The sequence below is a fragment of the Serratia sp. PAMC26656 genome (genome assembly GCF_016469055.2).
GTDB classification, from domain to species: domain Bacteria; phylum Pseudomonadota; class Gammaproteobacteria; order Enterobacterales; family Enterobacteriaceae; genus Serratia; species Serratia plymuthica.
Window position 1 is genome coordinate 2,560,380 of the sequence record NZ_CP150486.1, and the last position, 57,671, is coordinate 2,618,050.

The window sequence follows — 57,671 nt, forward strand, 5'->3', positions numbered from 1 at the left end:
TTTGACGAAAGCCTTGGTCGCGCCGTAAACGTTGCCACCGGCATACGGCCAGTTGGCGGCGACTGAGCCGATGTTGATCACATGGCCAATGTTGCGTTCGACCATCGCCGGCAGCAGGGCGCGGGTCATGTTCACCAGGCCTTTGGTGTTGGTATCGATCATGGTATCCCAGTCGTCGGCGTCGGCTCTGTGCGCAGGTTCCAGGCCCAACGCCAGGCCGGCGTTATTCACCAGCACATCGATTTGGCGCAGCGTTGCAGGCAACTCGTCGATCACCTGCTGAATAGCGGCGCGATTGCGCACGTCCAGGCGGACGATATGCAGCGCGTCACCCAGTTCGTCTTTCAACTCTTCCAGACGTTCAACGCGACGTCCGGTGGCAATCACCTGGTGGCCTTCGCGGATAAAACGTCGTGTGATAGCCTCGCCAAAACCTGATGTGGCGCCCGTGACAAAAATGATCATGTGACTGTTCCTCAAGTGTTTATACCCTACATGCTATTAGGATTAGCATAATCCCACATCAAGTGGCAGCGGTTATCTGCATGTGCGGTAAAAAACAGTCATCGATGCGGGCAAACGGGCAGTTTTCGGTCAGTTGGCAACGAAGGGATAAGGGCCGGGCCGCTAAACGATGATCAAGGGGGCGGCCCGGTAAAACGCTTAAAGCTGTGGCGGGACGCGGTAGACCACGCAGTCGTATTTGGTGTTTTCGCGCCGGCCGGCTACCACGCCGCCGAGGGATTCAGCGATGCGTCGGCTGGGGGTGTTTTGCTCTGCCACCGGGTAGATAAAGTGTTGCGGCCGGTAGCGTTCACTGGCCCAGACCGCCATGGCGTGGACAATTTCGCGGCCATAGCCGTTGCCGTGCTGAGTCTCTTTCACCCAAATGCCCAGTTCCGGCGTTTGACTGTGCAGATCGTGTGCGCCGCCCATGCCGACAAACCCTTTACCGTCGCGCAGACGGGCAACAAAAATCACTTCCTCGCCTTCACGGATCAGCGGTAACCAGGCTTGCCAAACGTTGGCGAAGGCCTCCGGCGACTCCTCAGGTTCAAAATTCATAAAGCGCGTCAACGTAGGGGTAATCGCCTGGTAAACCTCGTCGGCGTCTGCTGCGGTAAATGGAGCAATCAACAACCGGTCGGTGTTAAGGCGGCACTGAGAAAGGTCACTGTGAATCATTATTATTACCTCGCTTTTCAGGCCAAAACGGCAAAAAATCCGCGCCCGTCAAAACGGGGCGGATCATCGATATTACGTTGATTAACGGCAGATGCGACTTATTTTTGCGGCAGGTGCGGTGCCAACAGCAACAGGTCGGCCTCCGACAGACGGTCTGGCGCAGTGGCGGCCTGGTGCCAATAAGGATAAATCAGTGGCGGGCGGCTCACTTCCTCCAGCCGCTGAAGGTCCTCCTCATTCAGGTGCAGATTGGCCGCTTGCAGGTTGTCCTGCAGTTGGGTGTCGTTGCGAGCACCGATCACCACCGAGGTGATGGTAGGCCGCGCCAGCAGCCAGGCCAGGGCGACTTGAGCCGCAGACACGCCGTGCGATTGGGCGATATCCACCAGCACGTCGACGATATCGTACAGCCGTTCCTCGTCGCGCACCGGTGGTTCGCCCCAGTTGGCCAGGTGACGGGTGCCTTCCGGCGCAGGCTGATTGCGGCGGTATTTACCGGAAAGCAGACCGCCGGCCAGCGGACTCCACACCAGGACGCCGACGCCCTGATCCTCTGCGATCGGCAGCAGTTCATACTCTGCCTCGCGGGCCTGCAGCGTGTAATGAATCTGCTGGCTGACCGGGCGCACCAGGCCCAAACGTTCGGCGGCGCCCAGGTGTTTCATCAGGTGCCAGCCGGAAAAATTGGACACGCCGACGTAACGCACCTTGCCGCTGCTGACCAGATGCTCCAGCGCGTGCAGGGTCTCTTCAACCGGCGTCAGGCCGTCCCATTCATGCAGTTGGTACAAGTCGAGATAATCTGTGTTTAGCCGCCGCAGGCTGGCTTCGCAAGCGCGGATCAAATGATGGCGAGACAGCCCCGCGTCGTTCGGGCCGGCGCCCATCGGGAAGCGCGCCTTGCTGGCGATCAGCACCTGCTGGCGTTTTTTGCCCAGCGCCTGGCCCAGGATCTCTTCCGCCTTGCCGGCGGAATAGACGTCGGCGGTATCGAACAGGTTAATGCCGGCGTCGATACAGCGGTCTATCTGGCTGCGGGCTTCGTCAACGCCGGTATCGCCGGTTTTGGCGAATTTGCCTGCGCCGCCAAAGGTCATGGTGCCGAGACTCAGCGCCGAAACTTTCAGGCCGGAATGGCCAAGCTGACGGTATTGCATCGTTTAACTCCTTGCCTTGGTTGCCACGGATTCATCAGCGCCAGCCGGTGCCGACGAAGGGGATTTTTTCCGGCGGACTTCGCTGCCGGCATCGGGATTCAACGTCAGACTGTCTGCCACCGCCAACAGGGCGATAACGCCGATAACCCCAAACGCCAACTGGAAATCGACCAGCGGCAAGCGACCGGCCGACTGCGGTATCAGCATTTCCGCCAACCGCAGCGCCAGCGCACCGATGGCGATGCCCAGGCCGCTGCCCAGTTGCTGCGATACGGTGAACAGGGTATTGGCGCCGCCCATCTGCGGCTGCGGCACTTCGGAGAACGCCAGCGTATTCAGCGCGGTGAACTGCATGGAACGCGTCAACCCGCTGACGAACAGCAACGCCACGATCAGCCAGGTCGGGGTCTGCGGCGTCAACAACGCGCAGGCAAAAATGGTGGCGGCGTTCAGCAGTCCATTGACTACCAGCGTGGTGCGAAAACGGAAACGATAGAGTACGGCAGAGGTAAAAGGCTTCATCGCCAGATTACCGGCAAACACCGCCAGTACCAGCAGCCCGGCGTCGAAGGCGTTGAGACCAAAGCCGATCTGGAACAGCAGCGGCAGTAAAAAGGGCACGGCGCCAATGGCGATGCGGAATAAGGCGCCACCCCAAATAGTGACGGCGTAACTTTTTATCCGCATTGCCCACAGATTGATCAACGGGTACGCGGTGCGTTTGGCGTGGCGCACCGCCAGCGCGCCCAGCGCCAGGCTGCCGAGGATGCACAGTACCGGCACCAGCCAGGAGAGCTGCGGGTGATTGATCAGGTCCAGGCCGAACATCAGGCCGAAGCAGGCGATGCCGGTCAGCATGAAGCCAATGGCGTCAAACGGCACGCCTTTCTGCGGCGTTTCTTGTGGGATCAACCGCCAGGCCAGCCACAGAGCGGCGACGCCCAGCGGCACGTTGAGAAGAAAAATCCAGTGCCATGACGCGTAGGTGGTAATAAAACCGCCGACCGGCGGGCCAAGGATTGGCGCCACCAGCCCCGGCCAGGTAATGGTGGCGATAGCTTTTATCAGGTCCGGTTTGGCGGTATTGCGCAGCACCACCAACCGGCCGACCGGCACCATCAGCGCGCCGCCAAAGCCTTGCAGAATACGGGCAGCGGTGAAGGTGGGCAGGTTAACGCTGGCGGCACACAGCACCGAGGCCAGGGTAAAAATCATCACTGCGGCGGCAAAGATATTGCGCGCGCCAAAGCGGTTGGCGATCCAGCCGCTGGCAGGAATAAACACCGTCAGCGTCAGGATATAGGCGGAAATACCGATGTTCATGTCCACCGCCCGCACGCCGAAAGCGGCCGCCATCTGCGGCATGGCGGTGACAATCACCGTACCGTCGAGGTTTTCCATAAAGAAGGCGCCGGCCACCAACAACGGCAGCGCGCTGGCGCGTGAAAACCAGCTCATGGCAAAGCGCGCCGGGTGGCGCACAGACAGAATGCAGGCATGACAAGAAACCCCGTTTCAAAAAATGTAATGCGGACGAGTTTTCGAGCATAGCGCATCGGACACAGGTTAAAAAGAGGTTAAGCAGGTGATGATTAGCGAGCGCAGCGATCTGCGCTCGCAGAGGGAAACAGCCAGTGTCAGCCCGGCTTTTTCGGGCCGAAGTCAGGCTAATCAACACTCAACTTTCGCTTAGCCGCTGGCCGCTGGCGGCGTCGAACAGGTGGATCGCGTCGATGTTGGGCGCCAGCCACAGCGGCTGGCCGCTTTCTGCATTGATACGGCCGCTGAACTGCACATGCAGTCGGTAGCCGCCCCAGGTCAGGTGCAGCAGACTGACGTCACCGGTGATCTCCATCAGCCGAAGCTGGGCGGGCGGCTGTTCGCTGACCTCCACCAGCAGAAAATCATGCGGGCGCAGCCCGAGGATCACGTTACTGCCCGCAATTGCCTGCCGCCATTTATCGGGCAGCGGCAGCCACAGTTCACCGCAGGTTACGCCGGGGCGATCGCCGCGCGGCGTGACGATACCCTCCAGCAGGTTCATTGGCGGCGAACCGATAAAGCGCGCCACAAAGGTATTGGCGGGCGCGTCGTAGATCTCCAGCGGCCGGCCCTGTTGCACGATATTGCCGTCTTTCATCACCACGATTTGATCGGCCAGCGTCATGGCCTCAATCTGGTCGTGGGTGACGTACACCGTGGTGGTTTTGAACTGCTTATGCAGCGATTTTATCTCGGCGCGCAGCTCCATACGCAACTGGGCGTCGAGGTTGGACAACGGCTCATCGAACAGAAAGACCTTCGGATTGCGCACCATGGCACGACCCATCGCCACCCGCTGGCGCTGACCGCCGGACAGCTCTTTTGGATAGCGCTGCAACAGGTGATCGATCGCCAGAATGCGTGCCGCCTCCTGCACTTTGCTCTGCTGTTCGCTTTTGCTGACTTTCATGACCTGCATGTGAAACGCCATGTTTTCCGCCACCGTCAGGTGCGGATAGAGCGCATAGCTCTGAAACACCATGGCGATATCGCGATCGGCGGGGTCCAGATCGTTAATTTTCTGTTTATCCAGCAGGATAGCGCCATCGGATAGCGTATCCAGCCCGGCCAGCAACCGCAACAACGTGGATTTACCGCAGCCGGAGGGGCCGACCAGCACGGTAAAGCTGCCGTCAGGAATAATCAGATCCAGCGGATTGAGCACCCGCTGTTTGCCATAATATTTGGCGACTTTCACCAGTTCTACGCTTGCCATCAGATCATCTCTCCGGCGCAGGTTTTCAGGGTGTTCCAGTCCAGGTATTGACGCGGTGAACTGCTGATGGCGTGGCTGGCGGCGCGAATGCCCCAGCGCAGCGCCACCGTGGCCGAATGGCCGTGCAGGCAGGCGGTCAGGAATCCGGCGTTGAAACTGTCGCCGGCGCCGATGGTATCGACCACCTTGATCGGGTGCGCCGCAGCCTGCAACAGTCGTTCGCCGCACCACATGCGCGCGCCGTCCGGCCCGCACTTGACCACACAGGCGGCGTCGGTCGGTTGCTGGCGGTTCAGGGTGCGGGCGGCGGTGTACAGATCTTCATGGCCTGCCATGCCGCAGGTTTCCACTTCATTCAGCAGCAGAATGTCGCAGAACGGCAACCAGTCGGCGATCTGCCCGCGCAGCGAGTCGCTCCAGCCCTGAGGCGGCCAGCCGGTGTCCACCGCAATGCGGTAGCCGCGCTGGCGCAGCGTTTGCAGCAGCGCCGGGTAATCCGCCAGCAAAGTGGTGCACAGGAAGGTGCCGCATAACAGTACGGTGTCGCCGTTGCCGGCGAACAGCGGGATCTGGTGCAGCACGTCATCCTGGCTCAGGCGGGTGATGTGTCCTTGATTGCTGAAAAAGGTGCGTTCGTTGTCGGGGTGCGTCACGCCGAAGGTCAGCGAGGTTTCACAGCTGTAGGTCGGCCAGTACAGCGAGCTTTCCGGGAACAGCTGCGCCAGCCAGGGGCTGAAATAGTCGTTGCCCTGATTGGCCACCAGCCGATAAGGCGTCTCCAGCGCCGCCAAAGCCAGTGCACAGTTGCCGGCCGAGCCGCCGGGGCGCAGTTCGCTGTGATCCAGCATCGCCTCGGTGCCTTTCTGCGGCCACTGGTGCAGGGTGCTCATGATCACGTCGACATTGATATTACCGACCACGTACAGGGTGGGTCTGGTATTGGTATTCATCATGTGAATTTTTTCCCTTTTAAGTCAGCCCTTGCTGCCGCCGCTGGTTAACCCGCTGACCAGCGTTTTTTGCAGCCAAATGGCAATAAAGAGTGGCGGTATGGCGGCCAAAATGCCGACTGCGGCGATCAATCCGTCATCGGTGGCGCGCCCCGCGGTGAAACCGGCGATAGTCACCGGCAGCGTCTGGGCCTGAATGTTGCTGGTAAACAGCAGCGCGTAGAAAAATTCGTCCCAGGCCAGCAACCAGCCGAACAGCGCCGAGGCCCCGAGCGCCGGTTTCGCCAGCGGCAAGGTGATGCGCAGCAGCACCTGCCACTGACGCAGCCCATCCAGCCGCGCCGCCTGTTCGATATCGATAGGCAGGGCGTCGAACTGATTCTTCAGCATCCAGGTGAGAAACGGCAGGATCAGCGAGCAGTAGACCAGCACCAGACCGATATGGGTATTCAGCAGCGCCAGCTGTTGCAGAATAAAGTACAGCGGCAGCACGAAGGCGACCGGCGGCACCATATAAATCGCCAGACTGGCGAACAGCCAGCCGTCGCGGCCCGGATAGCGTGAAAAGCTGAACGCCGCCGGGATCGCCAGCAGCAGCGAAATCAGCGTGGCGCCGCAGGCCACCAGCAGGCTATTGAACAGCGCGTGCAGGAACAGTGCCCCAGGCTGGCCGGCCTGCAACGACAGCAAGCTGCCGTAGCGTGAAAAGTCCCAGCGGCGCGGCAGCCATTCCAGCGGCACGCGGGTCAGATCGGCGGAGGAACTGACGCTCATCAAAAACAGCCACAGCATCGGCGCGAGGATCGACAGCGCCAATAGCAGCGCGGCGCCATAGCGCAGTATCAGGCGGATTTTACGCTTCATCGGCGAGGCTCCTTCGGCGCTGGCGGAACAGCATCAGCATGTAAAGTGTAATCAACAAACCGCACAGCAGGGTCATCAGCACGGCGTAGGCGGCGCCGCTGCCGGCACGCAGATAGCTGAACGATTCCTGATAAACGAAGAAGCTGAGGGTCTTGGTGCTGTCCATCGGCCCGCCGCGGGTCATCACGTAAATGATGTCGAACACCTTGAAGGCGTCGATGGTGCGTAACACCAGCGCCACCGCCAGCGGGGCCAGAATGGCGGGCAGGGTGATGGCACGGAATCGCCGCCAGGCGGAAGCGCCGTCCAGTCGGGCCGCCTCGTACAGATCCTCCGGGATAGATTGCAGTGCCGCCAGCGTCAATAGGGTGATCAGCGGGTAGTTTTTCCAGATATCCGCCAGCATCACCGCGTTCAACGCCGAGGCGGGATCGCCCAGCCAACTGCGGTAATGGTCAATGACCCCAAGCTGTGTCAGCAGCGCATTGATGCTGCCGTAATCCGGGTTGAAGTTCAGCCGCCACATTGTCGCGTTGACGATGGTGGGCAGCGCCCAGGGCAAAATCACCAGCACCCGCAGCAGGTTGCGTCCGTGGAATTGCTGGTTGAGCAGCAGCGCCACCAACACGCCAATCACCCCTTCGAACGCCACCGAAACCACGGTGAAATAGAGCGTGCGCCACAGCGCGGCCTGGAAATCCGGGTCGGTCAGGGCATACAGAAAGTTATCGACGCCGACCCAGTCAGGCGTTACACCGTCACCGATAAGCGCCGCGTCGGTAAAGCTCAACCACAGGGTGCGGCCCAGCGGCCAGGCGGTTAACAGCAGCATCATCAGGAGCATGGGTGCCAGCAGCACCCATGCCTGACGCCGCTCACGTTGGGGCAAAGTGAGCATCGTCATCCCTTAACGCAGCCGTGCCGCGCTTTTGGTGGCCGCATCCAGGCCCGCTTGCGGCGTCACCTTGCCTTGCAGGATCTGCTGCAAATCTTGCTGCAATCCGTTGGAAAGCCGTGAGTAATCGGCGGTTTCAGGGCGCGACAGCATCACGTTCAACGACTGTTTGGCGGCGGCGATCAAGGGTTGCTGGTCTTTCTGCACCGCCGGATCGTCGTAGGAAGATTTCCAGATCGGCAGGCTCAATTTGGCGTACTTATCCTGTACCGGCTGGGAGGTCATGTAGCTGATGTACTGCCAGGCCTGATCCGGGTGGGCGCTGGCCTTGGCGATGCCGAGGCCCATCGAGCCGTTGACGGCGGAAACCTGGCCCTCAACCGATCCCGGTGCCGGCACGATGCCGACATCGCCGGCCACTTTGCTCTGCTTCGGATCGTTGGCCATGTTGTACATATAGGTCCAGTTGAGCGCGAAGGCGGCGTCGCCGTTAGAGAAGGCTTTGCGCACGTCCTCTTCCAGGTATTCGCGTGAGTTCGGGTTGGTCAGCCCCTTGTCCAGCGTGTCTTTCATATAGCTGGCGGCCTGTAATGAGCCTGGGGTGGAGAAGTTGATTTTCCCCTGCTGGAAGAACTGCCCCTTGAAGGCGGACACCAGCGTGGTGTAATCGCAAACCAGCGCCTCGGCCTGTGACCAGCTCCACACCAGCGGATATTTGACCACGTTTTTCTGTTTCAGGATTTCTGCCTGCTGCGCCAGTTCCTGCCAGGTTTTCGGCGGGGCGCTGATGCCGGCCTTGGCCAGCATGGCTTTGTTGTAATACAGGTATTTGGTATCGAGGATCCACGGCATTCCCCAGCGCTTGTCTTTATAAGTGACGGTGGTCATGGCGCCGTCGAAAATCTTGCCGCTGTCGTCGGCGCTGATGCGCGAGGTGACATCCTGCAGCAGGCCGAACTTAACGAATTCGGCCGGCCAGATGGCGTCGAACAGCACTACGTCGTAGCCATTGCTGCCTGCGCCGCGTGCCGCGACGATTTTATCGTGCAGCGCTTCGTAAGGGACGAACTCGAGGTTAACGGTGATATCTGGGTGCTGTTGGGTGAAATCGGCGGTCATGGCGCGGATATCGTTTTCGCTATAAGCCGCCTGGGTCATAAACAGCGCGTTGATTTGCGTAGGGGCGGCAAAGGCGCTTGAGATGCAAAACGCCAGGGCAGACAGAGTACAGGCGGCCTTAGCGGCGCGGATAGGGCTTTTCATGGTGCGTTCTCCGGTGTTAAAAAGATTCTTAAATCAATTTGATTGCTTTAATGGAGGGCACCATACTGCAAACACCGATTTCCCTTTCTGCATAGGCAGTTATGACGACATCCGGCACTAACCTTGAACATGCTCGTGCACACAACCGGCGTGTAGTGATAGAGGCAATCCGTCTGCACGGCGAATTGACCCGTGCCGAAATCGCCCGGCTGACCTCACTGACGCCGCAAACCGTTTCAAACATCGCGACAGAGCTGGAACAGGCCGGCATTCTCTCCTCGCACCTGCCACGCCGTGCCGGAGGGAGAGGCCAACCGGCAACGCCGTTGACCCTCAATCCAGACAGTGCGTATTCCATCGGCATCCATCTGGACCACCAGTCGCTTCTGATCATTGTCGTTGATCTGTCTGGAAGCGTTCGTTTCCATCGGCTGATTATGGTGCAAAAACCGCAACCTGCCGCGACCTTGAAACTGATTTGTGATGTAGTGCAAGAAATGCGCCAACAGCCGGATATGGCTTGGGGAAAAATGCTGGGCATCGGCGTGGTGATGCCGGGGCCGTTTGGTGTGGAAGGGATCTCATCCGTTGGGCCGACCACCCTCAACGGCTGGGAAAATATCGATGTAGTGACTGAACTTAACGCGCAAAGCGGCCTGCCGGTGACGCTGGAGAATGACGCCACCGTCGCCGCCATCGGCGAGCGTCTGCACGGTGTGGCCAGGCAACTCAATTCGTTTATTTATCTGTATCTCGGCACCGGCCTCGGGGCGGGGATCTTTACTGATGGGCGCATTTATACCGGTCATGCGCACAATGCTGGTGAAATAGGCCACATGATTGTGCAACCGGGTGGGCGGGCTTGTTATTGCGGGAATCAGGGTTGCCTTGAGCGCTACGTCTCGCTGCAGGCAGCCTATGAGAGCTGCGGGCTGGATCCGATGCGTGCCATGCCGCAGGATCTGCTGGCACTGCCGCAGGCGCAGATCGACCTCTGGCTGGATTCTGCGGTGCCTGCGCTGCGCCAGGCGATCAACATCGTCGAGTGCATGTTCGATGCCGAAGCGGTGATTATTGGCGGGCTGATGCCGGAAAACATTGTTGAACAGTTGATCAAACGCTTGGCGCCCTTGCACCGCTCGGTGCGCAGCAAATACCTCGATGGTCTGCGCGTGCGGTTGGGCACCACCGGCGCGGATACCGCAGCATTGGGGGCGGCGGCGCTGCCGCTGTTCGACGAGTTTAACCCACGTTATGAAGTGCTATTGAAATAGCCACTTAATTTTCTCGATTTATATTCTTGCTCGATGTTGGTGCATCGGTTTAATTAATCCCGACAAGCAAACGGTTGCTATTTTACAGGCAACCGTTTGCTTGCTTTCTAGTTATTTTTATTTTCTCGGATTAAGTTAATAAATTATTTTATATAATTGTTTTTTAAAGGTTATTAACAATAAAAAACCAACTGGCACGCTGCTTGCTATCCTTAAATCAACATCTGAAAACGATAAAAAAGACCGACATATTGCACCGGGTTGAGTTTACTCAACGGGGTGCGGTACGTGGGTCGGTAGAAAAGGAACGGCAACATGAACATGCAATTCACCACGGCTATTCGTGGCAATTTTTTCGATATCGCTGCCTGCGTGGAGAACCCGCAACAGTTGAATGAGCAATTGCGGCATATTCCCGATGGATTAATGCTGCTCAACGAAGGGGCGATTGTCTGGCTCGGCAGTTGGCAGCAGGGCGAACCGCTGTTGCCGCCGGGTTTTGAGGTGATGCATTACCGCGACAAGCTGATCGTGCCGGGGTTTATCGACACCCATATTCACTATCCGCAAACCGAAATGATAGGCGCCTATGGCGATCAACTGTTGGCGTGGTTGAAGCACTACACTTTCCCGACTGAAAGCCAGTTCTGCTGCGAACGGCATTCCGGCAAGATGTCGGCGTTCTTCCTGCAACAACTGCTAAGCAACGGCACCACCACGGCGCTGGTGTTCGGTACGGTACATCCGCAGTCGGTTGACGCGTTGTTCAGCCAGGCGGCGGCGCTGAACATGCGTCTTATCGCCGGCAAAGTGATGATGGACCGCCACGCACCGGATGAACTGCTGGAAACCCCGGAGCAGAGCTACCGGCAAACGCGTGAACTGATCGAGCGCTGGCACGGCAAACAACGCCTGGGCTATGCGATAACGCCGCGTTTCGCCCCCACCAGCACCCCAGCGCTATTGGCACAGGTACAGCGGCTGCGCGAAGAGTTTCCGGATGCCTGGCTGCACACCCACCTGAGCGAGAACCTGGATGAAGTGGCCTGGGTGAAAGCGCTGTTCCCGGAGAGCCTCAGCTATCTGGATGTGTATCACCAGTACGGCCTGACCGGCGAGAAAAGCGTATTCGCTCACTGCCTGCACCTGGAAGAGCAAGAGTGGGATTGCCTGTGCCAGACCGGTTCGGCGATCGCTTTCTGCCCGACCTCCAACCTGTTTCTCGGCAGCGGGCTGTTCAACCTGCAAAAAGCCTGGCAGAAGCAGGTGAAACTGGGCATCGGCACCGATGTTGGCGCAGGCACTACCTTCAATATGCTGCAAACGCTGGGCGAGGCTTACAAGATCGGCCAGTTGCAGCGCTATAAACTCTCCGCTTGCGAAGCCTTCTATCACGCTACCTTGGGCGGTGCGCGCGCGTTGGCGCTGGACGATAAAATCGGTAACTTCGGCGTCGGTAAAGAGGCGGATTTTGTGGTGTTGGATCCCGCGGTGTCGCCGCTGCAGAAGCTGCGTCATGAAAACAGCCGCGAACTGGCGGACCAGTTGTTCTTGCTGATGACGCTGGGGGACGATCGCAACGTTTATCGCACCTACGTTGACGGTAAAGTGGTTTATCGCGCGGCCGCGCACCAGGAGGCAGCATGATCCAGTTCCTGCTTAATCAAACGCTAAAAAGTGAAAGCGCGCTCGATCCCAACACCACGGTACTGAACTATCTGCGCCGCAACCTGGGCCGCTGCGGCACCAAAGAAGGTTGTGCCTCCGGTGACTGTGGCGCCTGCACCGTCGTATTGGCCGAGCGGGAAGGCGGGCAGTTGCGCTACCGTAGCGTCAATGCCTGCCTGACGTTTGTCAGCTCGCTGCACGGCAAACAGCTGATCACGGTGGAGGATTTGAAACACAATGGCCAATTGCACAGCGTGCAGCAGGCGATGGTCGATTGTCACGGTTCGCAGTGCGGTTTTTGTACGCCGGGATTTGTGATGTCGATGTTCTGCCTGCAAAAGAACGGTGGGGAGTATCAGCGTGAACAGGCGCAGCAGGCGCTGGCGGGCAATTTGTGCCGCTGCACCGGCTACCGGCCGATTCTGGCGGCGGCGCAGCAGGCCTGCGGCGTCAAGAGCGAGGACAGTTTCGATCGCGAGCAACAGCAAACTTTGCAGCGCCTGCAAGCCATCCGCGCAGCGACGCCGCTGGAAGCGGCGGGCAAACGCTGCCTGATGCCGCAAACGATCGACGAGCTGGCGGTGCTGTACCGACAACACCCGCAGGCAAGATTGTTGGCTGGCGGCACCGATCTGGCACTGGAAGTTACCCAGCGTCACCAGGATGTGCCGTTGATGATCGCCATTGGGCAGATTGAGGCGTTGAAGCAAGTCAGTTGGCAGGACGAACGGCTGACGATCGGTGCCGGTGCGGCGCTGAGCGACCTGTATCCGCTGCTGGAAAAATATCACCCGGCCTTCGGCGAGCTGCTGGCGCGTTTTGCTTCGCAGCAGATCCGCAACCAGGGCACCTTGGGGGGCAATATCGCCAATGCCTCGCCGATTGGCGACGGTGCACCCATGCTGCTGGCGCTGGATGCAATGCTGAACCTGCGCTGCGGCGATGCGCGGCGTGAGTTGCCATTGAACGATTTCTTCCTGGGATATCGCCACACCGCGCTGCAAACGGGGGAGTTTATCGAAAGTATCGTGCTCCCGGCCACCGCTCCGGCGGATTTCCGCGCCTGGAAAGTCTCCAAACGGCTGGAGGACGATATTTCGGCGGTGTGCGGCGCCTTTAACCTGGGGATAGAACACGGCATTATTCGCAGTGCCCGGTTGGCATTTGGCGGCATGGCGGCGACGCCAAAACGCGCCTTGCTATGCGAGCAGCAACTGGTGGGGCAGCCCTGGCGGCGCGTCACCGTTGAACGTGCGGTGCAGGCATTGGCGCAGGACTTTACGCCGCTCAGCGATTTCCGCGCCAGCAGCGATTATCGCCTGCTGGTGGCGCAAAACCTGCTGCGCCGCTATTTCATTGCGCTGACCGCGCCGCAGTTGGCGATCGAGGTGACGGCTTATGAGTAATCACAAACGCATTGACGCGACGCAGGAACAACTGGCCGAACGTTTCCGCCAGCCATTGACCACCGGGGTGGGCCGTAGCCGCAAACATGAAAGCGCCGACAAACACGTCAGCGGCGAGGCGCAATACATTGACGATCGGCTGGAATTCCCAAACCAGTTGCATCTGGCGGCGAAGCTGAGCGAGCGGGCGCATGCGCGCATCATCAAGCTGGATTTGTCGGCCTGTTACGCCTTCCCCGGCGTGGTGCGGGTGATCACCTGGCAGGACGTGCCGGGGGAACTGGATATTGCGCCGCTGACCTACGGCGATCCGCTGCTGGCGAAGGAGACGGTGGAGTACGTTGGGCAGGTGATCGCGGTGGTGGCGGCAGAAGACCCGGAGATCGCCTGGCGAGCGGCGCAGGCGGTGAAGGTGGAGTATCAGGATCTGCCGGCGCGGCTGGACGTGACGCAATCGCTGCGCGAAGGCTTTGTGGTACAGGAGGCGCACCATCATCGGCGCGGCGATGCCGACGGCGCACTGGCGCGGGCTTTGCACCGCATTCAGGGCGAGTTGCACGTCGGCGGCCAGGAGCATTTTTATCTGGAGACCCAGATCGCGTCAGTGATGCCCGCCGAGGACGGAGGCATGCTGGTGTATTCCTCCACCCAGAACCCGACCGAAATCCAGAAACTGGTGGCCTCGGTGCTCAATCTGCCGATGCACAAGGTGACCCTCGACATGCGCCGCATGGGCGGCGGCTTCGGCGGTAAGGAAACTCAGGCCGCCGGCCCGGCGTGCCTTTGTGCGGTGGTGGCGCACCTGACCGGGCGGCCGGTCAAAATGCGCCTCAATCGCCATGACGACATGCTGATCACCGGCAAGCGCCACCCGTTTTATATCCACTATGACGTTGGCTTTGACGACAGCGGGTTACTGAACGGAATCAAGATCGACCTGGCCGGCAACTGCGGCTATTCGCTCGATCTCTCCGGATCTATTGTCGATCGCGCCATGTTCCACGCCGACAACGCCTATTTTCTGCAAGATGTGTTGATTACCGGCCACCGCTGCAAAACCCATATCGCGTCCAATACCGCCTATCGCGGCTTTGGCGGGCCGCAGGGCATGATGGCGATTGAGCAGATCATGGATCATATTGCGCGCTATCTGGCGCTCGATCCGCTGGCGGTGCGCAAGACCAATTATTACGGCAAGGAGCAACGCAACATCACCCATTACCACCAGCCGGTGGAGCAGAACCTGCTGCAGGAAATGACCGCCGAACTGGAACACAGCGCGGATTATCAGGCACGGCGCGAGGCTATCCGCCGTTTCAACGCCGAGAACCCGATCCTGAAAAAAGGGCTGGCGCTGACGCCGGTGAAGTTCGGCATCTCTTTTACCGCCAGCTTTCTCAACCAGGCCGGTGCGCTGGTACTGGTTTACACCGACGGCAGCATTCAGCTCAACCACGGCGGCACCGAGATGGGCCAGGGGCTGAACACCAAGGTGGCGCAGATCGTCGCCGAAGTGTTCCAGGTGGATATTGAACGCATACAGATCACCGCCACCGATACCGGCAAGGTGCCGAACACCTCGCCGACGGCAGCGTCATCCGGTACCGATTTGAACGGCAAGGCGGCGGAGAATGCGGCGTTAATCATTAAACAGCGGTTGATCGACATGCTTTCCAAACAGCACCAGGTCAGCGCCGGGCAAATTGCCTTCAGCAACGGCCAGGTCAGGGTGGGTGAGCGTTATTTCAGCTTCGAGCAGGTGGTCGAGCAGGCGTATTTCAATCAGGTTTCGCTTGCCAGCACCGGCTATTACTGCACGCCGAAAATCTTCTACGATCGCGACAAGGCCAGCGGCCACCCGTTCTATTACTTTGCCTACGGTGCGGCCTGCGCGGAGGTGTTGATCGACACCCTGACCGGCGAGTACAAACTGCTGCGCGCCGATATTCTGCACGACGTGGGCGACTCGCTGAACCCGGCTATCGACATCGGCCAGGTTGAGGGCGGCTTTGTGCAGGGTATGGGCTGGCTGACCAGTGAAGAACTGGTGTGGGATGAACAGGGCAAGCTGCTGACCAACGGCCCGGCCAGCTACAAAATTCCGGCGATTGGCGATGTGCCCGCCGATCTGCGCGTTACGCTGCTGGAAAACCGCAAAAACCCGGAAGATACGGTGTTTCATTCCAAAGCGGTGGGCGAGCCGCCGTTTATGCTGGGGATCTCGGTTTGGTGCGCGATCAAGGACGCGGTCGCCAGTCTGGCGGACTACCGCCTGCAGCCCAATATTGACGCGCCGGCCACGCCGGAACGGGTGTTGTGGGGCGTGCAACAGATGCTGTCAAGTGACATTGTCACTGAATTGATGCGGGAGAACGGCGATGGACGACTGGATTGAGGCGCTGGCGGAAGTACGCAGGCGTGGCGAGCCTTGCGTGCTGGTGACGTTGGTGGACGAGCGGGGTTCCACGCCGCGTAACCGTGGCACCAAAATGCTGGTGACCGCCGAACGGACGGTCAATACCATCGGCGGCGGTCACCTGGAGTTCCAGGCGCTGGCGATTGCGCGTGAGATGTTGCAACAGGGTGGCGCCACGCTGCGACTGGAGCGTTTCCCGTTGGCGGCGCGGCTGGGCCAGTGCTGCGGTGGAACCACCAGCGTGCTGTTCGAACCCTTGATCCCGCCGCGCCCGCAAATCGCGCTGTTTGGCGCTGGGCATGTGGGCCGTGCGCTGGTGAACATTCTCGCCACCTTGCCGTGCCGGGTGCGTTGGGTCGATGGGCGTGCGGCGGAGTTCCCTGCGGCGATGCCGCCGGGAGTGCAACAAGAGATTTGCGATGAGCCGCTGGAGATCGTCGATATCATGCCGCCGGGCAGCTATTTCATCGTGATGACTCACGATCACGCGTTGGATCTGGCGCTGGCGGAGCGTATTTTACGGCGTGGCGATGCCGGTTACTTTGGCCTGATTGGTTCACTGACCAAGCGTAAACGCTTCGAGTACAAGCTTGGCCAGCGTGGCATCAGCGAACAAGCGGTGACCGCCATGCGCTGCCCGCTGGGCTTGCCCGACGTCAAAGGCAAACTGCCTGCGGAGATCGCGGTAGCGGTGGCTGGGGAGGTTATTGCTTGTTACGGGAGGGGGGAACGGGGCTAAAACCGCGGCGGTTTGCTTTTGAACATTGTGTGGGCGCCCCCCGAAGGTTGCGCCGCCACAGGTAAGAATCGTCAAATCACTTCAGTTCTGGCCAGTAGTCTTTATTGGCTTCGAGCAGATCGTCCAGAATGGCTTTAGCGACGGAAGCACTCGGCACGGTTTTCGAGAGCGTTATCGCCTGCCACAGTTTCAGATAGGACTTCTCAATCCAGGCTTCGACCACCAGTTTTTCAACCGCCACCTGCTGGCTCATCAATCCCTGCTGGAACAACGGGATCTTACCGACAGTCAGCGGTTCCGGCCCGTTGCTACCGACGAGACACGGAATTTCAACCATCGCTTCCGGATCAAAATTGTTGATGGCGCCCTGATTCGGCACAATCAGCAACATTCTTGCCTGAGTGTTGAATGCGATGGCGGTTGCCAGGTCAACGATGTAAGACGCGTGTTCATCAATCTCCAGTTCGCCGGCGGAAGATTTCCCCGCCTTGGTAATCGCAGCGCAGGAACTGAAAACGTGTTTTTCTCGGTGCTCCATCACCTCATTGGCGCGGGTATGTTCCGGATTGGAATGCGCCACGACATAGTCCGGGAACAGGTAATATTTCAGGTAGGTGTTCGGGAACGTAGACGGATCTAACGCCCAGACATCTTTCGCTTTGGCGAATGTATCATTCCAACTGGCCTCAACACCCGGCTCGTCGGTTGGCGGTACATAGCCGTGTTTAGCCACATGTTCGCGGATTTTGGGCATCAGATCGTTACCCTGCAAATCTTCAATCGACGTCCACCAGCCAAAGTGATTCAGTCCGTAATAACGCACCTGCATTTCTTTACGCGATTTCAGCCCGACAATCTGCGCCATGCGCCCTTCAATGCCGATCGGCATATCGCAGATGTTGAGGATCTTGGAACTCGGGCGTAAACGGCGCGTCGCTTCCGCCACAATTGCGGCCGGATTCGAGTAATTCAGCATCCAGGCGTCCGGGGAATATTTCTCCATGTAATCGACGATTTCCAGTACGCCGCCGATGGAGCGCATGCCGTAAGCGATACCGCCAGGTCCACAGGTTTCCTGTCCTACGACACCATGACGCAGGGGGATTTTTTCGTCTTTTTCGCGCATCGGATATTTACCGACACGGATATGCGCCATGACAAAATCGACATCGCTAAAGGCCGTTTTCGGATCTGTGGTATAGCCGAATTCAATGTCCGGCGCCTGCTCTTTGAGGATCACCTTGCACGCTTCGGCCACAATTTCCTGACGTGCGCCATCGTTGTCATAAAACTTGATGGAACGCAGCGGGAATCTTTCCAGATTCGCCAGTAACATCAATACGATACCAGGTGTAAATGTGCTGCCGCCGCCAGCCACGACTACTGAGAATTTCTTCTTCATACTGCCTCCGTAATGGATGTTTTTGTCGGGGAACTCGCCCCGGATATGGATGATGGTGTGAAAGCATCTTGCTTCATCAGCGTTTCTATCTGGTCCCTAACCTGAGGAACGTGCAGGCCCACGATGATCTGAATGCCGTTGCCGCGCCGTACCACGCCATGTGCGCCCAAGGCTTTGAAGATGTCGTCACTCTGCGTCAGCGTCATGTCGCCGAGCGTGATACGCAGCCGCGTCGCGCAGTTGTTGAGGTTGACAATATTGCCGTTGCCGCCGAGTGCATGTAGATAACCCACCGCCTGGGCGTGTGCTGAAGAGGGGGCCGGGATGTCGCTGGTGCGGCCCGACGGATTTTTCTGCGCCTGATAGTCAGCCTTACTGTAGAGTTTGATTTCGCTATCTTCACGCCCCGGTGTTTTCAGGTTAAGACGCAGGATTAGCGTGCGGAATACCAGGAACCAGATGCCGGTGAATACCAGCCCGATAGCAATCTGGGTGAACATCATCGAGGCGTGATTGTGATACATCGGGATCCAGTTTTGCGGCAGGAACTGGTCCAGTAGCCCACCGCCCATGTTGCCGACCACGCCTGCCATGTACATCAGCGTCGCCACTGTGGCGGCGAGTAACGCATGTATGGCAAACAGCAGTGGTGAGATGAAGAGAAAGGTGAACTCAAGGGGTTCGGTAATACCGACAAGTAAGGCGGTCAGCGTCGCCGGGATCAACAGCCCTGCCACCTTGACGCGATTTTCCGGTGCGGCGGTGGCGTAGATCGCCATCGCAATACCGACCGATCCGAAAACTTTCGAGTTACCTTGCAGCGCGAATCCGCCTTGCGGGAATAAGACTTTCAGCGGCTCTGTGCTCTCGCTGAATACCTGCAAGTGCTGTGCCCAGTAAACCTGAATTCCGCCTTCGACAGCTGCCGGACCGAAGATAAACGGGCCATAGATGAAGTGATGCAATCCGGTAGGGATCAGAATGCGTTCCAGGAAGGTATACACCCATACGCCGAGAGAACCGGAGATCAACATAAAGTGTTGCATCGAGAGAATGCCGGCCTGCACTTTCGGCCACACCAGCAGCGTCAGCCACGCGCAAGGGATCATCAACAGAAATCCGACGATGACCACGAAGGAGCTGCCCTGAAAAATACCGAGGAATACAGGAAGTTGTTTATCAAATAAATGATTGTGTATTGAGGTGACGATGCCTGAAATGATAATTGCACCAATAATACTGGTATCGATAGTTTTAATTCCGGCGATCATCGTCAGTCCGCTGTGTCCTCCGGGATCAACGTTAAAATCAACGCCAAAATAATCACCCCATGTTAATCCCATTGCGTTAATTAAATAATTCCAGGTCATAAAGCTAACCAGTGCCGCCAGGCAGGCGCGACCTTGTGCATGTTTCGCCAGCCCGATGGGCAGGCCGACCGCGAAAATCAGTGGCATGTTGCGGAAAACAGTCCAACCACCTTCTTCTATAATATGAACAATTTGTGCGAAAAGACTGCCAGGTGCGGTGAGTGAATCCCCGAGAAACATAGGATTCTGAAGCATGATTGCAATGCCCACCACCATTCCCGCAAACGGAAACAGCAACACAGGTGTAAACATTGCACCACCAAAACGTTGAATTTGACTGAGCATAAATACTCCTCATATTTTTCCGGGTCAGATTTTTTATTATTTCGTTTTAACTGATTTTATTTTCCATTCAAAGAGTAGGGACTTTGAAAAAAAAGGTCGCAAAACTATTAATCATTTTGTGATCGCATTCATGTTTTCTCCTTCGGTGAAGTGGTCTACTTTTATGGCGATTTGTATACATTAAAGTGATCAAGGAAAAAATAGCCAGAGGAATAGCCAAATAAATTTCAGGTTTTACAGTGCGGTAACCTCTTTTTGTTGCGCGGTTATCAGGATTCATTTAGGGATAAAGAGGTCTTCAAGTGATCTACAAAACGCTTGCTGAACGTCTGAGAATACGTATCAATTCTGCTGATTTTGCTATCGGCGATGCTTTACCCAGTGAGAAACGTCTGGCTGCCGAATTTTCTGTATCGAGGATGACACTCCGCAAAGCGGTAAATTTACTGATTGAATGGGGGCTGGTACGTCGCTGTCACGGCAGCGGAACCTTCGTCGCGCAGAAAGATCTCCAACATGAAACTCGTGGGCTGATGGGGTTTTCAGAACTGATGAAAGAACTGGGCCGCCCCACGGTGAGCGAGGTGCTGGAGTTTCGAATGATGGGAGCCCCCCCAGCCATCGCCAGCCAGCTGCGAATCAAGGCCGATGAACGCATTTACTATTCGCGTCGCGTAAGGTTTGTGGAAGGGAAGCCTGTGGTGCTGGAAGACAGTTACATGCCTGGCAGGTTATTTGGCAACCTCTCAGTCGCACATCTGGAGGGTTCAAAGTTTTCGTATATAGAAGACGAATGCCATATCAATATCGCAGGGAATTACGAAAGCTTCAGCCCGATCTTGGCAGACAGCACGATCGGCGCGCTACTGCACGTTGCCGAAGGCACGCCGCTGCTGCGCCTGACATCGCTTTCTTACAGTGATACCGGCGACTATATCAACTATTCGGTGATATTCAGAAATGCCAATGAATACCACGTGGACTACCATTTGAAGAGGAATAAATAGCGGTCGAAGGGGCTACATTTCTACTGTATGGCAATTGCAATAATTTCCAATCTAATCATCACGTTGATTAACGGAATTTCCCGCAAGATAACATGAAAATGTTTTTTGTTATCGCAAATTAATAGTGGTTTAGAGCGTTCGTAGCCCTCTTGCTAACACGGTTTAGCAAAGTATGCTAAAAAACAGCTGATTTAAAACGAATATCACTTAAAAAATGTCAATGCCTTATATTTACTTTACCCAGTCATTGTTCGGGAACATAATTGAAAAGCTTCTATTAGATACTGAAAATTAATCAGTATTAAATTAATAAATTAACAGTTAAATATTTAAATGTCAGGGGAAACATTGAATTAGGTTTATTTTTCGAATAAGAAACAGGAGAGTATTGTAATGCCCCGTCAAGGATTGAAAACTGCACTAGCGATTTTTCTAACCACATCATTATGCATCTCATGCCAGCAAGCCTTCGGTACGCAACAACCCTTGCTTAACGAAAAGAGTATCGAACAGTCGAAAACCATACCTAAATGGTGGAAGGAGGCTGTTTTTTATCAGGTATATCCGCGTTCCTTTAAAGACACCAACGGAGATGGTATCGGGGATATTAACGGCATCATAGAAAAATTAGACTATCTAAAAGCCTTGGGGATTGATGCCATTTGGATCAACCCACATTATGATTCTCCGAACACGGATAATGGTTACGATATACGTGATTATCGAAAAATCATGAAAGAATATGGCACGATGGAGGATTTTGACCGCCTGATTTCTGAAATGAAAAAACGGAATATGCGGTTGATGATTGATGTGGTCATCAACCACACCAGCGATCAAAACGAATGGTTTGTTAAAAGTAAAAGCAGTAAGGATAATCCTTATCGCGGCTATTATTTCTGGAAAGATGCTAAAGAAGGGCAGGCGCCTAATAATTACCCTTCATTCTTTGGTGGCTCGGCGTGGCAAAAAGATGAAAAGACCAATCAATACTACCTGCACTATTTTGCTAAACAACAGCCTGACCTAAACTGGGATAACCCCAAAGTCCGTCAAGATCTTTATGCAATGTTACGTTTCTGGTTAGATAAAGGCGTGTCTGGTTTACGTTTTGATACGGTAGCGACCTACTCAAAAATTCCGGATTTCCCAAATCTCACCCAACAACAGCTGAAGAATTTTGCAGCGGAGTATACCAAGGGCCCTAATATTCATCGTTACGTCAATGAAATGAATAAAGAGGTCTTGTCTCATTACGACATTGCGACTGCCGGTGAAATCTTTGGCGTACCCTTGGATCAATCGATAAAGTTCTTCGATCGCCGCCGTGATGAGCTGAACATTGCATTTACCTTTGACTTAATCAGACTCGATCGAGACTCTGATCAAAGATGGCGTCGAAAAGATTGGAAATTGTCGCAATTCCGGCAGATCATCGATAACGTTGACCGTACTGCAGGAGAATATGGTTGGAATGCCTTCTTCTTGGATAACCACGACAATCCGCGCGCTGTCTCGCACTTTGGCGATGATCGCCCACAATGGCGTGAGCCATCGGCTAAAGCGCTTGCAACCTTGACGCTGACTCAACGAGCAACACCTTTTATTTATCAAGGTTCAGAATTGGGCATGACCAATTACCCGTTTAAAGCTATTGATGAATTCGATGATATTGAGGTGAAAGGTTTTTGGCATGACTACGTTGAGACAGGAAAGGTCAAAGCCGACGAGTTCTTGCAAAATGTACGCCTGACGAGCAGGGATAACAGCCGGACGCCGTTCCAATGGGATGGGAGCAAAAATGCAGGATTCACGAGCGGAAAACCTTGGTTCAAGGTCAACCCAAACTACCAGGAAATCAATGCAGTAAGTCAAGTCACACAACCCGACTCAGTATTTAACTATTATCGTCAGTTGATCAAGATAAGGCATGACATCCCGGCACTGACCTATGGTACATACACCGATTTGGATCCTGCAAATGATTCGGTCTACGCCTATACACGCAGCCTTGGGGCGGAAAAATATCTTGTTGTTGTTAACTTCAAGGAGCAAATGATGAGATATAAATTACCGGATAATTTATCCATTGAGAAAGTGATTATAGACAGCAACAGCAAAAACGTGGTGAAAAAGAATGATTCATTACTCGAGCTAAAACCATGGCAGTCAGGGGTTTATAAACTAAATCAATAAATCTCATAGTCACGCCAAATAATGTAAATATATTGAAACTATTAAAACCGGCATTTTATGCCGGTTTTTTTAGCGCAAAATAGGGCTGGCAAAGATAAAGCAGGAGGCTACCACCGTGAGCTATATGCTTTTTTAAAAGGCAAGATTCCCCGTCGAGGCTCTGCCGTCACCCGAACGCGATAAACCGCGTTTATCCTCAGATGCCTGGCCGTTGCGCGCAAACGAAGACCGGGGTTTGAGGGCTTGTGGGGCAACGTCGGCGAGCCAGCCAGCTTCTCGTGGGCGCGAGCACATTGCTAATGAACAATCTCGCTTCAAATGTTATCGTGAGAATGAAGTGTTGCAGTGGCGCCGCCGGGGTTTGTTCTCGATTCAGGTTTGATTCACATAACAAGGTCACATGGAAATGAAAGTGTTATTCATCGCTTCGCTAGGCGCTTTATCGTTAATGCAAGCATCATTCTCCTTCGCGGATAATGCCAATGGGAAAAACATCTATTCACAGAGATGTACTATGTGCCACGGAACCGATCTCAAAGGCACGGGGCCATTGGCTGATAAAACCAACCCGCCTCCACCTGATCTGACAACCCCCGCGTTCAAAGAACGGCTCAATGATTATCCGGGCGTTATTGTATCGTCGATAATACTTCGTCCAAATGGAGACTTGATTCCCAAAACTTTGCGAGAGAATGGGGTAAAGCTACCGCCGTTCTCTTGGCGGATTCAGGATCTGCGTGATTTAAATCAATACATGAGCGGCGTGATTTCAAAAAATCGATAATGTTGAGAGGAAAGGTAGGCACAGAAATCGAATAGCCCTTGCAGAGTGGTTACCTGTTTGACGGAATCCTTCATGTAAAGCCGATAGAGTCCAGACCGCAATCAGCAACACGGTATCCTGTAACGGGATACGCCATTCTAATCACTTGTTTTTGCTCAAACTGCCAACTGCGCCTAAGCTAGAATGTGGTCTGGGGACTGGGGTCCCTTTGCACTTTATTCTGTGAACATGGAGGAGTTTCGATTTGATGCGTTTATCTACATTGGTGCTGGCGATCGGCATGGCGCTGAGCTCGCAGGCACAGGCAGAAGAAACCAACCCGCACGCGAGCCATAGCGCGTTGCCAAGCGGTCAGGCGAAGGAGGCTAACGTGACCGGAGAAGCCAACCAGCACGAGAACAAAAAGAACCAGAACCCGTTCTTCTATCAGAGCCGTCTGCCATTCCAGGCGCCGCCGTTCAATCTGATCAAAGAAAGCGACTACGCCCCGGCTATCGACGCCGGCATCAAGCAAAAGCTGGAAGAGGTGGAGAAGATCGCCAATAACCCGGCCAAGCCCGATTTTAAAAATACCTTTGTGGCGCTGGAGCAGGCCGGTGCGCTGTTGACGCGGGTGATGAACGTGTTTGGCGCCATGACCTCGGCCAACACCAGCGACGCGCTGCAAAAGTTGGATGAGGAAAGCTCGCCGAAACTCGCGGCGCTCGAAGACGCCATCATGCTTAACAGCAAGCTGTTCGCGCGCATCAAGGCGATTTATCAGCAGCGCGATGCGCTGAAGCTGGACGCGGAATCGCGTCGTTTGGTGGAAGTGACGTACAAGAACTTCGAGCTGGCGGGGGCCAACCTGTCCGATGCCGATAAAACCAGGCTGAAAGCGCTGAATCAGGAAGCGGCGACGCTGAGCACCCAGTTCTCCAACAAACTGTTGGCAGCGACCAAAGACGGCGCGCTGGCGATAGCCGATAAAGGCAAGCTGGACGGCCTGTCGGAAAGCGAACTGGCAGCGGCGGCTCAGGCGGCCGGCGAGCGCAAGCTGGACAAACAGTGGTTGCTGGTGTTGCAAAATACCACTCAGCAGCCGGAGTTGCAGAGCCTGAAAGACAGGGATACCCGCAAGGCACTGTTTGACGCTTCGTGGAGCCGGGCGGAAAAGGGCGACGGCAACGACACCCGGCAGACTATCGCCCGCCTGGCCAAGGTGCGCGCCGAGCAGGCCAAACTGCTGGGCTTCCCGAACTATGCCGCCTGGAAACTGCAAAACCAGATGGCCAAAACCCCGGATGCGGCGCTGAGTTTTATGCGCAATATCGTTCCGGCGGCCACCGCACGTGCCGAACGTGAAGCCAAAGACATTCAGGCGGTGATTGATCAGCAAAAAGGCGATTTCAAGGTTGAAGCCTGGGACTGGCAGTTCTACGCCGAGCAGGTGCGCAAGGCGAAATACGATCTGGATGAGTCGCAGATCAAACCTTATTTCGAACTGGATAACGTGCTGAACAATGGCGTGTTCTATGCCGCCAACCTGCTGTACGGCATCAGCTTTAAGGAACGCAAGGACATCCCGGTCTACCAACCGGACGTACGCGTGTATGAAGTCTTCGATAAAGACGGCAAATCGCTGGCGCTGTTCTATACCGACTTCTTTAAGCGCGACAACAAGGGCGGCGGCGCCTGGATGAGCAACTTCGTTGAACAGTCGAAGCTGAAGGGCACCAAACCGGTGATCTACAACGTCGCCAACTTCACCAAACCGGCACCGGGCCAGCCTGCGCTGCTGTCGTACGACGACGTGATCACCCTGTTCCACGAGTTCGGCCATGCGTTGCACGGCATGTTTGCCGATCAGGAGTATCCGAGCCTGTCCGGCACCAATACCGCGCGCGACTTTGTTGAGTTCCCCTCACAGTTCAATGAACACTGGGCCAGCGATCCCAAAGTCTTTGCGCACTTCGCCAAGCACTACAAAACCGGCGAAGCCATGCCGCAGGCACTGGTCGACAAAATCAAAAAAGCCGATAAGTTCAACAAAGGTTATGACATGACCGAGCTGCTGTCTGCCGCGCTGCTGGACATGCACTGGCACATGCTGAGCGCGGATCAACCGCAACAGGACGTGGACAAGTTCGAAGCCGAATCGCTGCTGAAGGATAAAATCGATCTCAGCTATGTGCCGCCGCGCTATCGCTCCAGCTACTTCAAACATATCTGGGGCAACGGTTATGCCGCCGGTTACTACGCCTATCTGTGGACAGAAATGCTGGCGGATGACGCCTTCCAGTGGTTCACCGAGCACGGCGGCCTGACGGCGGAGAACGGCCAGCGTTTCCGCGACAGGGTGCTGTCGCGCGGCAACAGCCAGGATCTGGAAAAACTGTATGTCGACTGGCGCGGCAAAGAGCCCAGCATCGAGCCGATGCTGATTAACCGCGGGCTGAAAGACGAATAAAATATTGTGATGTCTGTCCGACGAACAGGGGCGCGGAAACCCGCGCCCAACCCTCTCAGCGATTAACCACCTTGGCCGGCAGAGCGATCACCAGCAGCGAACTGAGCAGCAGACAACCGGCGAAGGCCCACAGCGCGCCGCCGCTTTTACCGGTCAGATCCAACGCCAACCCCATCAGCGAGTTACTCACTAACCCGGCGATATTCGCCAGCGAACAGGCCAGCGCAAAGCCGGTTGCCGCCGCCGTGCCGCGCAAGAAAGTGGCCGGCAGGCTGAAGAACACCGGCACCGCGCCGATGATTGCCGCCTGGGCGATGGAGAACAACAGCACCGTGGCGATCACGTTATGGGTGAAGAAGGTGCTGCCGGCCATCGCCATCGCACCGACGATAAACGGCACTATGATGTGCCAGCGGCGCTCGCGCATGCGGTCGGAGCTGGTGCCAATCAGCAGCATGCCCAGCAGGGCGGCGACGCTCGGCAGCGCGGTCAGCATGCCGATGGTGGTAATGTCGGTGACCCCGGCGGTTTTGATAAAGGTCGGCATCCAGAACCCCATCGCATAGGCGCTGAGCAGGATTGAGAAATCAATGCCGCCCAACATCCACACCTTGAGGTTAAAGAAACCGTCGCGGAAGCTGTGCTTGCTGTGGCCGGCTTCGGCATCGTCATGCGCCAGATCCTGCTCAATGCGTTTTTTCTCGCCCTCGGTTAACCATTTTGCCTGCCGATAATTATTGGGCAGCACCCAGAAAGTGAGCACGCCCAGCAGCACGCTGGGAATGCCCTCCAGCAAGAACAGCCATTGCCAGCCATGCAGCCCGTGACGCATATCGAAATGCCCCATGATCCAGCCGGAGAGCGGGCCGCCGATCACGCTCGACAGCGGCAGGCCGATCATGAACAGCGCAATGATGCGGCCACGACGATAGGTGGGGAACCATAACGTCAGGTAATAGAGCACGCCGGGCAGGAAGCCGGCTTCCGCCACGCCAAGCAAAAAACGGATGGCGTAAAACTGATTCGGGGTAGTGACGAACAGGGTGCCGGCGGAAAGCAGGCCCCAGGTGATCATGATGCGGGCAATCCACACTTTGGCGCCGACGCGCTGCAGGATCAGGTTGCTCGGCACCTCAAACAGAATATAACCGACAAAAAACAGCCCGGCGCCCAGCCCAAAGGCGGCTTCGCTCAATTGCAGTTGATCGGCCATCTGCAGCTTGGCCAGCCCGACGTTAATGCGGTCAAGGTAAGCGGCCAGATAACACAGGCAGAGAAACGGGATCAGCTTCCAGGTGATTTTGCGGTACAGCAGCGATTCTGTTCCCGCTTTCCCCGCTAACGGGGTTTCAACAATGGCCATGATGATGTCTCCAGGTGGTGCATAGTGGCCTCCGGAGGAGGTGTGTTGTGTGCTTGCTTTTGAGGCGCTTTCCGCGCCTTCTTTATTGTTCTGCTTTCCGTGCAGGTGAAGCCTTTGGGTCTACAACAGGGTTAAATAGCCGATCGCCTCCTGTTTGCTCACTACGTCGCCGTATTTGCTGTCGATGTCGAACAGGTTGGCTTCGTGCGGGCCGGCGTGGCGGTCGCCCACGCATTCGCGCACCACGATAGTGCGAAATCCGTGTTGCACGGCGTCCACCGCGCTGGCGCGGATACAGCCGCTGGTGGAACAACCGGCCAGCAGCAGGGTATCGATGCCGAGCGCCACCAACATAGGTGCAAGCGAAGTGCCGAAAAAGGCGCTGGCGTATTGTTTGGTCAACACCACCTCGGTCGCTAACGGCGCAACCTGGGGGCAGAACGCCGCCAGCGGATTGCCCTCGACCATGTCTTTCATCACCGGCGCTTTTTTCACCCAGATGCCGCCATCGGCAAAATGCCCCGCATGATAGCGGATATTGGTGTGGATCACCGGAATTCTCACCTGGCGTGCGGTGGCCAGCAGCGCCATGCTTTCGTCGACTGCGCTGACCACGCCGGGGGCGAACAGCGGTGCGCCCTCGGTGGTATAAGCCTGCATAAAGTCGATCACCAGCAGCGCCGGGCGACGGCCGAAACCGATGCGATTGCCCCAAACGCCGCTGTAGTTATCGATCAGAGAGTTATCGGCTGCGGATGCCATTTTTCCTCCTTAATAGGCGCCGGACAGCAGGGCGCCGGCGCCGGGAACGATCGGCTCCAGCTCCAGCGCGGTCAGCATGGCGTAGGTGGTGGCGATGGCGGCGGTCAGCACCGGCTTGCCGGTTTGCGCTTCAACGGTGGATACCGCAGGTAAAGACGGCATTTGCACGCAGGCGGACAGCACTATGGCATCCACGCCGCTCAGGTCCATCTCGGCGACAATACCCGGCAGTTTGGCCGGATCGTGGCGGCCCACCGCCAGGTTGTCCGGGATTTCCAGCGCGCGCCACACCTTGACCTCAATGCCCTCGTGTTCGATGTAGTCCACCACCATTTGGGTCAGCGGTTTCATGTAGGGCGCCACCAGCGCGATGCGTTTGGCGCCGAGCACTTTCAGGCCACTGACCAGCGCACCGGCGCTGCTGATCACCGGCGCGGCGGCGTTGTTGTCCTGCGTAACCTTTGCCAGCCGGGCCTGGGACTCGCGATGATAGCCCAGCCCCATAGACATGATCGCCACCAGGCAGGCATAGCCGAGCACGTCGACCTGCGCGTCGGAAAGCTCCAGCGCGCAGCGGTCTGATTCGGCGTCCATCGCCGCCAGTTCCGCCTTGCTCACATGCTTCATGCGCATGCGGCTGGAGTGAAAGGTAAAACGCTCCGGGCGGATCAACTGGCGGGCGGTCAACATCGCCGGAATTTCGGTTTCCATCGTGGTGTTGGAACTGGGTACGATCTGGCCGATACGGTAATTTTTGGTCATGGAAAATGCTCCTCAGTTAATCCAGAAAATCGCCCAGGGCGTGGAAGAAACCGTCAAAGTCGTCCCACGGGATCATATGCCCGGCGTTTGCTACGTGCGCGAGGGTGATTTCCGGTTGTAACCTGCGGATCTCCACCTCGTCTTCCGGCAATATCACTCCGCCCAAGCCCGCGACCATCAGCAGCGTCGGCATGCTCAGGTCGGGATAATCGCGGTGGCTGTCTACCTGATGGAAATCTTCATAGGCACGTTGAATGGCCGGTTCATAGCAGGTGTGCAGCCATTCGGCGCGCAACTGCCGCTGCTCCTCGCTCCAGGCCGGGCAGTAGGCGCGCATCTGCTCGGCATCCATTCCCGATAGCGACTGGCGGATGGAATCGACGTACCACGGCCATTTACCGGGATAGTCGCGGCGGCCGGGGCCGGAAACCGGCGGATCGACCAGAACTAACCGGCGCACGCCGGCTGGTTGCAGCACCGCAGCGCGCAGGGCAAAACGCGCGCCCATGGAGTGGCCGATCAGCGAATAGCTGTCCAGCTTCAGCGCGGTGGCGAAAGCGTTGACGTCCTGCGCGCAGGTTTCGGCGTCATAGGCCAACTCCGGGCCGCTGGAAGACAGACCGCGCCCGCGCACGTCCAGCACGTAGGTGTCGTATCTTTCACCCAGCCGTTCGGCGACGAACCCCCAGGTGATCGCCGGGCTGGTGATGCCGGGGATCAGGATCAGCGCCGGGCCCTGGCCGCCGTAGCGCAGATAGTGCTGGCGAATGCCGTTGGCCTGCACGTTGGCGCCATACAGGAGGCGGCTCATGCGGCGTTCTCCGATTTCAGCGCCTGCGCGTACAGGTCATAGCCGTACACCCAGGCCGGATCTTCCTGAGTGCGCAGGAAAGTATTGGCGTTGGACACTGCCTGCACGCGGGAGGCGCGCTCTTTGCGGTTGGCTTCATACAGCTGGAAGGCGGTGCGGTAGTCGGTCAGGCCGGTTTCCTGCAGGCAGCGTGCCAGCATGGCGGCATCTTCGATCGCCATCGCCGCACCCTGCGCCATATGCGGTTTCATGGGGTGGCAGGCGTCGCCGAGCAACACCATGCGGCCTTCGCTCCACAGCGGCAGCGGTTTGCGGTTCAGCAGCGGCCATTTGGTGACCTGCTCGCTGGACTCGATCAGCGCTTGCACGATCGGGTGATAACCGGCGAAGGTTTCGTACATTTCTTCGCGGCTGCTGTCGATGAAGCTGCCCTGGAAATCCCACGCCGGGTGGGGTACGCCGCTGACGTAATAGTATTCGTCGCGTTTTTGCGTGGTGTAATAGACCATCAGATGGCGATCCGCCGACCACCACTTCACGCAGTCTTCGAAGCTCAAATTGTATTTGGCCAGTTTCTCGCCGCGGATCAGTGCACGGTGGGCCACCCAGCCGCTGTAGGTTGGCGCTTCGACGCCCAACAAGTGTTCGCGAATGCGTGAATTGATGCCGTCGGCGCCAATCACGATATCGGCGGTGGCGCTGGTGCCGTCGGCGAAATTCAACACCACGTCGTCGCCGCGATCCTCAATCTTGCTCAGGCATTTGCCAAAGTGCACGCTGCCCGGTTGCAGAGCTGCCATCTGCAACGCCTGCAAATCGCCACGATGCACGGTAACGTATGCCGCGCCGTACTCTTTGCGGGCAAATGCCCCCAATTCAATGCGCGACAGATAATCGCCGCTTTCGGCATCGCGGCTGAACCAGAAATCCGGGTGCGAAGCCATTTGCTCCAGCGGCTGTTCGATGCCGAGGCGGCGGAAAATCTTCAGTACGTTCGGTCCCATATGGATACCGGCACCGAGGCGTGAAAACACCGGGCTTTGCTCATACAAATCGACGGTAAAGCCGGCTTTTTGCAGCAGACCGGCGGCGGCGGCGCCACCCAGACCTGCGCCGACCACGGCAATGCGCTGTTGTTTGCTCATCATTTTTCCCCTGACTGTTGGTCTTTTTAGGCGTTGTCCGCAGCAATGTCGGACGAGTAATTTATAGTGTATACGCTAAATATAGCAAAGTTGCATAAGTGTTAATTTAGATCTCGCTCACGCTAACGGGCAGCAACTTGCTGGTAAACTCATGTTAATCACAGCCTGTTATGGGCATGAAATAGGATTTACTTATGGGTGGCGTTAGCGACTTGCTTCTCGTTGAATTTTGGGCTTAGATGATTAAAAGAGTGTGTTCGCTTTAATTTGTGCAAAATAACCTCGCTGACGCCGAGTGCGTCGGTCATTCATTAGCGCAACAGGAGATACGCCATGGCGGTCAATGAGAGTCAGCTGGTACAACTGTTCGAGCAGGTGCTTACGTTGTCGAAAGTGGATGCTTCGCAGAGCGTAGCCATCCTGAAAAGCCACTATTCCGATGCGCGTACGGTACGCGCCTCCACCGATGCCGCGCTGCGGTTGGGGGCCAAGGTGTATGCGGTGGAGCTCCCCTCGTTCAACCATCCGCGGGCTATGGGCAATGACATGACCGCCTACTGCGGCGACACGGCGCTGACCGGCAACCCTGCCGCGCAGCGTGCGCTGGAAGCCGCCGATTTGATCGTCGACACCATGATGTTGCTGCATTCGCCGGAGCAGGAGCAAATATTGAAAACCGGCACGCGCATTCTTTTGGCGGTGGAGCCGCCGGAGGTATTGGCACGGATGTTGCCTACCTCAGAGGACAAGGCGCGGGTGTTGGCGGCGGCGGCGGTGCTGGAGAAGGCGACGCTGATGCGGGTGACATCCGCCGCCGGCAGCGATTTTCGCGCACCCTTGGGGCAATACCCGACGGTGACCGAATACGGTTATGCCGACGAGCCGGGGCGTTGGGATCACTGGCCGAGCGGTTTTCTGTTTACCTGGCCGAATGAAGAGCAGGCGGAGGGAGTGCTGGTGCTGGACATCGGCGATATCCTGCTGCCGTTTAAAAGCTATGCCCGTGAACGCATTACGTTGGAGATTGAGAAAGGCTTCGTGACGCGTATTCACGGTGGTTTCGAGGCGGAATACCTGCGCGAATACATGAAGTATTTCAAAGATCCGGACGTGTACGGCATCTCGCATATTGGTTGGGGCCTGCAGCCGCGCGCCCAGTGGACGGCAATGGGCCTGCACGACAAAAACGACGGCATGTGTATGGATGCGCGCGCATTTTACGGCAACTTCCTGTTCTCCACCGGGCCGAATACCGAAGTCGGCGGCACGCGAAAAACGCCGTGCCACATGGATATTGCGCTGCGTCGCTGCGACATCAGCCTGGATGGCCAGACGGTCGTGGCTGAAGGGGAAGTGGTCGCGCCGGAGGCATCGCGGGTGCGCCAGGGTTAACCGTTGCTGTTAACCGTGGGGGTTTGTACTATTCTCGGTAGTTTCCATAGATGGTGAGAGTAACGCAATGACGCCCCCCGAAGACTCGGCCGCCGATGACGGCAAAGCCGAAAACTATCATTTTACTGAACAAGTCGGGCACCTGCTGCGCAAGGTTTATCAACGTCACGTGGCGATATTCCAGCAGAACGTCGGCGATTCGCAACTGACCGCCGTACAGTTTATTACCCTGTGCGCGGTGCGCGACATGGGGCCTAGCTCATTGACCGAACTGGTGCAGGTGACGGCGGTCGATCAGGCCACCATTCGCGGCATCGTCGAGCGCCTCAAGGCGCGTGAGTTGATCACCGTCATGCCGGATCCGATAGACCGACGCAAAGTGGTGGTCGGGTTGACCGACACCGGCGCTGCGCTGTTGGCGGCAACGGTGCCGCATGCGGCGAAGATCACGGAATTAACCTTCGGCACGCTCAATCCGGCCGAACGTGTAGCCTTGATGTTCCTGCTCAATAAAATGCTGGAAGACCAGCCGCCAGGCTAATTCGCTCCCCGTAACTGCGGTTGTCCGGTGAGTGGCCTGCGGCGAGGTCACGGCCCACAATACATACCCTATAGCTTTCAAGTTGCAGCCAGGCGCCCAGCTTGCTTATCCCCAGGAGCTTACTCCGGTAAGTGACTGGGGATAAGCAAGTGCAGGTAACAACGCTGCGGCTTGAAAGATGACGGGTATAACCGGAACGCAGGCGGAGACGCGAGAATGGCGATATCTGAAGTGCCGACGTCCAGGGAGGGGGCGGTGAAAATGCTGACGGAGCACCCGCTGCTGCTGTCGGTGAACGGAAAAAGTATTCATACCCAGGTCATGACGGATACGCCGCTGCTGTTGGTGTTGCGTAACGATCTGGCGCTAAACGGCCCGAAATACGGTTGCGGCCTCGGCGAATGTGGCGCCTGTACCGTGCTGGTTGACGGCATTGCCGCACGTTCCTGTGTGATCCCTGCGCTGGGCGTGGCCGATAGGGCGATCACCACGCTGGAAGGGCTGGGGGATCGTGATCACCTGCACCCGGTGCAGCGCGCATTTATTGAAGAGCAGGCCGCGCAGTGCGGTTATTGCCTGAACGGCATGATCATGACCACCAAAGCCTTGCTGGATCGCAACCCTTCGCCGAGCGACGGCGAAATCCGCCAGGCGCTGTCCGGCAATCTGTGCCGTTGCGGCACCCACATCGAAATCCTGCGTGCGGTTCAGCGCGCCATTATTCTCTGCCGCAGTGAGGAAAACCCGCATGTCTGACGCCCGTTTCTCATTGCCGAGCCAAGCCGAATTACTGCAACGTAACGGCACGCTACTGGTTATCGATCAGATCCAGCCGCCGCCGGGCCTGGTGCCGAAAGGCCAAACGCCTACCCTGAAGCCCAAGGAGCAGGGGCTGTTTATCGCCATTTGCGACAGCGGTGAGGTCTACGCCTTTAACGGCCATGTCGATCTCGGCACCGGAGTGCGCACCGCGCTGGGACAGATCGTCGCCGAAGAACTGTATCTGCGGATGGAACAGGTCTGCATGGTGCTGGGCGATACCGAAAGTACGCCAAACCAGGGGGCGACCATCGCCAGCGCCACGCTGCAAATTTCCGCCGTGCCGCTGCGCAATGCGGCCGCCGAGGCACGGCGCTGGCTGCTGCAACAGGCGGCGCAGCGTTTTAACCGCACGGTAGATCAACTGACGTTGCGTGACGGCGCTATTGTCGATCCGCAAGGGCAGACGTTGACCTATGGCGAGTTGGTGGCGGGCGTGCATGTCGAGTTACCGATTTCCGGCGATGCGCCGCTCAAACCGCAGGCCGAATACCGGCTGGTGGGCACCAGCACTGCGCGGGTCGATATTCCGGCCAAGGCGACCGGCGAAACCACCTATGTGCACGACATGCGCCTGCCGAATATGCTGCATGGCCGGGTGGTCCGACCGCCGTACGCCGGTTATGACAGCGGTGAGTTCGTCGGCACCAGCCTGCTGGAGGTGGATGAGCAGTCGATCGCCGCTATTCCCGGCATCGTCAAGCTGGTGGTGATCGGGGACTTTATCGGCATCGTCGCCGAGCGCGAGGAGCAGGCGATCAAGGCGGCGCAGGCGCTGCAGGTGAGCTGGAAGGATTGGCGGCGCAACCTGCCGCAGATGACCGACGTGGCGCAGGCACTGCGCGATAATCCGCATTCGACGCGGGTGGTGCATGACACCGGCAACGTCGATGCGGCGCTGGCGTCCGCCGATCGGCGTTTCACCCGCACCTATCTATGGCCGTACCAGTTGCATGCCTCTATCGGCCCCTCTTGCGCACTGGCGGACTATCAGCCGCAGCAACTGCGGGTCTGGTCCGGCACTCAAAATCCGCACCTGCTGCGCGCCGACCTCGCCTGGCTGCTGGAATACCCGGAAGCGCAGATTGACATTATCCGCATGGAGGCCGCCGGTTGTTATGGCCGCAACTGCGCCGACGACGTGTGCGCCGATGCGGCGTTATTGTCGCGGGCGGTGGGCCGCCCGGTGCGGGTACAATTGACGCGCGAGCAGGAACACCTGTGGGAACCGAAGGGCACTGCACAGTTGATGGAGGTCGATGGCGGGCTGGACGCCGCAGGCCATCCCGCCGCCTATGACTTTCGCACCTATTACCCCTCAAATGGCGCGCCGACGCTGGCACTGCTGCTGACCGGCAGGGTTGAACCCGTGCCTGCGGCTTATGAAATGGGCGACCGCACCTCGGTGCCGCCTTATGAATACCCGGCGCTGCGCGTCAGCATTGAGGATATGGCGCCAATCGTGCGCGCCTCCTGGATGCGCGGCGTGTCGGCGTTGCCGAATACCTTCGCGCACGAGTCTTATATCGACGAACTGGCTAACGCCGCCGGCGTCGATCCGCTGGAGTACCGGTTGCGCTACATCAACGATGAGCGTGCCACCGACCTGATGCGCAGCACCGCTGAACGCGCCGGCTGGACGCCGCATACCGAACCGATGCAGACACCGGCGGAAGACGGCGTGCTGCGCGGGCGCGGTTTCGCTTATGCGCGCTATATACACAGCAAGTTTCCCGGCTTTGGCGCCGCCTGGGCGGCCTGGGTCGCCGACGTGGCGATCGACAAGGCCAGCGGCGAAGTGGCGGTCACGCGCATCGTGGTGGGGCACGACGCCGGCATGATGGTCAATCCGGACGGGGTGCGTCACCAGATCCACGGCAACGTCATCCAGTCGACCAGCCGGGTATTGAAAGAGCGCGTCACCTTCGAAGAATCGACGATTTCCAGCAAGGAATGGGGCGCTTACCCGATATTGACCTTCCCGGAGGTGCCGGAGGTCGACGTGGTGATGATGCCGAGACCGTACGATCCGCCGCTGGGCGCCGGTGAGTCCGCTTCGGTACCTAGCGCGGCGGCCATCGCCAACGCGGTGTTTGACGCCACCGGCATTCGCTTTCGCGAATTGCCGATCACCTCCGATCGGCTGCGCGAGGCGTTGAACGGTCCGGATAGTGCCCGGCAGGAGCCTGCGCCGATGGCCAAACCCCGGCGCAGCAAATGGTGGTTCGGCGGCGCGGTCGGTATTGTCGGCGCCCTGTTGGGTGTCGCGGCTACGGCATTGCCGTGGCGTACGGCGATTGCACCTGTTGCCACGCCGGGCGCAGGCACCTGGTCGGTCGCGACCCTGGAACGTGGGCGTCAGTTGGCCGCCATCGGGGATTGCGCGGTCTGCCATACCGCCTCAGAAGGCGCGACCAACACCGGAGGCCTGGCGATGGAAACTCCGTTCGGTACCCTGTACAGCACCAATATCACCCCGGATGTGGCAACCGGCATCGGCAACTGGTCGTTTACCGCGTTCGACCGCGCGATGCGCCAGGGCATCAGCCGCGACGGTCGCCATCTGTATCCGGCGTTTCCTTATACGTCGTTCAGCAAAATGACCGACGGCGACATGCAAGCGCTGTATGCCTACATGATGTCGCAACCGGCGGTTACGCAAAGCAACCCGGCTAACCAAATGCGTTTCCCGTTTAATCTGCGCCCGCTGATGGCCGGCTGGAATGCACTGTTTCTACGCCAGGGCGAGTACCAGCCAGACCCTACGCAAACGGCGCAGTGGAATCGCGGATCTTATCTGGTCAACGGGTTGGGCCACTGCGCCGCCTGCCATTCGCCGCGTAACCTGATGGGGGCGGAAAAGGGCGGCACCGGTTTCCTGGCAGGGGCGATGGTGGACGGCTGGGAAGCGCCGGCGTTGAACCAACTGGCCAATGCGGAAAAACCCTGGAGCGAAGAACAGCTCTTCCGGTATCTGAGCAGCGGTCATTCCGCCGAACACGGCGTGGCGGCCGGGCCGATGGGGCCGGTGGTCAGCGAACTGGCTACGCTACCGGAGTCGGACGTGCGGGCGATGGCCGGCTATCTTATCTCCCTGAGCACCCCGACAACGTTAAACGTGGAGCCGCAGGTACAGCTAGCCGGAAGTCTGCAATCTGCGCAGGCGAAACAGGCCGGCGAACGTCTGTTCCAGGGCGCTTGCCAGGCTTGCCATAGCGCCGCCAGCGGTGGCCCGCAGCTGTTTGGCGTCAGTCCCGATTTGGCCAATAACACCAATATTTTCAGCGATCGGCCGGACAACCTGATCAAAGTGATCCTGCAAGGTATTGCCAAACCGGCCACCGCCGATCTGGGCTTTATGCCGGGCTTCAAGGACAGCTTCTCCGATCGGCAGGTGGCGGATCTGGTGAATTACCTGCGTCAACGCTATGCCGGGCAAAAACCGGCATGGCGAGAGGTAGAAGCTCAGGTAGCCAGGCTGCGCGCCAATCCGGGCAGCCATTAGCGGCGTTATGGCCACTGCAGGAACGCCACCCGCCGTTGCAACGGCAACGGCAACGGCGCCAGCTTGCGCGCCGCCATTGCCGCCCGCCGCTGTTTCGCCGTCTTTTCTTTATCGGGTTATTAATCCTGAATATTGAGATTGTTTGGCGTTCAGTGACATAAGTCGAATCGCTTTCCGTGATGAATTCAGTTTTTATCTTGGTTGTTCATTTAATTAATTGGGGTGGTTTTTTAGTTGTTGATGTTAAGTGAAAGTATAAACAATATTTTGATGATTTAATTAAGTTATACCTTTAATTGATGTGGCGTTATTTTATTTAGCCTTTGTTTATTGTTGACTTGGTTGTTTTTTGTGTTTATATAATTAGCAGGCGGATTAGATATGTGGCTTGTAAAAAACATCATAAATGGCGTTGGCGGGAGTTATGGGAATATTAACAAAATCAGAAATAGATATGATTGGCGGCGGTGGCGAAAGCAGCGTGGATACCCGCAGTAAAAAGGCTGCTACGGCAACGGAACATCGACTAACTATGGTGGACAGGCTAACGGTTTCGTGCCCAATTCATCCCCCGGAATAAGCTCTGAATGCGCATGGGCTCTAGGCCTTGCCGTATTTGGCGGCGGTGTTGGCGGGGCTATTGCCGGCAGTGCCCGTGCGATTGCGGGCGGGCTAGTCTCAGGCTCAATCGGCGGCTTGTCTTCCTGTATCGGCAATGGCGGCGGAAAAGGGACGCAGAACGCATCGGAAAAAAGGTCTGGTAGTTATAATGGTGGAACCTGCCGTTGGTAATTTTATCCTAAACGGTAATTTTTAATGCAATATAGTCTGCGTGGTTGAGTTATATTGTTTTTGGTGGGGTTAATCGTTGAAAAGCAAAGGCGTGGTGATTTTTGTTGGCATATTTCTCGTCTTTTCATTGTCTCATGATTTATTCAGAACTGTGGGGCTGAGCCAGTCTGGTGGCTGGTTTAATATCGATATCCCTGATGGGTTGGCGAAATGTATTATTATTTTCTGCGTGCCGGTGGGCATGATTGCTACAATAAAATGCCTTTATATTGCGCTACATTGGTGTATCCGCATGGGGAAAAGTGCGGGGAAAGGAAAATAACCGCCGGTTTATAAACGGGCCTTAAGGTGTAATCCCCATGACAGGACGTCCGCCCCAGCTGTATCGAGAGGGTTATTTCGCCGCGCAGGCGACAAAGGCAGAGGGCGAAGTCATTATTCCGCCCAGCCTCGGTTTAACCGCCTATGCCTGGGCCAGCGGTGCGCTGGTGCTGGCTATCCTGCTATTTCTGATGCTGGGCGAATATACCCGTAAAGCGCGGCTGGAAGGCGTGGTAATGCCCTCCAGCGGGTTGATCAAAGTGGTTGCCCGCAACGCCGGGCAGGTCACTGAACGCCTGGTGGCTGAAGGAGAGAAGGTTAAGGCCGGCCAGCCGCTTTATCGGCTCAGCGGCGAACATTTCAACGGAAAGGGCGTTGGCGCACTGGCGTCGGTGGCTGCGTCACTGGATCAGCAATACCGCATGCTGGAGCACCAGCGCGAACAAGAACAGGTGACCAGCGCCCTGCGGCAAACCGGCGTGCGGCAACGCATCGCACAGTTGGATGACGAACTGACCAGTGCAGGCTCCGCCTTGGGGCTGGCTCAACAGCAGGAAACGTTGTCACATTCGGTGATGGCGCGTTACCGCAAGCTGATAGCCAAAGGCTATGTGTCCGAAATTGAATTCCAGCAAAAGCAAATGGAACTGTCGACGGCGCGTGAAAAAGTCGAAAGCCAACGGCAGGCTCAGTTGAGGTTAAAGCGTGAATGGGCGGCTGCGGGCTCGGAGCTGCAAACCTTGCAGCAACAGCAGCAAGGGCGGGATGCGGAGCTTGAACGTCAGTTGCAGAGCATCGATCAGCAAAAAATAGAGCTCAACGCCCAGCGCGAGACTACGCTGACGGCGCCGGTCGATGGCCACATCGCCGTGGTGCTGGTGCGTGCCGGGCAGACGGTGAAACCCAACGATCCTTTGTTGATGATGGTGGCGGACGGGGCGCAGTTGCAGGTAGAGCTTTTTGCCCCGAGCAAGGCGGTGGGCTTTATCAAACCCAGCCAACGCGTCGGCCTGCGTTTTGCCTCGTTCCCCTATGAAAAGTTTGGCGTGCAATACGGTTCTACCCGCGCCATCACGCATGCCAGCCTCAGCGCCGGCGACGCGATGTTGCAAAATCCGCTGGTCTGGAAGGAAAACGAAGGGCATTACCGTGTGATCGTGGCGCTGGATAAAACCACCATTACGGCTTATGGCCGGCAGGAGCCGCTGCGCGTCGGCATGGCGGTGTCCGCGGACATTGAGCTGGACAGCCGCCGTCTGTACGAATGGTTGCTGGAGCCGTTATGGAGCCTGCAAGGGAGGATGTAAGCATGGACGTAACAGAGATGATTAACTGGGGCTGGCGAAAGCGCCTGCCGCTGATCCGCCAGACGGAATCGGCGGAGTGCGGGGTAGCCTGCCTGGCGATGATAGCCGCTTGGCATGGGTACCGGGTCGATATGCGAACGCTGCGTGCAGAATGTCATGTCTCTCAGCTTGGCATGACGTTTTCGCAGCTGATGGCGTGCGCCGAAGGCTTGAATTTAAGCGGCCGTGTCATTCGGCTGGAACTGGATGAACTGCACCTGCTGGCCGTGCCCTGCATTTTGTATTGGGACATGAATCATTTTACCGTTCTGCGGCGGGTGCGGGGGCAAACGCTGGAACTGCACGATCCGGCTCGCGGCCTGCTGAAAATGACGCTGCAAGAGGCGAACCGTCATTTTACCGGCATCGCGATGGAGCTGACGCCTAACCACCGGTTTGAAACCCAGGATCGCCGGGAAAAGATCCGCCTGACAACGTTGATTGGCAAAACGCATGGCCTGAAGCCTGCGCTGGCCAGGATCTTTTGCTTCGCCGTGGCGCTGGAGGTGTTGGCGCTGCTCGGCCCGCTGATAAACCAACTGGTGATTGATGAGGTGTTGGTGGCGTTGGACGCCAGCCTGCTGACGCTTGTCGTCATCGCCATGTTGCTGATGGGCAGTACGCAGATGCTGCTGGAGTTGGCGCGGCAGTGGGCGACGCTGACCATGGCGGTCAACTTCAACATGCAGTGGACCGCCAACGTGTTTCACCATCTGCTGCGCCTGCCGATCGGCTGGTTCGAGGCACGCAACATGGGGGATATCAGCGCCAAGTTCGATGCCGTCGACACCATACAGGACACCCTGACCACTACGCTGCTCGAAGCCTTTTTGGACGTGCTGTTGGTGGTGGGCACGCTGACCATGATGTTTTTCTACAGCGCAAAATTAACCCTGGTGGCCTTGGCCGCCGCCGCCGTTTACGGCCTGCTGCGCCTGTGTTGGTTCAGCACGCTGCGGAAAGCGGCGCAGGACAGCTGGAATGCCGGCACCGAGGAGTCCAGCCATTTTCTGGAAAGCCTGCGCGGCGTGTTGAGCCTGCGGGTGAATGGCGCGCTGATGCCGCGGGAATCTGCCTGGCGCAACCTGAACGTCGCCCGGCGCAATGCCCAACTGCGCGAAAGCAAACTGATGATGGTGTACGGCATCATGCAGACCGTTATCGGCAGCGTGGTTGCGGCGGCGGTACTGTGGCTGGGAGCCGGTTCGGTGCTGGCCGGCGAGTTCTCGGTGGGGATGCTGGTGGCCTATATGTCTTTTCAGGGGCGATTTTCGGCCAGCATTAACGGGTTGATAGACAAAGTGGTCACCTACCGAATGCTGGACGTTTACAACGAACGGCTGGCCGATATCGTGCTGACCCCACGTGAAGGCGCGACGGCGTTACAGGCCGGCCACAAGGGATCGGCGTACCCGGCAGGCGATTGGCCTCCCGATTTGCCGGTTCTGAGCCTGGAGCAGGTCAGCTTTAAATACGCCGGGACCGAACGGGAGATCCTGTCGCAAGTCTCGCTGGATATTATGCCCGGCGAGGTGGTGGCGTTGGTGGGGGCGTCCGGCAGCGGCAAAACCACCTTGGCCAAGCTGGTACTGGGATTATATCCGCCGTCTGCGGGGGTGATACGCACGTTGGGGGTTGAACACCGGCGCGCCGATTATCAACGGACTCGCCAGCATATCGGTGCGGTGCTGCAGGAAGACCAGCTGTTTCGCGGTTCCATTGCCGACAACATTACGTTTTTCTCGCCGAAAATGGACAGCGACAAGCTTGGCGAGTGCGCCAGGCTGGCGCAGTTGGATAGGGACATTGAACAATTGCCGATGGGTTACCAGACGTTAATCAGTGAAATGGGCGGGACCTTGTCTTCCGGACAGAAACAGCGATTGCTGCTGGCGCGGGCGCTGTATAAAGAGCCGAAGCTGTTGATTCTGGATGAGGCGACCAGCCATTTGGACGTCGCCAACGAAATGTTGGTCAGCCGCACCTTGCGCCGGCTTGGCCTGCCGATTTTACTGATCGCGCATCGCCCGGAAACTATCGCCTCGGCGGACAGGGTCATTGAACTGACGGCGGGGCGCATCCGCACGCTGGGACTTTGAGGATTGCCCCTTCTCCTGGCCGGAGAAGGGGCGGCGGATCAGGCCAGCGGCCCGCCCAGGATGGTTTCCTTCATGCCGGAGAGAATGCGCTCGCCGGTTTCAGTTTTCAGCTCTTCGTACCAACTGCGGGTGATCTCCATCTCTTTGCCGTGCGTCACGTCACAACGCTTGCGCGCTTTCAGCACCAGATCCTTCACCCGGTAGCTGCGTTTCTCCTGATAACGAAGCAGCGCATCTTCGATGCCCAGCGAGTTGGTTTGTAACGCAATCGCCAGCACCACCGCATCTTCCATCGCCGCACAGCCGCCCTGGCCGATATCCGGCGTGGTGCTGTGACCGGCGTCACCCAGCAAGGCTACGCGGCCGCGCACCAACTGTTCGAAAGGCTCGATATCGTGAATTTCAATGCGGTTGACGGTGTCAGGATCGAGCGCAGCAATCAGTTTCTGCACCGGTTCGGCCCAGCCGGCGAAGTAGCGCTGCAGATCGGCGCGCACCGTGCTGCGGTCTTCCGCCAGCCCGGTCGGCAACGGAACGTCGAAGAAAAAGTAGAAACGGTTGCCGGAGACCGGCATCAGCGAAACTCGCTTGCCTTCGCCGACAAAGGTGGTCCACTGATCGGCCGGCGCGATGGATTCATCAATCGCCACCAGCCCGTTCCAGTTGACGTAACCGGCATAGCGGCGATCCACTCCATGCCCGAGCACGTAAGGGCGGATAGCCGAATGGGTGCCGTCGGCGGCGATCAGGAAATCGCCGTTGGCCTGGCTGCCGTCCTCGAACCAGGCGGTGACGCCGTCTTGGGTCTCTTCAAGGCCGTTGACGCGCTTGCCAAAGCTAACATTGTCACGGCCGTAGGTCTCCAGCAGCATGGCCTGAAGTTCGGCGCGGGCCACCGGATAAGGACGTTCGCCGACACTGGCGATCAACGGGTCCAGGCTGAAACGCGTCAGGGTCTGGCCGTGCAGATATTCCTGATAGGCCATGTAGTGCATCGGGCCGCCGAGCCGGCGCAGGGATTCTTTCATCCCCAAATAGTTGAGGCACTTAACGCCGTTCGGCCAGATGGAAATCGCCGCGCCAACCGGCTTGATCTCTTTAACCGCTTCAAAAACCTCGGCCTCGATCCCGCAGCGCTTCAATGCGATGGCGGCGCACAACCCACCGATACCGCCGCCTATGATGATTGCTTTCATGTTCTTCTCCTTTGTCGCCATAACAGGGAGAAGCAATTTCCGTACCAGTCCGCGAAGGGGGCGGTGAGCGGGGGGGCGGAGGAACGATGATGCAAATTGGTGCGCCGATGTGCCATGGCGGGGCATGAATATTTTCTCGCCGGCTTCGGCTTTCAATTTACGGGATGTCGCATTGCGCGATATGCTGTTTTACAAACGGACTGCGCCTGACGAGGTCACTATGACAGACAGCCAAGTCTTTGAACGACAGAGCCTGGATAATCTGCTGAACTACTGGCGGCGCCACCGTCGTCTGCCGGGGGCGCGTTATTTGCCCGGGCCGACGGACAGTCTTTGCGACGTGAGCGGCGTCAGCGTGGGGCATCACACGCTGGACAACGGCGAGTGCCAGACCGGCGTGACCGCCATTATGCCGCCGGGCGACCTGTTCAATCAGCCGTTGCCCTGCGGTAGCGCGGTGTTGAACGGCTTCGCCAAACCGCTCGGCCTGGTGCAGCTCAACGAGCTGGGGGTGCTGCAAACGCCGATCCTGCTGAGCAACACCTTCGCCGTCGGCACCTTATTCAACGCCATGGTGCGGCGCAGCTGCCGGCGTTACCCGCAGATCGGCCGCGACAGCGCCACCATCAATCCCGTAGTACTGGAATGCAACGACGGTTATCTCAACGATATTCAGGCGATGCCGGTGCTCGAAGAGCACGTGTTCAGCGCGCTGGACAATCACGGGATCGGCTTTGCGCGCGGCAGCGTCGGCGCCGGGCGCGGCATGAGCAGTTTCGGCCTGAAAGGCGGCATCGGCACCGCTTCGCGCTATTGCCCCGGTCTGGGGGCTACCTTGGGCGTGTTGGTGCTGGCCAACTTTGGCACGCTGGAGTCCCTCACGCTGAGCGGCGTGCGCGTCGGGCCGGCATTGGCTGCGCAATTGGCGGACCCGCCGCCGCAGGTAGAGGCCGGTTCGGTCATCATCATTATCGCCTGCGACCGGGTGCTGGACAGCCGGCAACTCAGCCGCATCGCCAAGCGCGCCGGGGCTGGGCTGGGGCGCGTGGGCAGCCACTGGGGGCACGGTTCCGGCGATATCGCGCTGGCGTTCTCCACCCGTCTGCAGGGAACCGCGTTGCCGGATGAACGGCTGGAACCGCTGTTCGCCGCGGCGGCGGACGCCACTGAATACGCGGTGCTGGACGCCTTGCTGAGCGCCGAGGGCGTCAGCGGCTTCCACCAGCGTTCACGCGTTGCGCTTGGGCCGCTGCTCGATCGCTTGGCGAATTAGCCGATGGTCGCCGATCGGGTAGTTACAGGCGTTCGCGCTGGGTTAACTGGATGGCCAGATTTTCAATGCGTTCGGCCATCTGTTTGGTCAGGGTGGTTAATTCGGTGTTTTGTTTCAACAGCACCAGCAGCTGTTCGGATTGCTGTTCGACGAGGGTTTGCCGCTGTGCCATCGCCTCATCCAAATCTTCCCGGTGCTGCGCGTCGGCCAGCGCATGCGCCTGGTCACGTTCGGTCTGGCGGGTTTGAGCCAGCAGGATCAAGGGCGCGGCATAAGCGGCCTGCAGGCTGAACGCCAGGTTCAGCAGGATGAAAGGGTAAGGGTCAAACTTGGCGAAACCCGCCTGGTTGAGGTAGATCCAGACGCCAACCAGCAGCGTTTGCCCCATCAAAAAGGTCGGGGTGCCGAAGAAACGGGCGAAAGCCTCGGCCTTCAAAGCAAACCACTGATCGCCAAAAGTATGGTTTAGCCCATGTAATGGACGATATAAACGAAATCTCTTGTTTTGCGACATAGTCTTAATGCCCATAGATGTACCGGTAAGATCTTTTTTATAGCACAGGTGCGCTTTCTTGCCTCCGCGGGATACAGAGCACGATCCCACAACAGAAAATGCTCGCCTCACATCAGGCTGGCTGAATAATAGGCTACGCTAATTATTGTTCTGTTGTTCTACATCCCGTCAGGGACGCAGCCGACATTTCACATAAAAAAAACGATCTCATCGCAAGGAATCATCCTGAGCGACATTTTGGAGCTATGAGCAATGACAATATCGCAAGTTCCGCTTACGCGGCGGCGGTTTATCGTCGGCGCAGGCGCGCTGGTGATTGGCGCCTATCTGCCGTCTACCGGCGCACTGGCACGCACCACTCCCGTCACGGCGCCAGAAAGCAACGCTTTTGAAGCCAACGCCTTCGTACAGATCGGCGAAGACGGCATCGTCACCGTCATCAGCAAACACACCGAAGTAGGCCAGGGTGTCTATACCGGTATGGCGACGCTGGTCGCAGAGGAACTGGACGCAGACTGGGCGCAGGTGCGCGTAGTTGCCGCCCCGGTGGACACCAGCGTCTACAAAAACCTGTCATTCGGTTTCCAGGGGACCGGCGGTTCCAGTTCGGTGGCCAACGCCTATGATCAAATGCGGCGCATGGGCGCCATGGCGCGGGCGCTGCTGGTTCAGGCCGCCGCTCAGAGCTGGAAAACTTCAGCGCAGGAGATCACCGTACAGGCAGGCAAAATCAGTCACGCCGCCAGCGGCCGCGAAGCGGGCTTCGGCGAGTTCGCCGCGTTGGCCGCCAAACTGCCGCCGCCGGATCCCGCAGGATTGACGTTGAAGGACCCGGCCCATTTTACCTTGATCGGCAAAGTGAGCGGCCTGCACCGTGTGGATTCGCTGGCGAAGACCAACGGCAGCGCGCAGTTCACGCAGGATATTCATGAACCGGACATGTTGACCGTCACCATAAAAAAATCGCCGCGCTTTGGCGGCAAAGTGGCGTCATTTGACGCCAGCCGGGCGCTGCAGGTGCCCGGCGTGGTGGATGTGAAGCAGACCGACACTGGCGTAGCGGTCTACGCCAAAAATACCTGGGCGGCAATCCAGGGCCGCGAAAAATTGCAGGTAGAGTGGGACGATTCCCAGGCTGAAAGGCGCAATACCGAGCAAATTTTTGCCGAATTCCGCCAGGTGGCGCAAAAAACCGGCGCGGTGGCGACCAGCCGCGGCAAGCCAGACGAGGTTTTCGACAAGGCCGACAAGGTGATCGAAGCGGAATATACCTTCCCCTACGTGGCCCATGCGCCGATGGAGCCGCTCGACGGCTATCTGTTCTGGGACGGCGAAAGCGTCAAGGCACGCTACGGCTGCCAGATCCAAACTCTTGATCATAAACAGCTGTGCGATCTGTTCCAGCTACCGCCGGAAAAAGTGCAAATCGAAACCATTCTGGCGGGGGGCAGTTTCGGCCGACGCATCGATCTGGGCAACCCAGCTCTGGGGCCGGATCTGGCGGCGGATATGGCCGCTGCCGCCAAGGCTATCGGGCCCGGTCATGGCGTGAAGGTGGTGTGGACGCGTGAGGACGACATCCGCAACGGTTGGTATCGCCCGATGATCTTGCACCGGCTGCGCGGGGCGATCCGGGGCGGCAAGGTGGTGGGCTGGACCGACACCGTCGTCGGCCACTCCTGGACGCTTAACAGCGCCATGACGGCGCTGGTGGTTAACGGCGTCGATCAGATGATGATCGAAGGCGCCAGCGAGCTGCCTTATACCTTCGAAAGTTTCCGTTGCGATGCCCATATCGTGCCGGGCAAGGTGCCGACCTCCTCGCTGAGATCGGTCGCCAGCACCCACACCGGCCATGCGGTGGAAAGCTTTATCGATCAGTTGCTGCAGGAAACCGGGCAGGATCCGGTGGAAGGGCGGCTGGCGCTGATGGGGGATGCACCGCGCGAAGCCGGGGTGTTGCGAGCGGTGGCGAAAGCCGCCAACTGGCAGGGAGCGAAGGTGGTGGATGGCCGGGCGCGCGGCGTTGGCGTCGCCAAGGCGTTTGACACCCGGGTGGCGCAGATTGCCGAAGTGTCTATCGGCGAAGGCGGCATTCCGCGGGTACACAAGGTGTGGTGCGCGGTGGATTGCGGTGTGGCGGTGAATCCTGACGTGATCCGCGCGCAGATTGAGGGCGGTATCGGTTACGGCCTGAGCATCGCGTTGTACGGCAACATCACTTTAAAAGACGGCCTGGTCGAACAATCCAATTTCAACAATTTCCGTCCGCTGCGCATTGACGAAATGCCGGAAATTGAGGTGATTATCGTGCCTTCAACCGAGAAGCCCACCGGTGTGGGCGAACTGGGCGTGCCGACCATCGGCCCGGCGGTCGGCAATGCGTTGGCGCTGCTCGGGCGGCCCCGTACCTCGCTTAGCCTGCCCTTACACCGTCCCAACAGCGACGCCAGCGTCCTTCCAAGGAAAACATCATGATTACTTTAACCGTTAACGACCAACCGCTGACGTTTGAGGGCGATACCCATATGCCGCTGCTGTGGTTTCTGCGCGATGAAGCCGGGCTGACCGGTACCAAATTTGGCTGCGGCATTGCCATGTGCGGCGCCTGTACCGTTCATCTGGACGGCGTGCCGGTACGATCCTGCATGACGCCGGTTTCGGCGGCGGTCGGCAAGAAAATCACCACCATCGAGGCCATCGGCGAAACGCCGACGGGTAAAGCGGTTCAGGAGGCTTGGGTCAATCTGGACGTGGTGCAGTGCGGCTACTGTCAGTCGGGCCAGATCATGAGTGCCAGCGCGCTGCTGGCCCAGAGCAAAAATCCGAGCGATGCGGATATTGACGCGGCGATGGGCGGCAACGTTTGCCGCTGCGCTACTTACGTGCGCATTCGCGCCGCCATCCACCAGGCCGCCAAGGCGCTGGATTAAGGGAGAAACTCATGAGCAACGCCCTGAGATGGCTATTATGGCTGATTGTCGCGGTAGTGGTGATAGCCGGCGGCTATGCGCTGTATACCCTGCTGCGGCCGGTTGGGCCGGAGCCTGCTGCGCCCATCGCCGGCGCGCCCGCCGGCATTACCGATAAACTGGCGCGCGGTGAATATCTGGCGCGCGCCGCCGACTGCGTGGCTTGCCACACCGCGCCGGGCGGCAAACCTTTCGCCGGTGGTTTCGCGTTTAAACTGCCGTTCGGCACTATTTACGGCACCAATATTACCGCGGATAAAGAAACCGGTATTGGCGACTGGAGCGACGAACAGTTTGTACGTGCGGTGCGTGAGGGCGTCGGTCCGGAGGGTAACCTGTATCCGGCGATGCCTTATACCTCTTACACCGCATTGAGCCGTGACGACGTGCTGGCGATCAAGGCTTATCTGTTCAGCCTGCCGCCGGTGAAACAGGTCGACCCGCAAAACGATCTGCCATTCCCGTTCAACCAACGCTGGGGCATGAAGTTCTGGAATCTGGCGTTCTTCCATGAAAAACGCTTCGAACCGAATCTCAACCAGGATGAACAGTGGAACCGCGGTGCCTACCTGGCGACCGCGCTGGGTCACTGTAGCGAATGTCACACGCCGCGCAACCTGGCCTTTGGTATTAATCAGAGCAAGAACCTCAGCGGTGAGGTGGTCCAGGGCTGGTTTGCCGCCAACATCACCCCGGATGCGCAGACCGGCATCGGCGGATGGAGCGAGCAGCAACTGTCGCAATATCTGGCGACCGGCCACGCGGAGGGGCGCAGCAGTGCCGCCGGCCCGATGGCGGAGGCGGTGGAAAACAGCCTGCAGTATCTGACGCCGGAGGATAATCAGGCGTTGGTGAAATACCTGCGCAACATAGAACCTATCGCCGGCGACAGCGCCAGTGCGGTGAACCTGCAACCGAAGGGCGCGTTGTCCTCCAGCGCGGTGCTGCCGGGCGGGCAAGAGGATTCGTTGGGCCGCAGATTGTTTGCCGGTGATTGCAGCGGCTGCCATCAGTGGAACGGCGTGGGCCGCCAGAGTAAATACGCTTCGTTGGTCGGCAGCACGGCGGTAAACGATCCGCAGGGCCGCAGCGTGGTGCAGGCGATCCTCAAAGGCACCCGCCTCAGCATCGGGGATCAGCATGAGGTGATGCCGGACTTCGGCGCCCAATATTCGGGCGAAGAAGTGGCGGCGGTGGCCAATTATGTGGTCGGTCAGTTTGGCGAAAAACAAGGTAAGGTCACGGCGAAACAGGTCGCGGAACAACGCAAACAGTAACGATCGGCGAGGGGGCGTTTCTCCCTCGCTGTTCACTGGTGCCGGTCATGCGCTAAAAAAGAGCATGCCAGGGGGCAATGGGCGACATTGCAGTGCATTTTCGGCGAAGAGTGATATTGCTCGCAAAGTTTGACGAAGGCAGTTGCTGAAAAAACGCAACTATGGCGATACTTCCGTCGCGACCTCCGTGGTCGCCAGACATTTTTATTAAGGCGTGTTACTGCTCAGGCAGGCAAGACCAAAATAGGAATGCACCTCTCATCATGATGAGGCGCATTTTCATTTTGGTCTTTTTTTTTGTTTTTTTACCGGGGAAAATAGATGGATTACAAACAGTTGGGCCTGGAAATATTGGCGCGAGTCGGCGGTAAAGCTAACGTCAGCAAACTGACGCACTGCGCCACGCGTTTGCGCATGGAGTTTAACGATGACAGCAAGGTGCAGGCGAAAGCCATTGAGGCCTTGCCGGGGGTGATAAGCGTGGTGGAGCGCGGCGGCCAGTTTCAGATCGTGGTCGGCAATAACGTGCAGCAAACTTTCCGCACGTTGCAAAAGGAGATTGGCGATCTCAGTGGCCGACAGGGCGAGAAGAAACAGCAGGCCAGGGGCGGGGTGTTTTCGCAGATCATCAGTGTCATCTCCACCACGTTCACGCCGGTGATCCCGGCGATCACCGGGGCGGGGATGATCAAGGCGTTGCTGGCGATCCTCAAACTGACCGGTGTGATAGACGCCGCCAGCCCGACGTACCATCTGCTGGACACCATCGCCGATGCGGCCTTTTTCTTCCTGCCGGTATTACTGGCCTACGGCGCTTCGATCAAGTTCGAATGCAACCCGATACTGGCGATGACCATCGCCGGCGCCTTGCTGCACCCCAATTTGGCGCAGATGCTGGCGGCGGGCACCGCGATTGATTTTATCGGTATTCCGGTACGGCTGGCGGACTACGCCGGTTCGGTGCTGCCGATTATATTCACCGTGTGGCTGATGTCCTATATCGAGCGATTTGCGGAGAAAGTGTCGCCGACGATGATCAAGTTTTTCACCAAACCGATGATTATCCTGTTGGTTACGGCGCCGCTGGCGTTGGTGGTGGTCGGGCCGTTCGGAATTTTCCTTAACGACCTGGTCGCCGCAGGCGCGGCCATCGTCGACGGCAAGGCCAGTTGGCTGATCCCGATGCTGATGGGCGGGCTTCAGCCCTTCCTGGTGATCACCGGCACTGCCTGGGCGATGACACCTATCGCCACCGGTCAGTTGAGCAAAAACGGTTTCGAAATGATTAACGGACCGGGCATGCTGGCGTCCAATATCGCGCAGGGTGCGGCGACGCTGTGCGTGGCTTTCCGCACCAAAAACAAAAATCTGCGCCAGCTGGCGTCTTCCGCCGGGTTCACTGCGCTGCTGGGGATCACCGAGCCTTCGCTGTATGGCGTTACCCTGAAACTGCGCAAACCGCTGATTGCGGCGATGATCGGCGGCGGCTGCGCCGGTATCTATGCCGGGCTGAGCGGGCTGGTGCGCTATGCCTTTGTCTCTCCGGGATTGGCTGCGTTGCCGGCATTTATCGGTGAAAACCCGATGAATATCGTCCATGCGCTGATCACCTGCGCCATTGCCATCGTGGTGACCTTCGCGCTGACCTGGATCCTCGGCTTTGACGATCCGGTTGAGGAGCAAGAGCAGGATACCGCACCGGCGGCGGCTCCCATCAGCGGCGATGAGCAGCAGATTTTCAGCCCGCTGGCCGGCCAACTGGTGGCGCTGGAGCAGGTTAACGACGACGTGTTCTCGCAGGGGTTATTGGGACAGGGCGTAGCGATAAAGCCGCAGGAAGGGGTACTGCGTGCGCCGCTGGACGGTGAGGTGATGACCTTTTTGCCGTCGATGCACGCGGTGGGCATCAAGGGTGACAACGGCGTCGAACTGCTGGTGCACATAGGCATCGATACCGTCAATCTGGCGGGCCGACATTTTGCTTCCGAATTGCAGATTGGCGATCGGGTCAAGGTGGGGGATGAACTGGTGCGTTTTGATATTGCGGCGATAACCGCGTTGGGTTACGACCTTACTACGCCGGTATTGGTGATCAACAGCGAAGCGTTCCCGCAGCTGAGCTGCCGCCAGCCGGGTAGCGTGGGCTTTGGCGAGACAATCATCGCTCTCAATACCCCCAAGGAGCCGGTATGATTTATCAACGCCTGGACGATTTCCCCGCAGATTTCCTGTGGGGAGCCTCTACCTCCGCCTATCAGGTGGAGGGAGCCTGGGATGAAGACGGTAAAAGCCCGTCGATTGTAGATATGCTCGATCATCCTGAAGAAACCGCCGATTTCAAAGTTGCCAGCGATCACTATCACCGTTTCCGCGAAGACGTGAAACTGTTCGCCGAGCTGGGGCTGAAGGCCTACCGTTTTTCCGTCGCCTGGACGCGGGTGCTGCCCAACGGCACCGGTGAGGTTAACGCCGCCGGGCTGGCATTCTACCGGCAACTGATCGATGAGCTGCTGGGTCACGGCATTGAACCTGTGGTGACGCTTTATCACTTCGATTTGCCTTACGTGCTCGAACAGCAAGGCGGCTGGTCCAATCGCGCCACTATCGATGCGTTTGTCGAGTATGCTGCGGTGCTGTTTGACGCCTTTGGCGATCGGGTAAAATATTGGCTGACCATCAATGAACAGAACACCCTGATCCTGCATCCGGGCGCGATTGGCATGCCGAAGGGTGGCGAGTTGCCGTCCAAACAGGTGCTGTATCAGCAAAGCCACCACATGCTGGTGGCGCAAGCCAGGGTGATGGCGTTGTGCCACCAACGCTGCCCATCCGGCAAAATCGGCCCGGCGATTAACACCACCTCGATGTATCAGGAAACCTGCCATCCGCTGGACGCCATCGCCGCGCACAACTGGGAAACGCTGCGCTGCTGGAGTTTCCTCGACGTGGCGGTGCATGGGCGCTATAACGCGCTGGCCTGGCGATATTTGCGGGATCGCGACCTGGCGCCGCAAATGGAACCGGGCGATGCGGCGTTGTTGTTGCAGGGCAAACCAGATTATGTGGCGATAAACTACTATTCCACCGCCACCATCGCCGCCAGTCGGGGCGATGCTTCGGACATCAGTGCCCGCGCCGGCGATCAACAAATCATGCTGGGGGAACCGGGAGTGTACCGCGCGGCGGAGAACCCGTTCGTTGGCAAAACCCGTTACGGTTGGGTGATCGACCCGGTCGGGTTGCGCCTGACGCTGCGCAAAACTTACGAACGCTACGCTTTGCCGATATTAATCACTGAAAACGGCATAGGCGCCCCAGATGAGTTACAGGCCGATGGTACAATTAATGATGACTACCGCATTGAGTTTATGCGTCAGCACGTTGAACAGATGCAACTGGCGATCAACGACGGCGTTGAACTAATGGGGTATTGCCCGTGGGCGGCGATAGACGTGGTCAGCACCCATCAGGGCTACGCCAAGCGTTACGGGTTTATCTATGTAAACCGGGGTGAGCAGGATCTGAAAGATCTGCGCCGCATCAAAAAGCGCAGTTTTGACTGGTATCAACGGCTGATTGCCACTCATGGCCGGCAACGCTAATAAAAATAAAGGGTGATGGCCGCGACGATGAAAGTCATTAAGGTACTCAATAATAGCCTGGTGCTATCAACAGACAGCGATAACAACGAAGCTATCGTTATGGGCAAGGGTATTGGCTTTAACAGCAAAGTGGGTGACGTTCTCGACCCGGCCACTATTGAGAAAGTGTATGTGGTGCAGAACAGCCAAAAGGGCCGTGATTACCTGCGGCTGATGGAAAACACGCCGGAGGAGCACCTGGAGATTGTGCAGATGATCCTCGCAGAGGCCAACCGGCAGCTCAATGGCCGCATTAACGAGCAGATTTTCTTCACCCTGGCGGACCACATCAGCTTTGCCATTGAGCGTTATCACAAGGGCATCGCGATCCAAAACCGGCTGTTGTTCGAGGTGAAGCGCTTTTATCCGCAGGAGTTCGCGGTGGCGATGCAGGCGCTGGGGCAAATCAATCAGCGGCTTAACATCACTCTGCCGGAAGAAGAGGCGGGGAATATCGCGTTCCATCTGGTTAACGGCCAGACCGACGTGCAGAACATGGAACATACTCTGCTGTCGGTGAAGATGCTGAAAGACATTTTCAATATCATCAAGTACCACTTTCGCATCAATATCGATACGGATTCGCTCAATTACGCGCGTTTTCTGGTGCATATGCAGTTTTTTATTCAGCGGATGGTCGAAGGGCAACAGATGGCGTCGAAAGACGACTTCATCTTTGCCCAGGTGACCAGGGAGTACCCGAATGCTTATCGCGGCGCGTTGCTGATCCGCGACTATGTGAAGAATCTGCTGGAGATGGAGATGTCGAACGATGAACTGCTGTATCTGGTGATCCACCTGACGCGTATCACCGACCAGCAGGATTAGCCGGAATGCTGTGCGCTGACCGCCTCCGTCACCAGCGCACGAAAGCGCTGGATGAGGGCGGACGAGCGGTTGCTGCGCAGCGCCAGGTACAGCGGCGCACTGAGCTGGGCTTCGTCGCTGATTGCCCGGTAGACGATGCCGTCGCCGCCCAACCGCCGCATCGAGGCCGGTACGATCGACAACCCCAGACCGGCCCCCACCAGGCTGAGCGTCGCGGGCAGGCGCGGGGCCTCTTGAATGACGCGTGGGCTGAACCCGGCGCGGTGGCAGGCGGCTAAAATGGCATCGTACAAGCCCTGGCCTGCAGGGCGGCGGTAGAGAATAAAAGCTTCGTTCGCCAACGACGCCAGCGGCAATGGCTGCGCGCTGTCGACTGCCCGCGGGTGGCCGACCGGCAGGGCGACCAGCATAGGTTCGCGCAGCACCGGCTCAATGGTCAGGCCTGGAATGCCGCTGGCCGGCGAGCGCACAAAAGCCACGTCGAGCCGTTCATCCACCAGCGCATCCAGCAGTTCGCCGCTGCCGGCTTCTTCCAGTTGGGTGGTGATACCCGGCAGGATCTCGCGATAGCGGCGCAACAGGTTAGGCACGAATGGGTGCAGCGCGGCGGAACTGGTAAAGCCGATGGCGATATGCCCTTGTTCACCGCGTGCTGCGCGATGCACCGCTTCGGTCAACAGCTCGGCGCGGGCCAACAGCGCACGCGCCTCATTAAACAGCACGTTGCCCGCTTCGGTGGGGCGCACGCCACGCGGCAGACGCTGCAACAGTGTTACCCCCAGTTCATCCTCCAGCCCCTGCAGCAGGCGGGTCAACGGCGGCTGTTGAATAAACAGCCGTTCGGCGGCGCGGGTAATATTGCCTTCTTCAACTACCGCAACGAACGCCCGCAAGCGGCGAAGTTCGATCATAGACATACCTAAAAGGTATCCTTGTTGGTTCTGAAATGCATTAGACATCATGACATGGCGGCGCGCATCATACCAGGCATCAAAAATAAGCGATGTGGAACGAGTAATGTCTGAATCGGATGCGGTAAAAAACACCCGGCTTGCGGCGGCACCGGGCAATGGGGAGCTATTTTGGGGCTTTCTGATGCTGGGGCTGATAGGGTTTGGCGGCGTGCTGCCGCTGGCGCGCAATATGCTGGTGGAGGATCGGCGCTGGCTGAGTGGCGAACAGTTTACCGAGCTGCTCGGGCTGTGCCAGTTTCTGCCGGGGGGCAACGTGATCAACCTTTCGGTCGCGGTGGGGATGGAGTTTCGCGGCCTGCGCGGCGCTTGCTGTGCGTTGCTGGGGTTGATCAGCGCGCCGACCGCGATTGTGGTCGGGTTGGGGATGGTTTACGCCCGCTTCCAGAATGATGCGCATGTGCAGCACGTGTTTGCCGGGCTGGCGGCTGCGGCGGCCGGCTTGCTGCTGTCCACCGGGATAAAAATGCTGTTGCCGCTGCGCGGTAAATGGCTGGCGCTGGGGATTGTCGCGCTGTGCCTGATCGCCATCGCCTGGCTGCGTTTGCCGCTGTTGCCGACCATGCTGGTGCTGGCGCCGCTGAGCATTCTGTTGCTGTGGTGGAGGAAGCCCTCATGATGGGCGTATTGATCTCGCTGGCGATTATTTTCACCGAGCTTTCACTGCTGGCATTCGGCGGCGGCATGACTATCCTGCCGGAAATGCAGCGTCAGGTGGTGGAGGTTCATCAATGGATGAGCGCACAGGAGTTCAGCGCGCTGTTCGCCATGGCGCAAGCCGCACCGGGGCCGAATATGATGATCGTGCCGCTGATTGGTTGGCACGTGGCCGGCTGGGCGGGGTTGCTGGTTTCCTCCGTCGCCAAGTTCGGCCCGTCATCGATCGTGACTTTACTGGTGATGGGGGCCTGGCGGCGCTTCAAGGACAAACCCTGGCGGCGTATCGTGCAGACCGGTCTGGTGCCGGTCACTGTCGGGTTGGTGGCGGCCAGCGGGGTGTTGATCGCCGAAGCTTCTGCGCCGAGCTGGCCGTTGGCGGCGATCATCGCGCTGGCCACGCTACTGAGCATGAACAAACGCATTCACCCGCTGTGGGTACTGGCGGGCGGTGCGCTGCTCGGGCTGCTGGTAGCCTAATCAGCGCGGTGTCAGCACAAAGCGGGGTTTACCGTCGTGGCTCGTGACTTCGTAGCGTTTGGGGGCGGTCAACGCGAGAAACGCCACCCTGCTGCCGTCGGCGTTGGTCAACGTCATACCGTCCGGCGTCGGGCGCCAGGCTACCGGTAACTCGGTGAGCGCCAGCGGTTGCAGGCACTGCGATGATGCGGTGAAACGGTAGGCGTTGGTACTTTCGATCCGCTCATCGCTCAGTTCAACGTCACAGGCGGCGATCTTGCCTTCGATGTCGGTCAACTGCCAGTGCCCTTTCAACGCGGAGGGGGCGAGCAACGGCAACGAACTGGCGAAGGTATTGCTGCACAATAATAGGCTCATAACAGCTCCTGTCAGGGCAATGCGCCGTAATGCGCGCAACGGGGTAAAGGGGCAAAGGGTGATCATCAGTTTCCTTACTGTCGCTTTTGTGGCCGGGTGGAAACATCTCTGTGTCTATGATGATAGCAAAGTTGCCGGCGTTGACGTCTGGCTTTGCGGGGGTGATAATTTGTGTTAGTAATTCACACAGGAGGAGTTATGCCTAGAACAACCAGCGTAACCATTGGCGAACAACTGGATGCCTTTGTCAGTCGACTAGTTGACAGCGGCCGCTATGGCTCAACCAGTGAAGTGATGCGAACTGCATTACGTCTGCTTGAGCAAAAAGAATATCACATTGAAACTTTACGGCTTGCTCTTGAAAATGGTGAGCGTAGTGGGGAAAGCGCGTTAAGCTTGCGCGAGATCGCGGCTAAAAAGAAACGTGAGCACAATGTATAAGCTTTCGAACCTGGCTGCCGATGATTTCGCCGGGATCTACGAATATACCTTGGTGAACTTCGGTGCAAAGCAAGCTGATCGTTACACTGATGATATGGAAAACTGCCTGCAAACTCTGATTATGGCTCCTGGTATGGGGCGTGAATATGCGGAGATAAAACCCGGCATACGTCGATTTGATCATCAGCAGCATGCAATTTTTTATCGTGTTCGTGACCAAGATATATTTATCATCAGGATCCTGCATCAACAGATGGAACCGATGATTCACCTGATCGATATTTAAATATGTGAGGATAAGGAGAGGAAGGTTTTCGCCAATGGTTGAGTGAGCAGGCCATGCGCCTTAGCGTGGTGGACATCAGCGGCGGAATGCACGCAGCGCCTTCCAGACAATCCTGCAATACCACGATTTCTTCCCGGCAGTATCGTCACTCAGCGCTTCTCAAGGACCTACGTGATGACGCCGTTTAATCTCGCCATGGCCAACGAGCCTTTCGTCAAGGGTTAGCGGGGAAGGAACAGCAGCGGCTGCCATGTGGACCCTTCAAATAGTGGCAGATTGATAAATTGATGTAAGCCATTTAACAGAGCTATCATCAAGCCTTGTATATAGCGGATTATGGCCAATGCTCCGAAGAGATGATGTGATACCACGCGCTTACAAGCAGGTGGATGTATTTACCACCTCGCCATTGCAGGGAAATCCCTTGGCGGTGATCCTGGAGGCTGAGGGGTTGAATGAAATGCAGATGCTTTCATTGGCTCGCTGGACCAACCTTTCAGAAACGACGTTTGTTTTCAAACCGACTAATCCGGTTGCAGATTATCAGGTGCGTATTTTTACCCCCGAAAAAGAGTTGCCCTTTGCCGGACATCCGACCTTGGGTACGGCCCATGCATTATTGGAGGCGGGGCTGGTGACCAAACAGCCGGGGGTAGTTATGCAAGAATGCGGGGTTGGTCTGGTTGCGGTCAATATCTTACCTGACGGAACCTTGGCGTTTGCCGCGCCAGCGGTAACGTTTCGAACGCCGGCGGTTGGAGAAAGGGACCTGCTAAAGGCCGCTTTTCAGCAGGCGGTTATTGAAACAGATACGATGCCGGTGATTGCCGACATGGGTATTCGCTGGCTTATGGTACGCATGCCAAACGCTCAATCCTGCCTGAGGGTGACGCCGGATCATGCCATGATTAAAAAGCTGCAAATTGCCTGTCATGTTGATGGCGTGGTGATTTATGGTGCCTATTCATCTGGTGATCCAACTGATTACGAAATGAGAGCGTTTCTGGTTGAAGAGGGGCAGTTGGTTGAGGATCCCGTGACTGGCAGCGCTA

The 57,671-nt window shown here is 57.8% G+C and carries 48 protein-coding genes (2 of these 48 cut by a window edge); 28 read left to right on the top strand and 20 right to left on the bottom strand.

The window, feature by feature from the left end; genetic code table 11:
• The 9 genes from ydfG to JEM67_RS13170 all read right to left on the bottom strand — a co-directional run.
• Window positions 1-465: the 5' portion of a bifunctional NADP-dependent 3-hydroxy acid dehydrogenase/3-hydroxypropionate dehydrogenase YdfG gene (gene ydfG, locus JEM67_RS13130; protein WP_006325026.1), read on the bottom strand. The gene continues 285 nt to the left of window position 1, outside the view; the window shows 465 of its 750 coding nt (coding positions 1-465); its start codon is at window positions 463-465; the stop codon falls past the left edge of the window.
• A gap of 198 nt (window positions 466-663) precedes the next feature.
• Window positions 664-1,185: a GNAT family N-acetyltransferase gene (locus tag JEM67_RS13135; RefSeq protein WP_199639267.1), complete on the bottom strand. Its 522-nt coding sequence runs from the start codon at window positions 1,183-1,185 to the stop codon at window positions 664-666.
• Between the two features lie 98 nt (window positions 1,186-1,283).
• Window positions 1,284-2,342 carry an aldo/keto reductase gene (locus JEM67_RS13140; protein WP_199639269.1) on the bottom strand — a complete coding sequence of 353 codons (1,059 nt, stop codon included), beginning with the start codon at window positions 2,340-2,342 and terminating at the stop codon, window positions 1,284-1,286.
• Between the two features lie 3 nt (window positions 2,343-2,345).
• Window positions 2,346-3,800 (bottom strand): MFS transporter, encoded by a 1,455-nt coding sequence (locus JEM67_RS13145; RefSeq protein ID WP_199639271.1) that lies wholly within the window; start codon window positions 3,798-3,800, stop codon window positions 2,346-2,348.
• A gap of 220 nt (window positions 3,801-4,020) precedes the next feature.
• The gene (locus tag JEM67_RS13150) at window positions 4,021-5,100 is read right to left on the bottom strand and encodes an ABC transporter ATP-binding protein (protein ID WP_199639273.1); all 1,080 of its coding nucleotides are present in this window, start codon (window positions 5,098-5,100) and stop codon (window positions 4,021-4,023) included.
• Entirely contained in the window at window positions 5,100-6,053 is a 954-nt protein-coding gene (locus JEM67_RS13155) for a carbohydrate kinase family protein (RefSeq protein WP_199639275.1), read from the bottom strand. The genes JEM67_RS13150 and JEM67_RS13155 overlap by 1 nt, the downstream gene beginning before the upstream one ends.
• Window positions 6,054-6,074: 21 nt before the next feature.
• On the bottom strand, window positions 6,075-6,914 hold the full coding sequence (locus JEM67_RS13160; RefSeq protein WP_199639277.1) for a carbohydrate ABC transporter permease: 840 nt from the start codon (window positions 6,912-6,914) through the stop codon (window positions 6,075-6,077).
• Window positions 6,904-7,812, bottom strand: a complete 909-nt coding sequence (locus JEM67_RS13165) for a carbohydrate ABC transporter permease (RefSeq protein WP_199639279.1) — start codon at window positions 7,810-7,812, stop codon at window positions 6,904-6,906. Before JEM67_RS13165 ends, JEM67_RS13160 begins: the two co-directional genes overlap by 11 nt.
• Before the next feature lie 9 nt (window positions 7,813-7,821).
• Window positions 7,822-9,072: an extracellular solute-binding protein gene (locus JEM67_RS13170; protein WP_063198513.1), complete on the bottom strand. Its 1,251-nt coding sequence runs from the start codon at window positions 9,070-9,072 to the stop codon at window positions 7,822-7,824.
• A gap of 101 nt (window positions 9,073-9,173) precedes the next feature.
• On the opposite strand from JEM67_RS13170, the gene JEM67_RS13175 reads away from it, so the two are divergent.
• From JEM67_RS13175 to xdhC, 5 genes are all read left to right on the top strand, one after another.
• Entirely contained in the window at window positions 9,174-10,346 is a 1,173-nt protein-coding gene (locus JEM67_RS13175; RefSeq protein WP_199639281.1) for an ROK family transcriptional regulator, read from the top strand.
• 315 nt (window positions 10,347-10,661) lie between these two features.
• The gene (gene guaD, locus JEM67_RS13180; protein WP_199639283.1) at window positions 10,662-11,993 is read left to right on the top strand and encodes a guanine deaminase; all 1,332 of its coding nucleotides are present in this window, start codon (window positions 10,662-10,664) and stop codon (window positions 11,991-11,993) included.
• Entirely contained in the window at window positions 11,990-13,420 is a 1,431-nt protein-coding gene (gene xdhA, locus JEM67_RS13185; protein WP_199639285.1) for a xanthine dehydrogenase small subunit, read from the top strand. Before guaD ends, xdhA begins: the two co-directional genes overlap by 4 nt.
• Complete coding sequence (gene xdhB, locus JEM67_RS13190) at window positions 13,413-15,815, top strand: xanthine dehydrogenase molybdopterin binding subunit (RefSeq protein ID WP_199639287.1); 2,403 nt, start codon at window positions 13,413-13,415, stop codon at window positions 15,813-15,815. Before xdhA ends, xdhB begins: the two co-directional genes overlap by 8 nt.
• Window positions 15,799-16,575: a xanthine dehydrogenase accessory protein XdhC gene (gene xdhC / locus JEM67_RS13195; protein ID WP_199639289.1), complete on the top strand. Its 777-nt coding sequence runs from the start codon at window positions 15,799-15,801 to the stop codon at window positions 16,573-16,575. Before xdhB ends, xdhC begins: the two co-directional genes overlap by 17 nt.
• Before the next feature lie 76 nt (window positions 16,576-16,651).
• On the opposite strand, the gene JEM67_RS13200 is transcribed toward xdhC, so the two are convergent.
• The gene (locus JEM67_RS13200) at window positions 16,652-17,977 is read right to left on the bottom strand and encodes a 6-phospho-alpha-glucosidase (protein ID WP_199639291.1); all 1,326 of its coding nucleotides are present in this window, start codon (window positions 17,975-17,977) and stop codon (window positions 16,652-16,654) included.
• Window positions 17,974-19,632, bottom strand: coding sequence for an alpha-glucoside-specific PTS transporter subunit IIBC (locus JEM67_RS13205; protein ID WP_199639293.1), 1,659 nt, complete (start codon window positions 19,630-19,632; stop codon window positions 17,974-17,976). The genes JEM67_RS13200 and JEM67_RS13205 overlap by 4 nt, the downstream gene beginning before the upstream one ends.
• Window positions 19,633-19,934: 302 nt before the next feature.
• Between JEM67_RS13205 and JEM67_RS13210 the strand changes: the two genes are divergently transcribed.
• The 4 genes from JEM67_RS13210 (at window position 19,935) to dcp (ending at window position 26,068) form a co-directional block, all read left to right on the top strand.
• The gene (locus JEM67_RS13210; protein ID WP_013812786.1) at window positions 19,935-20,639 is read left to right on the top strand and encodes a GntR family transcriptional regulator; all 705 of its coding nucleotides are present in this window, start codon (window positions 19,935-19,937) and stop codon (window positions 20,637-20,639) included.
• Between the two features lie 393 nt (window positions 20,640-21,032).
• On the top strand, window positions 21,033-22,835 hold the full coding sequence (locus tag JEM67_RS13215) for a glycoside hydrolase family 13 protein (protein WP_199639296.1): 1,803 nt from the start codon (window positions 21,033-21,035) through the stop codon (window positions 22,833-22,835).
• 406 nt (window positions 22,836-23,241) lie between these two features.
• The gene (locus JEM67_RS13220; RefSeq protein WP_426406357.1) at window positions 23,242-23,619 is read left to right on the top strand and encodes a c-type cytochrome; all 378 of its coding nucleotides are present in this window, start codon (window positions 23,242-23,244) and stop codon (window positions 23,617-23,619) included.
• 247 nt (window positions 23,620-23,866) lie between these two features.
• A complete protein-coding gene (gene dcp / locus JEM67_RS13225; protein ID WP_199639300.1) occupies window positions 23,867-26,068 on the top strand; it encodes a peptidyl-dipeptidase Dcp in 2,202 nt (733 codons plus the stop codon).
• A 55-nt stretch (window positions 26,069-26,123) separates the two neighbouring features.
• On the opposite strand, the gene JEM67_RS13230 is transcribed toward dcp, so the two are convergent.
• From JEM67_RS13230 to JEM67_RS13250, 5 genes are all read right to left on the bottom strand, one after another.
• On the bottom strand, window positions 26,124-27,431 hold the full coding sequence (locus tag JEM67_RS13230; protein WP_199639302.1) for an MFS transporter: 1,308 nt from the start codon (window positions 27,429-27,431) through the stop codon (window positions 26,124-26,126).
• Window positions 27,432-27,551: 120 nt separating this feature from the next.
• Entirely contained in the window at window positions 27,552-28,193 is a 642-nt protein-coding gene (locus tag JEM67_RS13235; protein ID WP_013812791.1) for an N-carbamoylsarcosine amidohydrolase, read from the bottom strand.
• 9 nt (window positions 28,194-28,202) lie between these two features.
• Complete coding sequence (locus JEM67_RS13240; RefSeq protein WP_172458736.1) at window positions 28,203-28,904, bottom strand: maleate cis-trans isomerase family protein; 702 nt, start codon at window positions 28,902-28,904, stop codon at window positions 28,203-28,205.
• A gap of 67 nt (window positions 28,905-28,971) precedes the next feature.
• Window positions 28,972-29,766, bottom strand: coding sequence for an alpha/beta hydrolase (locus tag JEM67_RS13245; protein ID WP_199639304.1), 795 nt, complete (start codon window positions 29,764-29,766; stop codon window positions 28,972-28,974).
• The gene (locus tag JEM67_RS13250) at window positions 29,763-30,914 is read right to left on the bottom strand and encodes an FAD-dependent monooxygenase (protein ID WP_037432839.1); all 1,152 of its coding nucleotides are present in this window, start codon (window positions 30,912-30,914) and stop codon (window positions 29,763-29,765) included. The genes JEM67_RS13245 and JEM67_RS13250 overlap by 4 nt, the downstream gene beginning before the upstream one ends.
• A 330-nt stretch (window positions 30,915-31,244) precedes the next feature.
• Here JEM67_RS13250 and JEM67_RS13255 point away from each other — a divergent pair, with 330 nt between their 5' ends.
• The 7 genes from JEM67_RS13255 to JEM67_RS13285 all read left to right on the top strand — a co-directional run bounded on the left by JEM67_RS13255 (window position 31,245) and on the right by JEM67_RS13285 (window position 41,726).
• Window positions 31,245-32,303, top strand: a complete 1,059-nt coding sequence (locus tag JEM67_RS13255) for a 2,5-dihydroxypyridine 5,6-dioxygenase (RefSeq protein WP_199639306.1) — start codon at window positions 31,245-31,247, stop codon at window positions 32,301-32,303.
• A gap of 67 nt (window positions 32,304-32,370) precedes the next feature.
• Window positions 32,371-32,844 carry a MarR family winged helix-turn-helix transcriptional regulator gene (locus JEM67_RS13260; RefSeq protein WP_199639308.1) on the top strand — a complete coding sequence of 158 codons (474 nt, stop codon included), beginning with the start codon at window positions 32,371-32,373 and terminating at the stop codon, window positions 32,842-32,844.
• A gap of 216 nt (window positions 32,845-33,060) precedes the next feature.
• Window positions 33,061-33,600: a (2Fe-2S)-binding protein gene (locus JEM67_RS13265; RefSeq protein ID WP_013812797.1), complete on the top strand. Its 540-nt coding sequence runs from the start codon at window positions 33,061-33,063 to the stop codon at window positions 33,598-33,600.
• On the top strand, window positions 33,593-37,168 hold the full coding sequence (locus tag JEM67_RS13270; RefSeq protein ID WP_199639310.1) for a molybdopterin cofactor-binding domain-containing protein: 3,576 nt from the start codon (window positions 33,593-33,595) through the stop codon (window positions 37,166-37,168). Before JEM67_RS13265 ends, JEM67_RS13270 begins: the two co-directional genes overlap by 8 nt.
• 868 nt (window positions 37,169-38,036) lie before the next feature.
• Window positions 38,037-38,282, top strand: a complete 246-nt coding sequence (locus JEM67_RS13275; RefSeq protein ID WP_071880448.1) for a hypothetical protein — start codon at window positions 38,037-38,039, stop codon at window positions 38,280-38,282.
• Between the two features lie 37 nt (window positions 38,283-38,319).
• Window positions 38,320-39,588, top strand: a complete 1,269-nt coding sequence (locus tag JEM67_RS13280) for an HlyD family secretion protein (RefSeq protein WP_199639313.1) — start codon at window positions 38,320-38,322, stop codon at window positions 39,586-39,588.
• 2 nt (window positions 39,589-39,590) lie between these two features.
• Entirely contained in the window at window positions 39,591-41,726 is a 2,136-nt protein-coding gene (locus tag JEM67_RS13285) for a peptidase domain-containing ABC transporter (protein ID WP_199639315.1), read from the top strand.
• Window positions 41,727-41,764: 38 nt separating this feature from the next.
• Here JEM67_RS13285 and hpxO read toward each other — a convergent pair whose 3' ends face one another.
• Window positions 41,765-42,922, bottom strand: a complete 1,158-nt coding sequence (gene hpxO, locus JEM67_RS13290) for an FAD-dependent urate hydroxylase HpxO (RefSeq protein ID WP_199639318.1) — start codon at window positions 42,920-42,922, stop codon at window positions 41,765-41,767.
• A gap of 220 nt (window positions 42,923-43,142) precedes the next feature.
• Between hpxO and JEM67_RS13295 the strand changes: the two genes are divergently transcribed.
• On the top strand, window positions 43,143-44,195 hold the full coding sequence (locus tag JEM67_RS13295; protein ID WP_013812802.1) for a P1 family peptidase: 1,053 nt from the start codon (window positions 43,143-43,145) through the stop codon (window positions 44,193-44,195).
• A 22-nt stretch (window positions 44,196-44,217) separates the two neighbouring features.
• On the opposite strand, the gene JEM67_RS13300 is transcribed toward JEM67_RS13295, so the two are convergent.
• On the bottom strand, window positions 44,218-44,724 hold the full coding sequence (locus JEM67_RS13300) for a DUF1003 domain-containing protein (protein WP_126482548.1): 507 nt from the start codon (window positions 44,722-44,724) through the stop codon (window positions 44,218-44,220).
• 237 nt (window positions 44,725-44,961) lie between these two features.
• Between JEM67_RS13300 and JEM67_RS13305 the strand changes: the two genes are divergently transcribed.
• The 6 genes from JEM67_RS13305 (at window position 44,962) to licT (ending at window position 53,427) form a co-directional block, all read left to right on the top strand.
• The gene (locus tag JEM67_RS13305) at window positions 44,962-47,187 is read left to right on the top strand and encodes a xanthine dehydrogenase family protein molybdopterin-binding subunit (RefSeq protein ID WP_199639320.1); all 2,226 of its coding nucleotides are present in this window, start codon (window positions 44,962-44,964) and stop codon (window positions 47,185-47,187) included.
• Complete coding sequence (locus JEM67_RS13310) at window positions 47,184-47,642, top strand: (2Fe-2S)-binding protein (RefSeq protein WP_199639322.1); 459 nt, start codon at window positions 47,184-47,186, stop codon at window positions 47,640-47,642. Before JEM67_RS13305 ends, JEM67_RS13310 begins: the two co-directional genes overlap by 4 nt.
• An 11-nt stretch (window positions 47,643-47,653) precedes the next feature.
• The gene (locus JEM67_RS13315) at window positions 47,654-48,958 is read left to right on the top strand and encodes a c-type cytochrome (RefSeq protein WP_199639324.1); all 1,305 of its coding nucleotides are present in this window, start codon (window positions 47,654-47,656) and stop codon (window positions 48,956-48,958) included.
• A 321-nt stretch (window positions 48,959-49,279) separates the two neighbouring features.
• A complete protein-coding gene (locus JEM67_RS13320; protein ID WP_199639326.1) occupies window positions 49,280-51,151 on the top strand; it encodes a beta-glucoside-specific PTS transporter subunit IIABC in 1,872 nt (623 codons plus the stop codon).
• Entirely contained in the window at window positions 51,148-52,560 is a 1,413-nt protein-coding gene (locus JEM67_RS13325) for a glycoside hydrolase family 1 protein (protein WP_199639328.1), read from the top strand. The genes JEM67_RS13320 and JEM67_RS13325 overlap by 4 nt, the downstream gene beginning before the upstream one ends.
• A 27-nt stretch (window positions 52,561-52,587) precedes the next feature.
• On the top strand, window positions 52,588-53,427 hold the full coding sequence (gene licT / locus JEM67_RS13330; protein ID WP_013812808.1) for a BglG family transcription antiterminator LicT: 840 nt from the start codon (window positions 52,588-52,590) through the stop codon (window positions 53,425-53,427).
• Here the strand turns inward: licT and JEM67_RS13335 are convergent.
• On the bottom strand, window positions 53,424-54,344 hold the full coding sequence (locus tag JEM67_RS13335; RefSeq protein WP_199639330.1) for a LysR family transcriptional regulator: 921 nt from the start codon (window positions 54,342-54,344) through the stop codon (window positions 53,424-53,426). The genes licT and JEM67_RS13335 overlap by 4 nt on opposite strands.
• A gap of 100 nt (window positions 54,345-54,444) precedes the next feature.
• Here JEM67_RS13335 and JEM67_RS13340 point away from each other — a divergent pair, with 100 nt between their 5' ends.
• Both JEM67_RS13340 and JEM67_RS13345 read left to right on the top strand, forming a co-directional pair.
• Window positions 54,445-55,017: a chromate transporter gene (locus tag JEM67_RS13340; RefSeq protein ID WP_013812810.1), complete on the top strand. Its 573-nt coding sequence runs from the start codon at window positions 54,445-54,447 to the stop codon at window positions 55,015-55,017.
• Complete coding sequence (locus JEM67_RS13345) at window positions 55,014-55,535, top strand: chromate transporter (RefSeq protein WP_013812811.1); 522 nt, start codon at window positions 55,014-55,016, stop codon at window positions 55,533-55,535. The genes JEM67_RS13340 and JEM67_RS13345 overlap by 4 nt, the downstream gene beginning before the upstream one ends.
• Here JEM67_RS13345 and JEM67_RS13350 read toward each other — a convergent pair whose 3' ends face one another.
• On the bottom strand, window positions 55,536-55,892 hold the full coding sequence (locus tag JEM67_RS13350) for a protease inhibitor Inh/omp19 family protein (RefSeq protein ID WP_013812812.1): 357 nt from the start codon (window positions 55,890-55,892) through the stop codon (window positions 55,536-55,538).
• A gap of 198 nt (window positions 55,893-56,090) precedes the next feature.
• Here JEM67_RS13350 and JEM67_RS13355 point away from each other — a divergent pair, with 198 nt between their 5' ends.
• The 3 genes from JEM67_RS13355 to JEM67_RS13365 all read left to right on the top strand — a co-directional run.
• Complete coding sequence (locus tag JEM67_RS13355; RefSeq protein WP_197912673.1) at window positions 56,091-56,333, top strand: type II toxin-antitoxin system ParD family antitoxin; 243 nt, start codon at window positions 56,091-56,093, stop codon at window positions 56,331-56,333.
• On the top strand, window positions 56,326-56,619 hold the full coding sequence (locus tag JEM67_RS13360; RefSeq protein ID WP_197912672.1) for a type II toxin-antitoxin system RelE/ParE family toxin: 294 nt from the start codon (window positions 56,326-56,328) through the stop codon (window positions 56,617-56,619). The genes JEM67_RS13355 and JEM67_RS13360 overlap by 8 nt, the downstream gene beginning before the upstream one ends.
• A 343-nt stretch (window positions 56,620-56,962) precedes the next feature.
• On the top strand, window positions 56,963-57,671 hold the 5' portion of the coding sequence (locus JEM67_RS13365; RefSeq protein ID WP_199639331.1) for a PhzF family phenazine biosynthesis protein. The gene runs 188 nt beyond the window's last position; 709 of the gene's 897 nt are visible here — the first part of the coding sequence; the start codon lies at window positions 56,963-56,965; its stop codon lies off the right edge, out of view.

What these genes read in the sequence shown, in the direction of transcription:
- JEM67_RS13135 (WP_199639267.1), bottom strand. Translation starts at nt 1,185, where the DNA reads ATGATTCACAGTGACCTTTCTCAGTGCCGCCTTAACACCGACCGGTTG.
- JEM67_RS13140 (WP_199639269.1), bottom strand. Translation starts at nt 2,342, where the DNA reads ATGCAATACCGTCAGCTTGGCCATTCCGGCCTGAAAGTTTCGGCGCTG.
- JEM67_RS13145 (WP_199639271.1), bottom strand. Translation starts at nt 3,800, where the DNA reads ATGAGCTGGTTTTCACGCGCCAGCGCGCTGCCGTTGTTGGTGGCCGGC.
- JEM67_RS13150 (WP_199639273.1), bottom strand. Translation starts at nt 5,100, where the DNA reads ATGGCAAGCGTAGAACTGGTGAAAGTCGCCAAATATTATGGCAAACAG.
- JEM67_RS13155 (WP_199639275.1), bottom strand. Translation starts at nt 6,053, where the DNA reads ATGATGAATACCAATACCAGACCCACCCTGTACGTGGTCGGTAATATC.
- JEM67_RS13160 (WP_199639277.1), bottom strand. Translation starts at nt 6,914, where the DNA reads ATGAAGCGTAAAATCCGCCTGATACTGCGCTATGGCGCCGCGCTGCTA.
- JEM67_RS13165 (WP_199639279.1), bottom strand. Translation starts at nt 7,812, where the DNA reads ATGCTCACTTTGCCCCAACGTGAGCGGCGTCAGGCATGGGTGCTGCTG.
- JEM67_RS13170 (WP_063198513.1), bottom strand. Translation starts at nt 9,072, where the DNA reads ATGAAAAGCCCTATCCGCGCCGCTAAGGCCGCCTGTACTCTGTCTGCC.
- JEM67_RS13175 (WP_199639281.1), top strand. Translation starts at nt 9,174, where the DNA reads ATGACGACATCCGGCACTAACCTTGAACATGCTCGTGCACACAACCGG.
- guaD (WP_199639283.1), top strand. Translation starts at nt 10,662, where the DNA reads ATGAACATGCAATTCACCACGGCTATTCGTGGCAATTTTTTCGATATC.
- xdhA (WP_199639285.1), top strand. Translation starts at nt 11,990, where the DNA reads ATGATCCAGTTCCTGCTTAATCAAACGCTAAAAAGTGAAAGCGCGCTC.
- xdhB (WP_199639287.1), top strand. Translation starts at nt 13,413, where the DNA reads ATGAGTAATCACAAACGCATTGACGCGACGCAGGAACAACTGGCCGAA.
- xdhC (WP_199639289.1), top strand. Translation starts at nt 15,799, where the DNA reads ATGGACGACTGGATTGAGGCGCTGGCGGAAGTACGCAGGCGTGGCGAG.
- JEM67_RS13200 (WP_199639291.1), bottom strand. Translation starts at nt 17,977, where the DNA reads ATGAAGAAGAAATTCTCAGTAGTCGTGGCTGGCGGCGGCAGCACATTT.
- JEM67_RS13205 (WP_199639293.1), bottom strand. Translation starts at nt 19,632, where the DNA reads ATGCTCAGTCAAATTCAACGTTTTGGTGGTGCAATGTTTACACCTGTG.
- JEM67_RS13215 (WP_199639296.1), top strand. Translation starts at nt 21,033, where the DNA reads ATGCCCCGTCAAGGATTGAAAACTGCACTAGCGATTTTTCTAACCACA.
- JEM67_RS13220 (WP_426406357.1), top strand. Translation starts at nt 23,242, where the DNA reads ATGAAAGTGTTATTCATCGCTTCGCTAGGCGCTTTATCGTTAATGCAA.
- dcp (WP_199639300.1), top strand. Translation starts at nt 23,867, where the DNA reads ATGCGTTTATCTACATTGGTGCTGGCGATCGGCATGGCGCTGAGCTCG.
- JEM67_RS13230 (WP_199639302.1), bottom strand. Translation starts at nt 27,431, where the DNA reads ATGGCCATTGTTGAAACCCCGTTAGCGGGGAAAGCGGGAACAGAATCG.
- JEM67_RS13235 (WP_013812791.1), bottom strand. Translation starts at nt 28,193, where the DNA reads ATGGCATCCGCAGCCGATAACTCTCTGATCGATAACTACAGCGGCGTT.
- JEM67_RS13240 (WP_172458736.1), bottom strand. Translation starts at nt 28,904, where the DNA reads ATGGAAACCGAAATTCCGGCGATGTTGACCGCCCGCCAGTTGATCCGC.
- JEM67_RS13245 (WP_199639304.1), bottom strand. Translation starts at nt 29,766, where the DNA reads ATGAGCCGCCTCCTGTATGGCGCCAACGTGCAGGCCAACGGCATTCGC.
- JEM67_RS13250 (WP_037432839.1), bottom strand. Translation starts at nt 30,914, where the DNA reads ATGATGAGCAAACAACAGCGCATTGCCGTGGTCGGCGCAGGTCTGGGT.
- JEM67_RS13255 (WP_199639306.1), top strand. Translation starts at nt 31,245, where the DNA reads ATGGCGGTCAATGAGAGTCAGCTGGTACAACTGTTCGAGCAGGTGCTT.
- JEM67_RS13260 (WP_199639308.1), top strand. Translation starts at nt 32,371, where the DNA reads ATGACGCCCCCCGAAGACTCGGCCGCCGATGACGGCAAAGCCGAAAAC.
- JEM67_RS13265 (WP_013812797.1), top strand. Translation starts at nt 33,061, where the DNA reads ATGGCGATATCTGAAGTGCCGACGTCCAGGGAGGGGGCGGTGAAAATG.
- JEM67_RS13270 (WP_199639310.1), top strand. Translation starts at nt 33,593, where the DNA reads ATGTCTGACGCCCGTTTCTCATTGCCGAGCCAAGCCGAATTACTGCAA.
- JEM67_RS13280 (WP_199639313.1), top strand. Translation starts at nt 38,320, where the DNA reads ATGACAGGACGTCCGCCCCAGCTGTATCGAGAGGGTTATTTCGCCGCG.
- JEM67_RS13285 (WP_199639315.1), top strand. Translation starts at nt 39,591, where the DNA reads ATGGACGTAACAGAGATGATTAACTGGGGCTGGCGAAAGCGCCTGCCG.
- hpxO (WP_199639318.1), bottom strand. Translation starts at nt 42,922, where the DNA reads ATGAAAGCAATCATCATAGGCGGCGGTATCGGTGGGTTGTGCGCCGCC.
- JEM67_RS13295 (WP_013812802.1), top strand. Translation starts at nt 43,143, where the DNA reads ATGACAGACAGCCAAGTCTTTGAACGACAGAGCCTGGATAATCTGCTG.
- JEM67_RS13300 (WP_126482548.1), bottom strand. Translation starts at nt 44,724, where the DNA reads ATGGGCATTAAGACTATGTCGCAAAACAAGAGATTTCGTTTATATCGT.
- JEM67_RS13305 (WP_199639320.1), top strand. Translation starts at nt 44,962, where the DNA reads ATGACAATATCGCAAGTTCCGCTTACGCGGCGGCGGTTTATCGTCGGC.
- JEM67_RS13310 (WP_199639322.1), top strand. Translation starts at nt 47,184, where the DNA reads ATGATTACTTTAACCGTTAACGACCAACCGCTGACGTTTGAGGGCGAT.
- JEM67_RS13315 (WP_199639324.1), top strand. Translation starts at nt 47,654, where the DNA reads ATGAGCAACGCCCTGAGATGGCTATTATGGCTGATTGTCGCGGTAGTG.
- JEM67_RS13320 (WP_199639326.1), top strand. Translation starts at nt 49,280, where the DNA reads ATGGATTACAAACAGTTGGGCCTGGAAATATTGGCGCGAGTCGGCGGT.
- JEM67_RS13325 (WP_199639328.1), top strand. Translation starts at nt 51,148, where the DNA reads ATGATTTATCAACGCCTGGACGATTTCCCCGCAGATTTCCTGTGGGGA.
- licT (WP_013812808.1), top strand. Translation starts at nt 52,588, where the DNA reads ATGAAAGTCATTAAGGTACTCAATAATAGCCTGGTGCTATCAACAGAC.
- JEM67_RS13335 (WP_199639330.1), bottom strand. Translation starts at nt 54,344, where the DNA reads ATGTCTATGATCGAACTTCGCCGCTTGCGGGCGTTCGTTGCGGTAGTT.
- JEM67_RS13340 (WP_013812810.1), top strand. Translation starts at nt 54,445, where the DNA reads ATGTCTGAATCGGATGCGGTAAAAAACACCCGGCTTGCGGCGGCACCG.
- JEM67_RS13345 (WP_013812811.1), top strand. Translation starts at nt 55,014, where the DNA reads ATGATGGGCGTATTGATCTCGCTGGCGATTATTTTCACCGAGCTTTCA.
- JEM67_RS13350 (WP_013812812.1), bottom strand. Translation starts at nt 55,892, where the DNA reads ATGAGCCTATTATTGTGCAGCAATACCTTCGCCAGTTCGTTGCCGTTG.
- JEM67_RS13355 (WP_197912673.1), top strand. Translation starts at nt 56,091, where the DNA reads ATGCCTAGAACAACCAGCGTAACCATTGGCGAACAACTGGATGCCTTT.
- JEM67_RS13360 (WP_197912672.1), top strand. Translation starts at nt 56,326, where the DNA reads ATGTATAAGCTTTCGAACCTGGCTGCCGATGATTTCGCCGGGATCTAC.